This window comes from Pseudomonas sp. COW5, assembly GCF_026240005.1.
GTDB lineage: Bacteria > Pseudomonadota > Gammaproteobacteria > Pseudomonadales > Pseudomonadaceae > Aquipseudomonas > Aquipseudomonas kribbensis.
Map to the genome: position 1 here is coordinate 6,029,778 of NZ_JAPHVP010000001.1, position 57,671 is coordinate 6,087,448.

Here is a 57,671-nt window from a genome sequence, read left to right on the forward strand (position 1 = left end):
CAGGGAAACCGTCCATAGATAACGGTCCGATCAATCCCCAAAACGACAAAACCACCTACGGCTAAACAGGTGGTCTTGATCTGGCTGAATACAAGCGAATGTCACCGGCCAGCATGCTGCTCGAGCAGCGAGAACGCCTCGCCGGTAAACCGATAACTCTTGTCCGGCTGAAACACGATAACGCCCTCCTCGCACAAACGCTTGAGCACTTCCCTCACGCTGACGAACTGAATACCGCTGACAAACGCCTGCAGATACCCATGCACCCCGCGCCCGCCAACGGCGCGTCCTTCCCGTGCAGCCACCAGCAAGGCATCGATCACCTTGATCCGGATCAGGCTGGTGCGCAGCCCGTAATAATGCAGCAGTTCGCGGATGTGCTCATTGGTGCTGCGCTCGAAATCGAAGGCCCGCTGACCTTTCGCCAACGGGAACTGCGATTGCTTGCCAGAGGACGTCGATGCCGGGCTGGTTAACATTCGAATGCTCCTTTTTATGATCAGCCGCTGTGCGTAGCTATATATAGAAGAAGGCGCACTCGACGGCTCCGCCATCAAGTGCGCCCTCCGATCAGAAGTCGACGGTCGCCGACAATTGCAATGTGCGTGGATAGCCCGGGGAGAACGCGCCGTAGGACGCCACACCCGACCAGTACTCACGATCAAACACGTTCTGCACCGTGGCGCGGAATGTCGTCGGCCGACCTTCGATCTTGGTGGCGTAACGGGCGCCGGCGTCGATGCGGGTCCAGGATGGCAGCTCCTGGGTGTTGGCCTGATTGACGTATTGGCTGTCGGTATAGATCGCGCCGCCGGTCAGGGTGAAACCTTCGACCCACGGTGTATCCCACTCGGCCCAGAGGTTGGCCTGTACGTCCGGCACGCCCACCGGTTTGTTGCCACGGTTGGCAGCGGTGGCCGAATCCGTCAGTTCGCCGTCGAGCAAGGTCACGCCGCCCATCAGGCGAGTGCCCGGCGCCACTTCGCCGAACATGCTCAACTCGACGCCACGGTTACGCTGCTCGGCCTGCACCGAGAACACGTTGCCGGCGCCGATTTCGCCACTCGGTTTCTCGATCTGGAACAGCGCCAGGGTAGTCATGAAAGTGCCGTGTTCGTACTTCACGCCGACTTCATGTTGCTTGGATTTGTAGGGTGCGAAGGTTTCGCCGGAGTTGGCCGCAGTGCCGGGGGCGATGTCACCTTTGCTCAGGCCTTCGACGTAGTTGTAGTACAGCGAGACGTCTTCCCACGGTTTGACCACCACGCCCGCCAGCGGTGTGGTGGCGCTGTCGTCGTAACGGGAGCTGACCGAACCGGATGCGCTGTAGTTACGCGACTCGATGTCCTGTCGGCGCACACCGAGGGTCAACTGAATCCGGTCATCGAGAAAGCCGAGGGTATCGGTCAGTGCGACGCCGGACAGTTCTGACTCGGAAATGCGCAGCACTTTCGGCGAGTTGATGTACTGCTTGGGCACATCCACCGGGTGGTAGATGTTCGAGCGTATTTCCGTGCCGTTGTTGATGCCTCGGGACAACTCGTCCTGGTAACGGGTCGCCATGATCGTGGTCGTGTGAGTGACCGGACCGGTGGCGAACAGCGCGCGCATCCCCACATCGGCGGTCGAACGGTCGACGTTGAATTTGTAATAGCCAGGGATGTTGCTGGTGTCGCCGGCGTCGTTGAGGATTCGCGGCACCTGGTCGGACATTCGTTTGACGTCGGAGCGACCACCGCCGGCGTGGGCGAACACGGTCAGGTTGTCATTGAGGTCGTACTCGCCGCCGAGCAATGCCGACTGTTCCTTGGTGTCCGACCAGCCCCAGTCCTGCGGCAGATTGGTGCGGCCGTTTGGCGCCGATGGAACCTTCACGCCCGGCGCGATGGTGAACGGTCGCGAGGCCGCGTCGAAGCTCTCTTTCTGGCTGATGTAATCCAGGTTCAGGCGCAACCGTTCGCCCTTGTAATCGAGTGCGATGGCGCCGATGTCCAGTGCGCGCTCCTGATTGTCGATCGCGGTATCGCCGCCCTGGGTGCTGCCGTTGAAACGGATGCCGAACTGGTTCTCGCTGCCGAAACGTCGACTGACGTCCAGATGCCCGCCCACTTGCGAGTCGGACGCGTAAGTGCCGGTGAAGCGGGTCAGATCTTCGTCCAGTGGTCGTTTGGGCACGATGTTGATCACGCCGCCGACGCCGCTATTCGGTGAAATCCCGTACATCAGCGCGCCCGGCCCCTTCAGCACTTCGACGCGCTCGGCGTATTCGGTGAACACCCGGTAGTTGGGCGCCACGCCATACACACCGTCGTAGGCCAGTTCGCCGAGGTTGCCCTCGCCTATCGCAAATCCGCGAATGAAAAACGAGTCGACGATACCGCCGGTCTGCCCGGTGGAGCGCACCGAAGGGTCACGCTCCAGGGCATCGGCCACGGTCACCGTTTGCAGGTCGGCGAGGGTTTTCGCGGTGTAACTGGTCACGCTGAACGGCGTGTCCATCACGTCCTTGTTGCCCATCATCCCCAGTCGCGCGCCCCGGGCGACCTGGCCGCCAGCGAGCACTTCCGGCAATGCAGTCGCGCCGTTGTAACTGGCGTTGACGTTGGTGGTGTCCAGCGTCAGCCCTTCCGTGGAGACGGTGTCCTGTTGCTCGGATTGCTTGGGGTCTGCTGCCAAGACAGTGGCGCTTCCTGCGGCCAGAATAGAACTCAGCATGGCGGTGCGAATAGCCAGGGTTAACGCGCGTTCACTGCAAGGTCGACGTGCAACAGACATGACGATGGGGTCCTTCTCGAATGGCTGAAAATGGTAATGACTCCTATTTGCCAGCCAGCAATCGAAAAAGTATCAGCGTCGTCGGAATTTTTTTGGCGATCGGGTTGCGCAGAGGATGGGCGGCAGAAGCCCATCCTCCGGCACAGGTCAGTCGTACAGGCATTGCAGCGGAATGGAGATCACCGGCAACGCGGGATTGAACGCGTGCCGGGTGGTCTTGTACGGGAACAGTTCGCCGCGCTCGATGGTGGTGAAAATCCGCGCCACCTCGAACGCCTGCCCGGTTTGCCAATGCCGCACACAGACGCGCGGATCGGCGTAGTCGAGCTGGATGCACGGCACCCGTTTCAACCCCAATGCCCGCGCTACGTTGAACCGGTGATTGCCGTCCATCACGATGCCCCGGGAGCGCTCGACGATGATCGGTTCCAGCCAGTGTCCGGCCTGGATGATCGCCTCGCGCAGCCGCTGCACGTTGAGCGGATCGACCTGCTCGGATTGCCGCACGTCGCACAGTGGACGCAGGGCAATCTGGTAACCATGTCCCATGATTCGTCCCCCGTTTCAGCAGGCATCCGCGTTGGCGAGCAGCGCGTACTGGCTGGCCATGTCCCGAAGACGTTGCGCCTGTTCGATGAGCGGCAGATCGACCATTTCGCCGTCCACCTGCACCGCATGACTGCCCCCGGCCACGGCGTTCAGGACCCGGTCCGCCCACGCCAGTTGGCGAGCGTTGGGCAGATACGCTTTCTGCACCGTGGCGATTTGCGACGGATGGATACACAACTTGGCGCCGAACCCCAGCGACCGCGCGTAACGCGAGTCGCGCTCGACCAGCGCCATGTCGCTGATGGCCGGGGTCACGCCATCGATCGGCGCCGGCAAACCGGCAACGCGCGATGCCAGCACAATGCGATTGCGGGCGAACAGAAACGCTTCGGGAATCTGGCTGCAATCGATGTCCAAGGAGAAATCCAGAGAGCCGAATGCCAGCCGCGCCAGGCCGGGAATCGCGGCAATCGCCTCGACCTGATGCAAGCCCTTGGCGGTCTCGATGATGGCGACGATTTGCAGTTCGGGGTTCCATTCCAGCAGGCGCTCAACCACGCGGGACAGACTCTCGGGACATTCGGCCTTGGGCAGGAAAATCCCTGCGCAGCGCTCGGGGTAGCGCATGTCTCCGAGCCAGGTCATGTCCTGGCGAAAAAGCGAACTGCCGACGCTGTTCAACCGGATGTAACGCTGGCTGGCGGTTTCGGGCGTGCTCTGCTGCCAGGCCCAGATCGACGCCCGGGCCACGGCTTTGCTGTTCGGATGAACGGCGTCTTCGAGGTCGAGAATGATCGCGTCCGGCCCGGCTTCGACCGCTTTGGAAAAGCGCTCCGGCCGGTTGCCGGGAACGAACAGGTAGCTGATGGGAAGCGTGGCGTTGGTGCTGTGACGAACAGTCATCGGGACTCTCCTGAGCGTGCTTCAGTCGTGGGTTTTCAAAAAAATTCGAACACCTGTTACAGGGGAAAAAACGGGCTGAATCCCGATGTCTTGAATCAACCGTCAACACCTTGAATAACAAGGCGTTGACGGTTTTTAAATTCAACACGCGAGCGCTTACTTGAGCATGCGAACAAACGGCTTCGCACTCCCCTGTTGTGTGTGTTCATTCAAAAATATTTGAAAACCTTACTTGATAATCGTTCCTGTTCGCAATATTGTTCGAGCCGCTGACAGGGTCAGGATTCAAATCAAGACCTGTGATTTTGTTCACGAAAAGTTCGGCGCAATGATGTCATTTACATGTCAGGTAATGGCACTTCAAAAGAGACAAGGCCACCACTCATTGGCCTTCTCCTTGCCTGCCTGAACCTTAAGGAGTGGGGTTCTCATGAAACAGTTTTGTGAAAATTTTATGAAAGAACATACCCCGTGTTTATTTGCAGAGTGGATCTGTCATCCGCCTCCACCTCTTTAAACACTCGTATCTGACGAGCAGCAAGAACACAAAAATCGATAACGATTAGTTGTCGACCTGCATATGGCGATTATCGACGCCAGAGGTTTTCTATGCCTGAATTAATTGCGCCGCCAACTAAAGCAACAACAGAAGCTCAATATCCAAAAGTGCTGAAACCGTTAATCGACCCTGTTATCGACAATCTACTTAAATATTCCCCGGGAAAACTTTTTGAACTCGTTAACCAACATGGCTCCCCGCTGAATCTGGTATGGCCACATGCATTTGAGGCCAACGTTCAGGCGCTGCAATCGGTGTTGAAACGACACGACGTTGACTACGCGATTTTCTACGGAGCAAAAGCCAACAAGTCGCAATGCCTGCTGGCTGCGGCATCGGCTTCGGGCATCGGCACCGACGTGTCGAGCCTGTTTGAGCTGCAGGCGGCACTGCGCGCCGGAACGCCGGCGGAACATTTGTGTGCGACCGGGCCGGCCAAAACGGCAGCGTTTCATCGCGCACTGTTGCAAGGCGGATCGCTGATTTGTGTGGACTCACTGGAAGAGTTCAGCCATCTCAAGGCGTTGCTCGACACTTCGCAACCACCGGCCAAAGCCCGGATCCTGCTGCGTTACAGGCCGACAAGTTGCCCGGCGAGCCGCTTCGGAATGGGCGCGGAGGATTTGTTTCAGTGCCTTCAATACCTGGTCGAATCGCGTGAGTCGTTCCACTTCGAAGGGTTCCATTTCCACCTCGGCGGCTACGGCTACGAAACACGGGTACAGGCTTTCCGTGAGGTCACCGGCTACATCGATGCAGCAAGGGAAATGGGCCTCGACCCGGTCATGATCGATATCGGTGGAGGCCTGCCGATGCGATATGTAGACCCGCAGGATTACAACAGCTTTCTGCAGAACGACAACAACCCTAGCCATTATCAGAACCGTCGAGTACCCGACTCTTTTTATCCTTATGGCAGCAGTCTGACGGCTTGCCAGTGGCTGGAGTTATTCCTGGAGTCGGATCATTCCCCGGGAAAAACCATTGCCGGTTACTTGAAGAGCCAGAATATAAAACTGGCACTGGAACCGGGCCGTAGTCTGGTGGATCAAGCAGCGATAAGCGTCTTTCGCGTGACCCGCACCAAACAAATGGCCGACAACAAAGTTGTGATCTTTGCCGAAGGCAGCAGTTTCAGCGCGTGCGAGACCTGGTTCTCGTCTGAATACCTTGTCGATCCAATCCTTATTACATCGAAAGAATCGAAACCTGTTCCGATGCAAGCCTACATCGCCGGCCATAGTTGCCTGGACGATGATGTGATCACTCATCGCCTGATCAACTTCGACACAACACCACAAACCGGCGACTTGTTGATCTACGCCAACACCGCCGGTTATCAGATGGACTTGCTGGAAAACGAATTTCATCGCCATCCGTTGCCGCAGCGACTGATGGCGACATGTTGTACGGAAGGTAACTACGCATTCACACCTGACTATTAAGGGAAGACGTCCAGATGATACTGAATAAAGTTTCGGATCTTATTGGCAATACACCAATGTTGGGCATCGATGTTCCGGATACCAACGCCCGGCTTTTGCTCAAGATAGAGAAGAACAACCCCGGCGGCAGTATTAAGGACCGTATGGCGCGAAACATGGTATTGGCGGCGCTCAAGTCCGGAAAGTTGAAACCCGGTGGCGTGGTCGTTGAATCATCTTCCGGCAATACCGGTATCGGCCTGGCCATGGCGGCCGTGGAGTTCGATCTGCATTTCATTGCCGTGGTCGATCACCATGCGGCGCAGGACAAGATTGCAGTGATGAAGGCACTCGGTGCCGAGATCCGCTTTGTCGCCGGAACCTATCGGGAAGACGAAGTGGCTGTGGTCGAGCGCCAACGGCTGGCTGCCGAACTGGCCTCGCAGATCCCCGGCGCAGTGTTCATGAACCAGTCCGACAACGCGGCCAACGCCGGCGGCTACAGCGATTTCGTCCGTGAAACCATCGCTCAGGCCGGTGGCCACATCGGCGCCTACGTTGGTTGCGTCGGCACCGGCGGCTCGATGACCGGCATCGCACGGGGACTGAAACTGCACAACCCGGACATCGTCACCGTCGCCGTCGAACCGGCCGGTTCCATTGTCTTCGGCCATCCGGGCTATCCGTATTACCAGTCCGGCACCGGCACCCCGGCCGGCGACACCGTTGGCCTGGTGCTCGACTACAGCTGCATCGATCTGGGCCTGCAAGTCACCGATTCCCAGGCCTTCGAAACCGCCCGCTACATTGCGCGCAATCTGGCCCTGCTGGTCGGCGGCTCGACCGGCGGTGCGATCTACAAGGCGCTGGAACTGATCCACAAAGGCACGTTGACCGGCAATGTCGTGGTGCCGATTGCCGACGGCGGCGAAAAATACCTGCACACCGTGTTCGACGACAAATGGCTCGAAGAGCGGGACCTGCTGGACCCGGGCGTAGCACCACAACTGGATAACTGGCTGGGCAAGACACGCTGGCTGGAATCCGACGCCACTCCCCTGCAATTGAGCGTCGCCTGACGCGTCTCCCACACAGGAAAGTCTCTGTATGAAACCGCTGAAAGTCGCCATCTGCGGCGCAGGCCGGACCGGGCACCTGAATGCCATCCTGTTTAAACAGCTGCCCAATGTTCAGGTCTCGATGCTCACCAACAATCAGGAAGTGGTCCACCGGCACCTCGCCAACCTGCCGATGCAGGCGCTGATGCCGGACGGCTCGACGCTGAGCGCGCGACCGGACCTGGTCAGCACCGACGCCAGCGTCGTGGTGGCCGATGCCGACATCGTGATCATCACCGTACCGGCCCACGCTCGACCGCAAACCCTGCAAGCCATCGCGCCGCATTTGAGCGCGAGCAAACCGGTGTACGTCGGCGCGATTCCGGGATTCTGCGGCTTCGACTGGCTGGCGGAAGCCACGCTGGGTGACCATTCGAACGTAGTGATCTGGGGCATGAAGGATGTGCCACACACCGCGTTCGATCTGAAGCCGGGCGTGTCGGTGAAGATGGGCGGCGGCAAGAGCCAGTTGTATGTCGCTCTGCACGACCGGGAATCAGCGCAATCACGGCAGCATCTGGAGGACATCCTCACGACGCTGTACGGCCCCTGCGTGACGATGCTCGACCACTACCTGGAAATCACCCTGACACCGGGCAATCCGATCATGCACAGCTCGGTGATTTACGGGTTGATCGGTCCCTACGGCCAGTGGCATCGCAAGATCTTCCCGCAGCGCATGTGCTGGTGGACCGAGTGCCCAGAACTGGGCGCCTATTTTCTCGAGCGCATGGATCAGGAAAGTCAGGAACTGTGCAGCGTGATCAGTCAGCGCCTGGGTATCGATCTGTCGTCGGTGAAATCCCTCAAGCAGGAAATCGTCGAAGCCTACGGAGAGCAGATCCGCGATCAGAGCAGCATGCTGTCGATCCTGCGCACCAACCAGGCCTACAACGACATCCTCGCCCCGATGATCCCCGCCGACGACAACCGCGCGGGTTACGTGATCGAACGGGAAAGCCGCGCCTTCAATGAAGACGTCGCCTACGGCCTGGTGCTGCTGGTGGAAATGGCCCGGCGCTTCGAACTGAAAGTCCCCTACATCGAAGAAGTCCTGCAATGGAGCGTTTCCTATATGCAGGGTTTGCGCGACTCGGCGCTCGACTACTTCCCCCGCCATTGGCCGCGCACGGCGTGAGCGGGTTCAACATTTCATTAATTTCTCGACGAGCAGATAGCTGATATGGATGACTTCAAGACACTCATCGCCTACTCCCGCAAGAACGCCCTGCGACGGATGATCCGTTGCCTGTTTGCCGAAAACATCCTGGATCGCTCCGGGCTGCGCTTCTCTGCGACCGGCAACGAAGCCACCTACGCACTGAAAGACGGCCGCTCCCATGTGTTCTTTTCCAACATCGCCAAGGGCCCGGCCGACACCGTAGTCAATGACGGCGACGTGGTGCTGGTGACCGATGAAGGCGTGCGCCAGGTGATTCACACCCATCACGATTTGCTGGATGTGCTGCGCGACAGCTTCGATTTCGAGCCCACCGATGAAGGCATCGCCGGGCTCAAGTCGGACATGGAAAACAGCCTGATGAACGACGCCCACGCGCGTCAGCATCGCCAACAGTGGAACGCACGACTGGCCGCTGCCGCCCGGGAACAAGGCCTCGACAGCCTGACCGATTACCTGCGCCAACACGCCAGCACCAAGGACGCCGCGATCCTCCTCGATCAGTGGGGCTCGCTGGAGGGTCACCCGTACTATCCGACCTGGAAAGCCCGCCCGGGTCTGAGCGATGAAGAAGTCGAGCAACTGTCGCCGGAGTTCAACGCCCAGGTGCCACTGCGCATTGCCGCGCTGCGGGCCGACATGGCGAAAAGCGAAAGCATGCCCCACGTCACCGACTACCACAGCTGGTTCGCCAGCAACTTCCCGACTCAATGGGAGCAATGGAAAGCGTCACTCAACGACAAGGGCCTGGACGAATCCCAGTGGCTGCCACTGCCGATTCACACCTGGCACTTGCAGGCTTATGTGCTGAAAAACTTCGCGGCGGAAATCGCTGAAGGCATCCTGATCACCGACGGCCCGGACATCCAGACCCTGCCGACCATGTCCTACCGCACGATGATGCCGGTGCTCAAGGAGAGCGCGCCGCTGATCAAGTTGCCGATTGCCGTGTGGATGACCAGCGAACTGCGCAGCCTGCAGGCCAAGTCGATCCACATGGGGCCGCGCATCAGCACCGTCATCACGAAAATCCTCGAAGTCGAAAACGGTTTCGAGCAGCGACTGGAAATCTTCCCGGAAGAAATCGGTGTTCGCTACAAGAACGCGATCACGCAGGACGACCACCCCGGCCGGCATCTGTCAGTGGTGTTCCGCGCCAGTCAGCAAGCGTTCGAGCGTTCCGACGGGTGTCTGCCGATCACCGTGGCTTCTCTGTTCACTCGCTTGCCGGGCAGCGGTCGCCCGTTGTTCACCGAGTTGATCGAGCGTGACGGCGTTCGGGCCAATACCGCGCAGGTCGAAGACTGGTTCCGCCAGTACGCCAAAGTGGTCACCCACCCGGTGGTGGCGATCTACCTGATGTACGGCATCGGGCTTGAGGCGCACCAGCAGAACACGATGGTGCTGTTTTCCCCGGATGGCAAAGCACGTAGTCTGCTGATCCGTGATTTCGGCGACGGCAGGACCTACGCTCCATTGCTGGAAGGACGCGGCTACACCCTGCAACCGCACGTGCAGCCGGGCATTCTGCCAACGGTGTTCGAGGGCGATATCGAACCGGTGCGCATGTTCGTGCTCGACGCGGCGTTCCTCACGCACCTGCATGAAATGGCCCTGTGGCTGACCAAGGAGTACGCGCTGGACAACAACCGGATGTGGGACATTCTGCGTGAAGAGACCGAACTGGCCTTCGCCGCAGTGCGCGAGCGTGTCGCGCCGCAGCTGTGGGAAGTCGAGCGCAAGGCCTTCCTCAATGATCCGTGGCCGACCCGTTCGTTGCTGCGCATGCACATGATGCAGTACTCCAACTACCGGATTCAGCACACGCTGACCAACCCGCTCAATGTCGTTCAATAACCGAGGCTGACCCATGACCCATGCAGGTGCCATCGCGGGTTCGCGCGTAAGAGTCCTGATTTATCTTCTGTTCGCGATCCAGCTCATTTCGATGGGTGCGATGGAAATGAGCGGGCCGTTCTGGCCCGTCCACCTGCGTGGGCTGACCTCGTCAGACTCGCTCTTCAGTTTCGCCAGCATCGCCGTGTACGTCGGGCCGATGCTGGGCATTATTCTGACCAGTGCATTCTGGGGCCGTATCGGTGACCGCTACGGCCACAAGTTGATGATGATCCGCGCCCTCGCCGGCCTGTCATTGACCCAGCTTGGGCTGGCCCTGTGCAGTGACATCTGGGTGATCCTGATCCTGCGCTTCCTGCAAGGCGCCTTCGCCGGCTATATCGCCCCGGCCCAGGCCTATGGCGTGAGTATCGAAGCACCTTCGCGGCGGGCGCGGCTGTTCGCGATCCTGCAGATTTCCACCAACGTCGGCTCGTTGCTTGGCGCAGTGGTCGGCGGGCTGATCCTCGATTACGCGACGTTCTTCTGGATCAACATGATCGCGGCTGTGTTGTGCGCCATCTGCACCGTGGTCGCGGCCGTCACGCTGCCGGACGTTCCGCCGGTGAAGAAGGCCCCGGTTGCGGATACAGCGACGCCAGGCAGTCACAGTGGCAGCGTCTGGCAAGGCACGCCGCTGCTGTCGCTGCTGGGTGTCATGGGCATCTTGCTGCTGGCGCGGATGCTGCCGCAGACGTCATTCTCGCTGTATGTCAGCTCGGTGTTCGAGGTCAGCAATTCGGTGGTCGGGCTGTGTTATGGCTTGCTGGCGCTGGGCTTCATTCTGTCGGCAACCGCGTGGTCGCGTTACTTCGAGCACCGTAGCCAGCAGGACACCTTGCAACGCATCACTTACGTTGTCATTGGTTGCATTGCGCTGACGGCACTGGCCGGCGTCACGCGCAACCCGATCGTGTTCGTCGGCGCCTACTTCATTTGGGGCGTATTGCTGGGCGCCACGACGCCGGTGCTGATGGCCCTGATCTCCAAAACCGCCGACAGCTCGCGCCAAGGCTACGTGCTGGGCATCGCCCAAAGCACCGCGCAATTCGCGTCCATCGCCGGGATCTCGGCCGGTGGCCTGCTCAGCCAGGTCTATGGTTTGCAGTACACCTACCTGTTTGTCTGCCTCGCCTACGTCCTCGCGCTGATTCCCATCGTTGCGTTGCGCTATCGGCCCATGGTCATGCAACCGAGCCAGATCCCGCCGGGAGACTGATCAAGGAGTTTGCTTTGAACATTGAACAACTGCGTGCCGACACACCGGGTGTCGAGCAACTGATTCACTTCAACAATGCCGGTGCGGCGCTGATGCCTGATCCGGTGATCGAGGTGATGACCCGTCATCTGCAACTTGAAGCCCGGATCGGTGGATACGAAGCCGCCGGGCAGCAATCCGTTGAAGTGGAAAATGTCTATGAAGACATCGGCCGACTGATCAACGCCCGTCCCGAAGAAATCGCGGTCATCGAAAACGCGACCCGCGCCTGGGACATGGCTTTCTATTCATTGCCGCTGCGGCCCGGTGATGTGGTGCTGACATCGACCACCGAATACGCCGGCAACTACATTCCCTACCTGCAACTCAAGCAGCAGCGCGGGATCGAGATCAGGGTCATTCCCAACGATGAACAGGGCCAGGTGTCATTGCCGGCGCTGCGGGACATGCTCGGCGATGACCGGGTTGCGTTGGTGTCGCTGCCGGTGATTGCCACCAATGGCGGCCCGGTGCAGCCCATCGAACAGATCGGCGCCCTCGCCCGCGCAGCCGGGGTTCTGTTTCTGTTGGATGCCTGTCAGGGCGTCGGGCAGATGCCGATCGATGTGCAGAAAATCGACTGCCATATGCTCGCCGCCACCAGCCGCAAATACCTTCGTGGCCCTCGGGGCATGGGGTTTCTCTATGTCGAAAAAACCTTGTGCGAAAACCTTGAGCCGGCGTTTCTCGACCTGCACGCGGCTTCATTGCTGACCCCGGACACCTTCAAAATTCGCGGCGATGCACGGCGTTTTGAGAACTGGGAATGCAACGTTGCCGCGAAACTGGGCATGGGGGCAGCGTCCCGTTACGCCCTGGCGCAGGGCATCGAACCGATGTGGCAGCGCATTCAACGATTGTCAGCGCATCTGCGCAATCGCCTGACCGACGTGCCGGGAGTGACGCCGCAGGACATGGGCGCCATCAAGTCAGGCATCGTCACCTTCACCTGCCAGAACGCCAGCGCGGCGCACGTCAAGGATTGGCTGGCCGGCCAGGAAAAACGCATCAACGTCACCACCTCGACCTTCCGCTCGACGATGCTCGACATGCAGCAGCGGGACCTGCTGGAAGTCAGCCGCGCATCGCTGCACGCCTACAACACCGAGGCCGAAATCGATGCCATGGTAAACGCGTTGTTGAGAATGCCCCGCGCCTGAAAACGGATGCTGATTCGCGCTTGCGTCGCGGGCTCTTTGTACACTAGCATTGGGAATACTTCTCAATTGCAAAACACTGCAGCCATGAGCGAAACCCTTCCCGCGAACAACGACAACCATCTGCGCGTGATCGAAGCGCTGTACAGCGGCCATCATGGCTGGCTGTACAACACGCTGAAGAAAAAACTGGGTAACGCCATGGATGCGGCGGATCTGGCGCAGGACACCTTCACCCGGATCCTCGCCTCTCAGGTCACGGCCATCGAGCAACCCCGGGCTTACCTGAGCTGCGTGGCCAAAGGCATCCTCATCAACTGGTATCAACGCAAGGCACTGGAACGCGCCTACCTCGATGCCCTCGCGCATTTGCCGGCACCGGAAGTGCCTTCTCCAGAGCTGCGATTCGTGGTGCTGGAAACCCTGCACGAAATCGACGCCATGCTCGACACCCTCCCGCCCCTGGTCAAACGCGCGTTCCTGCTGTCGCAGATCGGCGGCTTGAAATACGCCGACATCGCCGAGCAGCTGGACGTCTCGCTGATCACCGTCAAGCGCTACATGAAACAGGCTTTCGTGCAGTGCCTGATGCTGGTGGAATGAATGCTCACGCGTCGCAATGAACCGCCGCTCGATCCGAAAATCCTCGAGGAAGCCGCCGAGTGGCTGATGCGCCTGAGCGAAAACGACCTGAGTGAAACCGAGCGTGCGGAGTGGGAATACTGGAAAGTCAGCAGCCCCGAACGCAACCGGGCGTGGTCCCGCGCGCAGTTGCTGCAAAGCAAGTTTGGCGGCCTGCCACCGTCGCTGGCGATGTCGGCGCTGGATCGCCCGAGCAACCCGGAGCGCCGCGCAGCCCTGGGCAAACTGGCCTTGCTGCTGGCAGCGGTGCCCGCCGGCTGGGGCAGCTGGAAACTCGCGCAATCGCAGCAATGGTCCGCCGATTACCACACCGCCGTGGGCCAACGCCGCGAACTGACCCTGGCCGACGGCTCGCACATCACCCTGAACACCGACACGGCCATCGACATTCTGTTCGACACCCGACAGCGCCTCATCAATCTGCGCGAAGGCGAAATCCTCGTGCAGACCGCACCGGACACCGCCGCGCAGCCTCGCCCCTTTCTGGTCAGCACCCGTCAGGGCCGAATGCAGGCGCTGGGCACGCGCTTCACCGTTCGTGAATGGCAGCCGCGCACCCAACTCGCGGTCCTCGAAGGCGCCGTGCAGGTCGAACTGGCTGACAACCCTCAGCGCACACCGATCATCGTCAACGCCGGGCAACGCACCGACTTTTCATCACAGGCCTTTGGCACGCTGAACCCGACCGACCGCAACGTCGGCGCCTGGACCCAGGGCATGCTGATGGCCGACAAGATGCGACTGGCGGATTTCGTCGTCGAACTGGCGCGCTATCGCCGGGGTTTCGTGCGCTGCGACCCGGCCATTGCCGACTTGCTCATTTCCGGGGCCTTTCCCATCAGCGATACCCAGCGCTCGCTGAACATGCTGGCGCAGACCTATCCCGTGCACGTCTCCGGGCACTTGAGCGGTTACTGGGTGACGCTCTCACCCGCCTGAGCAAAAAAATCACCGCGCGGGTGATACTTTTTTTGTTCTCGGCTGGCAATGAAAGGAACAACCATTCCACCTCGTCCATAGGGTCATCCCTTCATGCTCGTTGCACGACCCTTGCTTCCGGATCGTCTGCTAAAGCCCGTTATACGCAGTGTGTTGCTCAGCGTCGTGCTGGGCCTGGCTGGCGGTGCGTTCGCGCTGGCTGCCGAGCCGGCGCAACTGGACGCGGTCACTGTTCGAGCCTACAACATCGCTCCGGGGCCGCTTGGCGTGACCCTCTCGAGTTTTGCCGTGGACGCCGGGATTGCCCTGTCGTTTCAGCCATCGATCACTGAAGGCCTCGTCAGCCCGGGATTGTCCGGCAGGTACTCGATTCAAGAAGCGGTGACCCGGCTGCTGGAAGGCAGCGGTCTGGAAATGGTCGCCCGCAGCGACGGCACCTGGACACTGGTGGTACGCCGGGTCACGTTGTCGGACACCACGGTCGAAGGCACCGACAAGCGCACCGACAGCTTGCCATCGGTGCTGCCGGGCGGTCAGGCCGCTCGGGGCGGACGCCTCGGTATTCTGGGCAACCGTGACGCGATGGACGCCCCGTTCAGCGTCAGCAGCTACACCTCGACGCTGATCAAGGACCAACAGGCGGTCACGGTCGGAGACTTGCTCGAGCGCGACTCTTCGGTGCGCTCCACGGGACAGGCCGGCGGCATTGTCGATTCGTTTTTCATCCGTGGTTTTCCGGTCGGCGAAGGCAACCTCGGTGAACTGGCGTTCGACGGTGTGTACGGCGTGGCCTCCAACTATCGGGTGTTCACCGAATACGCCGAACGCATCGAACTGGTCAAAGGCCCCGCCGCCCTGCTCTACGGCATGTCGCCCAACAGTGGCGTCGGCGGCGTGATCAACGTGGTGCCCAAGCGTTCTCTGGACGAAGACCTGACCCGATTTACCGCCAATTACGCCTTGAACACACAAGTGGGCAGCCACCTCGACATCAGCCGGCGATTTGGCGAAGAACGACGATTCGGAGTGAGGATCAACGGCAGCATCCAGCAAGGCGAAACCGCCATCGAAAAGCAGTCACGGGAGGTCGGCATCGGCGCGATTTCCCTCGACTATCAGGGCGAGCGCCTGCGCACCACCCTGGACCTGATCAACCAGAAAGAATCATTCGACGCCGCTTCCCGGCCGTTCCTGATCGCCCCCGGCGTGGACATTCCGTCGGCGGCCAACGGACGCACCAGCGTCAGTCAGGAATGGGGCTGGTCTGATACCCGGGACAAATCGGCGTTGCTCGGTGGCGAATACGATCTCAACGACAACCTGACGCTGTTCGCCCACGCCGGCGGTGGCCGTTCGGACGTCGCGCGCATGTCCGACCAGACGCCGACCATCATCAACGACGCGGGCGACACCTCGTCGATCCCCGGCTATTACAAATTCGAAGTCCAGCGCTACACCGTCGATGCCGGGGCACGCCTGCGTTTCGACACCGGGCCGGTCAGCCACAGCACGGCCCTGCAAGTCACCCGCTATCGCGATGAGCTGGCGCGGGGCATCATTTCCGGCCCGGCGATCCTGTCCAACATCTACCACCCGATCGACCGCCCGAAACCTGCAATCGCCAAACCCGATACACCCAAAGTCTCGCAAAGCGAACTGTCGGGCGTGGCCCTTGCCGACACCCTGTCGGTACTCGACGAACGCGTGCAAGTCACGGTCGGGTTGCGCCAGCAGAACATCAAGTCGGACAACTACAACGCGGCGGGCTTCGTCACCACCTCCTACGACAAGAGCAGATCCACGCCGCTGTACGGGGTTGTGGTCAAACCCTGGGATCACGTCGCGTTCTACTACAACTACGTCGAGGGCCTGAGCAAGGGTGACATCGCGCCTTCCGCCGCTTCGAATGCCGGCGAGATCTTTTCACCTTATGTGTCCCGCCAGCAGGAGGTCGGAGTCAAGCTCGACTACGGCAGCTTCATGTCCACCCTGGCCCTGTTCCAGTTACAGAAACCCAGCGGTGAACTGGCCTCGGGCGTGTTTTCGGTACAGGGCGAGCAACGCAACCGTGGCGTGGAGCTGAACATGGCAGGCGAAGTCACTCCGGGCACTCGCCTGCTCGGTGGCGTGACACTGCTCGACGGAGAGCTGACCCGAACCAGCGTTGCCGCCAATCGCGGCAACAAGCCCGTGGGCGTGCCAGAGGTGCAGGCCAACCTCTGGGCCGAGTGGGACGTCCCGCAAGTCGAGGGCCTGACGCTGACCAGCGGCGCCATCTACACCGGCAGCCAATACGTCGATCAGGCCAACACGCAGAAACTGGATGACTGGACCCGCTTCGACGTCGGCGCCCGCTACGCCACACGCATTGCCGAACGGCCGACCACTTTCCGGGCCACCGTGCAGAACGTGTTCGACCGCGAGTACTGGTCGGGCGTCGCCTCCTATGGCGCGTTCTCTCAAGGCGCGCCCCGGACCTTGTTGCTCTCGGCCACTGTCGATTTCTGAAACGTCCGGCCCGGTGCGGCGCCTGGCGTCGTGGTCCGATCCGGCTTTTGCAAAGGCATACACCATGGTTAATGTTTTTCGCCGCCGCCAGACCTTCGCCACCCTGCTGTTCGCCGGGCTGCTGGGCTTGTCGTTGTCTTCCTTGATGCCGAGCAGCGCGCAGGCTGCCGAACCGGATCCGGCACTGGGCACCGTGACTGATTTGCAGGGCCGCACGGTCAAGGTTCATTTGCCGGTTCGCCGGGTCATTCTGGGTGAAGGTCGCCAGTTGTATCTGGTGGCCGCGCTGGACACGCAGAACCCTATCGAACGGATCGTCGGCTGGCGCAAGGACCTGATCCAGTCCGACCCGGACACCTACAACGCCTACCTGCGCAAATTCCCCGACATTGCCAAGATCCCGACCTTCGGTGGCTTCGAAAGCGGCACCTTCGACATCGAGCAGGCGATCTCGCAGAAACCTGACGTGATCATCCTCAACATCGAAGCCCAGCACGCGACCGAAGATGCGCGTTACATCGAGAAACTCGACGCCCTCGGCATCCCGGTGGTGTACGTCGACTTCCGCAACAATCCCATGCAGAACACCGAACCGACCATGCGCCTGTTCGGCAAGCTGTTCGGCAAGGAAGAACGCGCTGAAGCCTTCATCGATTTTCGTAACCAGCAGATCCACCGCGTCACCGACGTGATCGAGAAACACCACCCTGCCCGCCCCAGCGTGTTCATCGAACGCATCGGCGGCTACACCGATGATTGCTGCCTGAGTTTCGGCAATGAGAACTTCGGTCTTTTCGTCGACATGGCCGGCGGCAACAACATCGCCCGTCGGATCATTCCGAGTACGTTCGGGCAACTGAACCCCGAGCAGGTGATTGTCGCCAATCCCGACCACGTGGTGGTCACCAGCGCCGACTGGGAAGCCTTTGCGCCGGGCGGCCATTGGGTCGGCGTCGGCCCGGGCGCGGACCTGGCCGACGCCCGACGCAAGCTGGCCTGGTACACCCAGCGCCCGGCCTACGCCGGGATCAAGGCGCAGGACACTCAGGCGTTTCATGCGATCTGGCATCAGTTCTACAACAGCCCTTACCAGTTCGTGGCCATTCAGCAATTGGCCAAATGGTTCCACCCGGAACTGTTCGCCGATCTTGATCCGGATGCCGCGTTTCGCGAGCTGCACGAGCGCTTCCTGCTGGTGCCGTATGAGCCGGGCTATTTCGTCAGCCTGCAAAAAAACGAGGCCAAACCATGAGTTCGCTGGGCGAAGCACCGATCGTGCAAAGCGTCACCTACCGGCGGCTGGTGCTGCGTAAACGGCTGATCCTGCTCGGGCTGGCCGTGCTGCTGATCTTCAGCGTCCTGCTCGACCTGGCCCTCGGCCCGGCGCAATACAGCCTTGGTGAAGTGCTCGAAGCGTTGTTCTCACCGGACACCGCTTCGGCACAAGTCAGGGTGGTGATGTGGGACATCCGTCTGCCGGTGGCTCTGATGGCGGTCGCTGTCGGCGCGGCGCTTTCGCTGGCCGGGGCGCAGATGCAGACCATCCTCAACAACCCGCTCGCCAGCCCTTTCACCCTCGGCATTTCTGCGGCGGCCGGTTTCGGCGCGGCGCTGGGACTGGCCTTCGGCGTGGCGCTGTTTCCGCTGGCGGCGCAATACATGGTGCCGCTCAACGCATTCATCATGGCGATGCTTTCGGCGCTGCTGATCCACTTCATGAGCATGCGTCGTGGCGTCACCGCTGAAACCATCGTGCTGCTCGGCATCGCCCTCGTGTTTACCTTCAATGCGCTGCTGGCGTTGGTGCAGTTCTTCGCCACCGAACAGGCCGTGGCGGCCGTGGTGTTCTGGACCATGGGCAGCCTGACCAAAGCCACCTGGCCCAAGCTCGGGGTGATCTGCGTGGTGATCCTCATCACCCTGCCGATTTTCGCCAAACGCGCGTGGGCGATGACGGCCCTGCGCCTGGGCGATGACAAGGCCGCGAGCTTCGGCATCAACGTGCGCAGCCTGCGTTTTCAGACGTTGATCATGGTCAGCCTGCTCGCGTCGTTTCCGGTGGCGTTCGTCGGCACCATCGGTTTTATCGGGCTGGTCGGGCCGCACATTGCGCGGATGCTGATCGGTGAGGATCAGCGGTTTTTCCTGCCGGCCTCGTTGTTGACCGGTGCGCTGATCCTGTCCGCCAGTTCAGTGGTCAGCAAGACCCTGATCCCGGGGGCGATATTCCCTATTGGCGTGGTCACGTCGCTGATCGGCGTGCCGTTCTTCATTTCTCTGATTCTCAACGGGAAGAAAAACTCATGGTGAAGCTGCGGCTCGAAAACCTCGGCGCCGGTTACGGCCAGCGCGAGATCATCTCAGGCGTGAGCACCGCGACCTTCACTGGAGGCCAAGTGGTGGCGGTAGTCGGGCCCAATGCGGCGGGCAAATCGACGTTGTTCAAACGCATGGCCGGGCTGATCGACGGTCCGGGTGAAGTCATTCTGGAAGGCTCGAAAAAAGGCACCCAAGGCATCAGCTACATGCCCCAGGGCCTGAACGCCAGCGCGCGGCTGACGGTGTACGAATCGGTGTTGCTGGCGCGCAAGCAACTGACGCCCAACTGGTCGGTCCACGACGATGAATTGCAACTGGTGGACGAGATTCTCGATGCGCTCGGAATCACCGGACTGTCGTTCCGCAACCTCGGTGAACTGAGCGGCGGCCAGCAGCAACTGGTGTCAATCGCCCAGACCCTGGTGCGCGAGCCGGAAATCCTGCTGATGGACGAACCCACCAGCGCACTCGACATGCACCGGCAGGTGCAGGTGCTGAACTTCATGAAAGCCCTGGCGCGCCGCCGCGAGGTCATCGTGTTCATCGCCATCCATGACTTGAATCAGGCGCTGCGTTTTGCCGATCAGGTGCTGGTCATCGCTGGGGGCACCGCCCATGGCAGCGGGCCCAGCCATGAAGTCATCACGGAGCCGATGCTGCGCACGGTCTACAAGGTCGAGGCGCGGATCGAGCAGTGCAGTCGCGGGCAGCGCCATATTTTGATTGACGATATTGTTTGAGGGGAGCTCCTTCAAAGCGCGAAGGCAGGAACTTAATCGCCCGCCTTCTTCGCAGTCAGTAACAACCCGCCCAACCCCAGGGATCCAAGCAAAGGCCAACCCAAAGCAATCAGTCGGGACGGTAAATCACCCGCCGTAGTGTGGACCAGCGCAAGACATGCCAGGGACCCACAGAACAATCCAGACCATGCCCGGACGTGCCATTCGGGCAAAGTGCTCGACCGCAAAAAATGCTCGTAAAGCTTCCATCCCGTGACGATTCCGAACCATCCCAGAATCGTGAAAATGCCTGCGACCAGATAGGTGCCGGAATCAATGTCAACGGTTGAGTCCTGTTTGAAAAACCGTTCATAGGTTCTTGCGCCTACGACCAACGTCCAGATCGCACCTGCGAACGTGCCGGGCGCGAGGATAAGAACAGCCAGCACGCGCAAGAAAATGGTTCGGATCGAGCTTTTTTTGGTCATGTGCGTCCTGCACTGGTCATCGTCTGTTGGGCATTTATCGCGTCGAGCATAGCGGTGTTTCTACCACCCCTCAAAGCAGACTCCACGACACCCCGACATACATCGCCATGCCTTCGCCCGGAGTGGAGCGTGCGGCGTCCAGTCCTTTATCGTCGTAGCCCGGCGTGACGGTGGCGGCGTAGTGTTTGTCAGTCAGGTTGCGCATGTCCAGCCAGGTCTGCCAGTCGCCCTTGGGTGCGTTGTAACCGAGGGTCGCGCCGAAGGTGGCGTAAGAATCGGCGTAGTAGCTGTTGGCGTAATCCACCGCGACTTTCGACACCAGTTGCGTATTGACGGCGGCGAAGAAACCCTGTGGGAAGTCGTAGCGCAATTCTCCCTGGTAGTAATGCATTGGCAGGCCCGGCAAGCGGTTGTCGCCGAAGCGATCGTCGTCGCGGTAATGGAAGTCGCTGAAGGTGTAGGCCTGACGCAGGCTCAACTTGCCGCCGTCGTTCGCCGACCACAGATGGCTGTTGAGACTGGCTTCAATACCTTGGTGCACGGTCGGGCTCGCGTTGAGTTCGTACGGCGTAGTCGCGTTGGCATCCGGCAACACCGAAAGCAGTTCGTGGCGCACCTGGGCGTAGTACCAGGCCAGGCTCCATTCGCCGAGTACGCTGTTGCCACGACCGCCGAGCTCCAGCGTCGTCGCGGTCTGGTTCTGCAGTTTGACCGGATCGCGCTGGGTACCGGTGGCGGCGCCGCTGCCCGCCGGGAACCGTACGTTGGAGCTGTAGATCAATGACCACGGATGCGGCGCTTCGACCGAGCGGCTGAGGTTGCCGAACAGTTGCAGATCCGGCGTCACCTGATAGCGCAGGCCCAGACGTGGCGCGTAGTCCCAGTCGCCGAGGCTGGTTTTGCCGCCTCCGTCGGGGTAAGTCACGGCACTTTCTCGGCGGGTGTAGATCGCGGCGAGGCCGGTGGTCAACCACAGGTCGTTGGCGATTTCCAGGTCATTGCCAAAGTGCAGAACGGTATCCGAGCCTTGATAAGTGAAGTTGCGCATGTGCGTGCCCGGCGCGTAACCGGCGGTGTTGCCGGTGGGGATCCGAACCAACTCAGTGGCGCCGTCGTTAGGCAGGTGCTTGGTCACCCGCAGGCCAACGGTGCTGTGGCTTTCGAGGCCCCAAAGGGTATCGCGGCGCTTGTAGTCGAACGTGCCGCTGACATCGGTGTACGCGACCTTTAAACGGTTCGGGCCTTCACGCAGATCCATCGGGTAGTCGTGATAAACCAGACCGGTCTGGATGCTCGAATCGTCGTCGATGTAATACGTGGTCTTGTTGCCGATGAAGGTGCTGCCGGGCTGATCGCGGCTGTCGTTACGCGTCACGTAGGCCGGATTGGCCGCACGTGGATCGTGCTCGATGGAATGCTTGGTCACTCGCCCGGCGAGGTCGTTGTCGGTCTCGCGGTGACGGATGTAGAAGCGGGTTTCCAGATTCGGATTGAAGCGATAACCGAAGTTGGCGATCACGCCCTGGCTCTTGCTCGCGGTGTGATTCTGATAACCGTCGGAGTGCGCATCGGTCATCGACAGGTAGTAATCGAAATCGCCCAGTACCTGGCCCGAGCTGACTTGCCGTTGCGCATAGCCGTGGCTGCCCATGACGTAACGCACATTCAGCAGCGGCGCGTTGTAGCCGGTGTGGCTGACGTAATCGGCCGCCCCACCCAACGCCAGCGCGCCACGGTCGAAACCGTTGGCACCGCGCAACACTTCCACATGGTCGAGCCACAGTGGTTCCAGCAATTCATAAGGCGTACCGCCGGGACCGGTCAGCGGCAGACCGTCGAGCATCGTGTACAGCCCCGACGCGTGGGCGCCAGGAGCCCGATTGATGCCCGAGCCACGAATCGAGATTTTCACCCCTTCGTTGCCCGCTGACTGGGCATACACCCCAGGCTGATAAGCGAGTACATCCTGATTGCTCGCCACCCGCCCCTGCAAAGGAGCGCGCATATCGACCACATTGGTAGCGCCGGGGACTTGCGCAAGCCGGGACTTGGCCTCCTCCAGCGAAAGGTCTTCGCCACTCTGATCTTCAGCCCCGATCAGCACCTGCCCCAACTCCATGCCCTGAGACTCGGCTTCGACCGGACAGGCAAGGGCCAGCCCCAGCAATGCTGCGGGCAGTGTTTTGAGCGAGGGCATCGAGAGAACTCCAGACAGACAGTTACGGGCAGTGAGAACTGCGACGTATGAATGAACGAAGTAAACACATGGCGATTTTGTTTTTTGTCAGGTAAACAGGCGTCTGAGTTTCTGGACTGTAATCAAACAAAGGAGATGCAGGGATGGCCGAAACAGTATTGAAGTCGAAGATGGCCAATTTTCTGGTGACCGACGCCGAAGTGAACTACGAGGATGTGGGCGAGTTCTACGAGGTCGTCGGCAGCGGCAATGTCGGCGTGTTGGCCGGCGTGCTCGAGGGGTTCAGAAATCACTACGGCGGGTTGTGGGTGGGCGGCAAAGTAACCGTGACCCAGAACGCTGTTCACTTGAACGCCAATGCCATGAACCGCATGGCTCAGGACGGGACACTGGACGTCGAACTGCCGATGACATCGATCCGCAAGGTCACCGTCGAAGGTGGTTTCGTGACGAAGATCGTCCGTCTCGACACCGACGCGTACAGCGTCAGGTTTCGCTGCTACGGGGCCAAGGACGTTGCCTCACTGATCGCCAAACAGGCTCTTTCGCAATCGTTGAAACGCGCCCGGTAAACGTCGCTATGTCCTCTGGAGCCCTAGATCCTGACTCACCGGCATCAAGGGCTCGGAGGCAATCGCCCTGGCGGCGGCGAGCACGACACCGCGCAGCCACTTCGAAGCTTGCGAGCGATGTTTGCGCGCATGCCACAGCTGGTAGTAGCGCAAGGGCTGCGCCGGTACCGGAAACGGCTCGATCCGCAGCGGCAACAACTCGGTGTAGTGCTTGGCAAACGAACGTGTGGTGGTGAACACCAGGTTCGATTTGACCAGCACGTAAGGCGCAATGCAGAAGTACGGCAAAGTCGTTTTCACGCGCCGGACCAGGCCGCTTTTCGCCAGTTCGGCGCCAATCGTGCCCTGCCCGGACGCATTGTGTGTCATCACCGCCAGGTGGTCTGCTTCCGCGTAGGCCTCCGGGGTCAACCCGCCTTGCGGAATCGGATGCTCCTCGCGCATCAGACAAACCAGGTCATCGTCGCACAAGGGTTGCAGGTGAAGATGCTCGGCCGGCGTTCGCCAGTTGCCGATCACCAGATCCAGAAAACCGTCCTCCAGTCCACGGGAGTAGCCGCCCTCGGCTTGCAGGTGCTTGAGCTCCAGCGTGGCGAACGGCGCCTGCGCATAAAAACGCTCGATGATGGCGGGCACGAAAAACACGCTCAAGTAATCCGGCGTGCTGATGCGAAAGGTCTGTCGGGTGGTGGCGGGATCGAACAGGTCGACCGGATGCAGGATCTGCTCGATACCGTTCAACGCCTGCGAAACGGGCTCGATCAAGGTGAGGCCGTGCGCGGTCAGCACCATCCGGCTGCCGCTGCGCACCAGTAACTGATCGCCGGTCAGCTCCCGCAGCCTGCGCAACGCGACACTGATTGCCGGTTGGGTCTGCCCGAGCAGCTCGGCCGTGCGCGAAACGCTGCACTCCGTCAGCAGCGTGTAGAGCGTGCGAATCAGCTGGACATCGCAGTTGGGCAATGCGTTGGACACAGCAACCTCTTATCCGGTGGACAGATTGATGTAGCGCTATATACCAGATGATATAGCGCTATTCATTTTCGCGTCCATGCGAGGGTTCACAGGCAGTGCTACCGCCAGTCCGACAGTCTTTTCAGAAGCTCGGCTTTTTCATGGGTCGCACCGCCCATCAGGACAAATCCCTGCATCTGGCTCTGCTGATCCAGGTAAATGGATTTCACGTGAGCAATGCCTTTGTCACAGCGCCCCGCCCACTCGGTCGACCACTCTCCCTCGGGGCTTATCGGCGACGCCACGATGGTCGGCAAGACACTGGTCTTGATCGTCACCGGCATGGCGGGATAGGCGACCGGCGTAGGCTGCCCCGCCAGGGTCCGGGCCAGCGCCCGGGCCTGCAACATGATCGGCATCACATAGGGCAGCACAAGGTCATGGACTTGCGCGCAATCACCCAAGGCGTAAACGTTATCGGCGCTCGCTCGCAAATAAGCGTCAGTGACAATACCGCCGGCAACCCGAATACCCGCCGCCCGCGCCAGATCGACGCGGGGTTCGAGGCCAATGGCACTCAACACATAATCCGTTTCCAGCACGCGGCCATCGGCCAGTTGCAATGCATACCCCTGACCGGCGCGGTTAACCGCAACGGGCGCATTGTCAAGCTCCAGGCGTACGCCGATCGACGCCAGCGCATTGGCCATTTCCTCTCCGGCCTCTGCAGGCAGCAGGCGACTCAACGGCCAGGTGGCCCGGTCGACAACCCACACTTCATGACCCGCATGCCGCAGATCATTGGCGAACTCGCAGCCGATCAACCCGCCGCCCAGAATGGCGATCCGGCTATCAGCGCTGATCTGCTGACGCAGGCGCCGGTAATCTTCCAGGTCGTTCACGGTGATGATGGCGTCCACCCCGTCACCCTCCAGCGCGGGGCGACGCGCATCGGCCCCGAGCGCCAGCACCAGTGCGCGGTAGCGAAGTGGCTGGCCGTCGATGTAGATCGACCGGGCATCGGTGTCGATCCGTTCAATCGAAGTACGTGTCCTGATCTGCGCTTGCAGTTGCGCCGCCATCTGCTCGGCGCTGAAGGTCACCAGTTGCTCCGGCAGGCGCCCGGTCTGGAAAGCGTTGGACAGCGCCGGTTTCGAGTAAAACTCGCCGCCGTCGCGGGTGACGATCAGGATTGGCGTGTCGCTATCCAGCTTGCGCAGCTCGCGCGCCACGGTGTATCCGGCCAGCCCCGAACCCAGAATGATCACCGGGTCGGATTGCTCCGGCACGGAGTTCGGCTCTGCACTCTGCCCAACCTGAATCATCTGAAAGTCAGCCTTCCCTACCCCGCACTCCGGGCAATACCAGCTTTCCGGCACGTCCTCCCAGCGAGTCCCGGCCGGGATATCGTGCTCAGGCATTCCCACGGCTTCGTCGTATATGAAGCCGCACACAAGACATTCCCACTTGAACATGGTCGATCCTCCAGTCAATCGATACGCAGCGGTTGAATCAGCTGGTGAACGCGCGTCCCAGGCCGAGCGCACTCAAGGCGCGACGGTAGGCGGTGGAAGAGCGGTCGGCAGGAATGTGGATTTCCAGCGACAGATCCAGCGGCAAGTCTTCCGGGCGGCACAGTTCGACGATGTCGCGATCTTCTTCGAAGACCTGCTGGTTGAACGCGTAGACGTCTTCCAGCGGCATCTCCTTGTCGAAGTTGCGGGTGATCGCGCAGAACATGCGGGTCTTGCGCGCCGAGATCGGGCTGGCCGCGTTCAGAATCACCAAGCGGTGTTCCGGTTCGGGAAAGTTGACGGTCAGGCGCGCAGTGAACGGCGCGAAGACATCGAAGGTGCGGTTCCAGAGAAAGCCTTCCGGCGCGCGATGCTGCAGGCTCTTGGGGAAATTGCTGACGTTGCTGATGTACTCGGCATGAACCCCGTACGGCGTGACCTCGGCCTTGTAGGTCGGCACCACCGGGTTGTCGCGCTCGGCAAAAGCCTCGTGGTGAATCCACGCAAAGTGCGCGACATCGATAAACCCTTCCACCTGCCGGCCGGCAGAAGCCGCGATGTCGATGGACGGCGGCAGGATGCGCTGGAAGCTGTCATCGGCCCAGGACGGCATTTCAGCGAACGGCGCACTGGTGCCAGACATCAAGACCCAGATCAGCCCGAAGTCCTCGCGGGTCGAGTACATCTGGATGCGATGGCGCTCGGTGAGATTGGCATTGGGCTCCGACGGGATGCGCGTGCAGCGACCATCGGTGCCGAAGTGCAGGCCGTGATACGGGCAGATGATGTTTTCGCCCTTCACCCAACCTTTGCTCAGTGGCGCACCGCGATGACTGCAAATATCCCGCGCGGCGTTCAGTTTCCCGCCGGCCCGGTAAAGTACGACCGGCTCGTCCAGCAGCGTGACGGCATAGGGTTTGTCGGTTACGTCTGTAGAAAATGCGACGGGGTGCCAGTGCTTGCTGAGCGTCTCGCGGTCTTGTGCGGTGAAGGTGCTGCTCTTGGTGATCGGGTTCCAGGTAACGGACTGGCAGGCTATTGCGGCCGTGGACATGTGAGTTCTCCTTGACGTGGAAAAGGCACCGAAGGGGTGCGCATCCGCAGGCTGTTGGATGTGTTGTTGGCCTGCGGACGACGAGTGCGAAATCCATGCTAGAGATTCGCGCCGGCCTCGCCCATGTCGTGAGAAGCATGTTGCTTATGTGAAATCAGATATACCGCTATGACTGGGTATTCACTTGCACTTGGCCAACACCACCTGACAGGTACCGGGCGTACCGCCGGAGCGGCCGGCGTAGCGCATGCAGTTATCCATGGATTTTTTCTGTGCCTGGCCCAGGGTCTGTCCCCAGGCCAGACCGCCCTCGCCCATCGTCGGCACCGCTTTGGCATAGCAGCGATCACCCACGGTCGCATAGCGAGCCTTGCTGGAGCAGCCTGTCGTCAACGTCAGCATGATCGCGCAAAGAAAATACGCGCAATGGCGTATCTGTATCCGGTTCATCTCGTTTCACCTGCGCAACTTGGGACTGACGGGCTCAGCTTATCCGCAATGACCCGGGAACCGTTCATTGCTCTGTCGCCTGCCGGTACTGACGCGGTGTGAATCCGGTCGAGGCCTTGAATTGGCGAGTGAAGGCGCTGTGGTCGGTGTAGCCGCACTGCAGGGCGACTTCGGTGATCGGCAGGTCGGTGTGCAGCAAGCGATGGGCATGTTCCAGCCGTACCTTCTGGATCATCTGCCGGGGCGTCAGGTGGAACACGCGTTTGCAGTAGCGCTCCAGCTGCGCCACGGAAATACCGGCGATCCGGGTCAGCTCGCCCAGCGTCACCCGCCGATTGAAATGCGTGCGAATGTGCTCGTCGACGGCGGCCAGACGTTCGAACGCCGGATGCGTCTCGCTGGCCGATTGCAGATCCACCGAAATCCCCGCCAGGCCGATGATCGCGCCATCGCGGTTGTACAACGGTCGCTTGTGGGTCAGGCACCAGCCCGGTTCGCGACTGCCGTAGAGGTGCAATTCAAGCTGATCCTCCAGCACCCACCCTTCTTCCAGCACCCGGCGATCCTGTTCGGTGTAGCCCGGCCCCAATTGCGCGGGGAAAACCTGCGCGCTGGTTTTGCCGAGCAACGGCTTCAGGTCTTTTAACCCGCAGCGCTGCACCAGTGTGCGGTTGGCCAGGACGTAACGCGCGTCCGGATCCTTGATGAAAATCACCGCATTCGGAATCACGTCCAGCATTGGCAACAGCGCAGCAACGCCTGCCACCAAGGCTTCGAGGGTCTGGGGGCGATTGTGTTCATCGCCCTCGCACAGGCGCGCAAATGCGTTCTGCATCGTCGGTGTCTTCCTTCGCGGGTGAATCGGCCAACGGTCCGCCATACGGCGTTCGCGTGCAGAGTGCAGCAACGCCTGCGGCCTGTCGAGGCCTGCCGTCGTTCAGCGCAATTGTGCTGATTTCGTCATCCAGGCTTGCGCAAAACATCAATCACGCGGCGGCCGATGAGTTCAATGTTGGCCCGTCCCAGTGACATACACCTGCCTATCCAATAACTCACAAGAAGGCGACGCCATGTCAGGCCAAGGCAAGTTCAAAAAACAGCTTTCATTGATCGACCTCACGTTTATCGGACTCGGAGCGATCTTCGGTTCGGGGTGGCTGTTCGCGGCCAGTCACGTTTCCGCGATTGCCGGGCCGGCGGGGATTTTTTCCTGGCTGCTGGGCGGTTTCGCCGTGTTGCTGCTGGGCATCGTCTACTGCGAGCTGGGCGCGGCGCTGCCCCGGGCCGGCGGTGTGGTGCGTTACCCGGTCTACAGCCACGGGCCGCTGCTCGGTTATCTGATGGGCTTCATTACGCTGATCGCGTTTTCCAGTCTGGTGGCGATCGAAGTGGTCGCCTCGCGCCAATATGCGGCGGCGTGGTTTCCCGGCCTGACCAAAGCCGGCAGCGGTGATCCGACGGTGCTGGGCTGGCTGGTGCAGTTCGGTCTGCTCTGCGTGTTCTTCCTGCTCAACTACCGCAGCGTGAAGACCTTCGCCAAGGCCAACAATCTGGTGAGCGTGTTCAAGTTCATCGTGCCGCTGCTGGTGATCGGTGTGCTGTTCACCTTCTTCAAACCGGAGAACTTTCAGGTTCAGGGCTTCGCCCCCTTCGGGCTTTCGGGCATCGAAATGGCGGTTTCCGCCGGCGGCGTGATCTTCGCCTACCTCGGCCTGACCCCGATCATCTCGGTGGCCAGCGAAGTGAAAAATCCACAACGCACGATTCCCATTGCACTGATCTTGTCGGTGCTGCTGTCGACTGCAATCTACGTGTTGCTGCAAACGGCGTTCCTTGGCGGCATCCCGACCGAACTGCTCGCCAATGGCTGGGCCGGGGTTTCCAAGGAGTTCGCCCTGCCATATCGCGACATCGCCCTGGCGCTCGGTGTGGGCTGGCTGGCCTATCTGGTGGTCGCGGACGCGGTGATTTCGCCCAGCGGCTGCGGCAACATCTACATGAACGCCACGCCACGGGTGATCTACGGCTGGGCGCAGACCGGCACCTTCTTCAAGGTCTTCACCCGCATCGATGAGAAGTCCGGCATCCCGCGCCCGGCGCTGTGGCTGACCTTCGCCCTGTCGGTGTTCTGGACCCTGCCGTTCCCGTCCTGGGAAGCGCTGATCAACGTGGTCTCCGCCGCACTGGTGTTGAGCTACGCCGTAGCCCCGGTGACTGTCGCCGCGCTGCGTCGCAATGCACCCGACATGCCGCGCCCGTTCCGGGTCAAGTGCATGGGTGTGCTGGGCCCGGTGTCGTTCATCATCGCCGCGCTGATCGTCTACTGGTCCGGGTGGGACACCGTGTCCTGGCTGCTCGGTCTGCAGATCCTGATGTTTGTCGTGTACCTGCTGTGTGGTCGTTTCGTACCGACCAGACATCTGAGCCTTGCCCATCAAGTGCGCTCATCCGCGTGGCTGATCGCCTTCTACGCCGTGACCATCGTCCTGTCGAAACTCGGCACTTTCGGTGGCCTGGGCATCCTCGCCCACCCTTTCGACACGCTGGTCGTCGCCGCTTTCGCCACTGGCATCTATTACTGGGGCGCCGCCACCGGTGTGCCGTCGCACCTGCTGCGTCTGGAGTCCGAAGAGGATGAAAGCGAAGTCGCTTCGACGTCCCCGGCCTCCGCTGCCAACCCGCGCGCTGCCGGCGCTTATTGAAACCTCTTGAAGGGACACGAACATGAAACGCGTACACGTCATTGATTCGCACACCGGCGGTGAACCCACGCGTCTGGTGATGAAGGGTTTCCCCGATCTGCCCGGCAACACCATGGCCGAAAAGCGCGATGCTTTGCGCAACCAGCACGACCTCTGGCGCCGCGCCTGCCTGCTGGAACCGCGCGGCAACGATGTGCTGGTGGGCGCGCTGTATTGCGAACCTGTATCGCCGGACGCCACCTGCGGGGTGATTTTCTTCAACAACGCCGGCTATCTGGGCATGTGCGGCCACGGCACCATCGGCCTGATCGCCTCCTTGCAGCATCTGGGGCTGATCGCCCCGGGCGTGCACAAGATCGACACGCCGGTCGGCCCCGTCAGTGCGACGTTGCATGAGGACGGCGCCGTGACCCTGGGCAACGTGCCGGCTTATCGATTCCGCCAGCAAGTAGCGGTTGAGGTGCCGGGCTACGGCCGTTTCCTCGGCGACATCGCCTACGGCGGCAACTGGTTTTTCCTGGTGTCGGAGCACGGCCAGACGCTGACGATGGACAACGTCGAAACCCTGACCGACTTCACCTGGAAAATGCTCAAGGCCCTCGACGACCAAGGCATCCATGGCGAGGACGGCGCAATTATCGACCACGTCGAACTGTTCGCCGATGACGATCATGCCGACAGCCGCAACTTCGTCATGTGCCCCGGCAAAGCCTACGACCGCTCACCGTGCGGCACCGGCACCAGCGCCAAGCTCGCCTGCCTGGCCGCCGACGAAAAACTTCAACCCGGCGAACGCTGGGTGCAGGCCAGCATCACCGGCAGCCAGTTCGAAGGCCGCTTCGAACGGGAAGGTGAACGCGTGCGCCCGTTCATCACCGGCCGCGCCTACATGACCGCCGACAGCACGCTGCTGATCGACGAAGAAGATCCGTTCGCGTGGGGCATCTGAGCCGCCGCGCTGCTTTTCCAAACCTTTCTGAATGACCGTTCCAAGGAGAACAATAATGAGCGACAACATCTTCACCGGCTGCATGCCCGCCCTGATTACCCCGTGCACCGCCGCACGCAAACCGGACTTCGATGCGTTGGTGGCCAAGGGTCGCGAGCTGATCGATACCGGGATGAGCGCCGTGGTCTATTGCGGCTCCATGGGTGACTGGCCGCTGCTCACCGAAGCCGAGCGTCAGGAAGGCGTGGCGCGGCTGGTGGCAGCAGGGATTCCGACCATTGTCGGTACTGGCGCCATCAACACCCGAGAAGCGGTATCCCATGCTGCCCATGCCGCAAAAGTCGGTGCTCAGGGTTTAATGGTGATTCCTCGGGTGCTGTCCCGAGGCGCTTCGCTCGCCGCGCAAAAGGCGCACTTTTCCGCGATTCTGCAAGCCGCGCCGAACTTGCCGGCGGTGATCTACAACAGCCCTTACTACGGTTTCGCGACCCGCGCTGACCTGTTCTTCGAACTGCGTCGCGAATACCCGAACCTGATCGGCTTCAAGGAATTCGGTGGTGGCGCCGACCTGCGCTACGCCGCTGAAAACATCACCTCCAAGGACGAAGACGTGACCCTGATGGTGGGTGTCGACACTCAAGTGGTGCACGGTTTCGTCAACTGCAACGCCACCGGCGCGATCACCGGCATCGGCAACGCCCTGCCCCGCGAAGTGCTGCAACTGGTGGCCCTGAGCAAGCAGGCGGCCAAGGGAGACGCCAAGGCCCGACGTCAGGCGCGGGAGCTGGAGTCGGCGCTGGCGGTGCTGTCGTCCTTCGATGAAGGCACGGATCTGGTGCTGTATTACAAACACCTGATGGTGCTCAACGGCGACAAGGAATACACCCTGCATTTCAACGAGTCCGACGCCCTCAGCGACTCCCAGCGTCGCTATGCGGAAGCCCAGTACGCGCTGTTCCGTCACTGGTACGAAAACTGGTCGGCGGAACAGAACTTCGCCTGACCCGCAGCCTCGTTTCAGCCCGCCGTGATTACCGGCGGCGGGCCTTCTTTCTTTTCAGGAACATGCCATGTCTCTTACGGGCAAACTGCTGATCGGTCAGCAAAACCTCTCGGGCAATCGCGAGGTCATTCAGGGGATCAACCCGGCCACTGACGCACTGCTGGAGCCCGGTTACGCTGGCGGCTCCGCCGAGCACGTCGAACAGGCTTGCGCGCTGGCCTGGGACGCGTTCGACCGTTATCGGGAAACGTCGCTCGAAACACGCGCCGAATTTATCGAAACCATCGCCAACGAAATCGAAGCCCTCGGCGATGAGCTGATCGAACGCGCCATGGCCGAAACCGGTCTGCCGCGCCCCCGCCTGTTGGGCGAACGCGGGCGCACTTGCCAGCAACTGCGCCTTTTCGCCCGCACCGTACGCGCCGGCGAATGGCTGGATGTGCGGGTCGACAGCGCCCAACCGCAGCGTCAGCCGATGCCGCGCTCGGATCTGCGTCAGCGCCAGATTGCACTGGGGCCGGTGGCGGTGTTCGGCGCGAGCAATTTTCCATTGGCGTTCTCCGTCGCTGGCGGCGATACCGCTTCGGCCCTGGCCGCCGGTTGCCCGGTGATCGTCAAGGCCCACGGCGCCCATCCCGGTACCAGCGAACTGGTCGGCCGCGCCGTGGCTCGGGCCGTCAAGGCCTGCGGTCTGCCTGAGGGTGTTTTCTCGTTGCTGTACGGTTCCGGGCGTGAAGTCGGGATTGCGCTGGTCAGCGATCCGCGCATCAAAGCCGTCGGTTTCACCGGTTCGCGCAGCGGCGGGCTCGCGTTGATCAAAGCGGCGCAAGCTCGCCCCGAACCGATTCCGGTGTATGCGGAAATGAGTTCGATCAACCCGGTGCTGCTGTTTCCCGTTGCGCTGCGCAATCGTTCACAAGCACTGGCCGAAGGTTTTGTCGCCTCGCTCACGCTGGGCGCCGGACAGTTCTGCACCAATCCCGGCCTGGTCATCGCCCTCAAGGGACCGGCGCTGGACACCTTCATTGGCGCCGCCGCCGAGCTCATCCAGCGCAGCCCGGCCCAGACCATGCTCACGCCCGGCATCTTCAATGCCTACGAGTCCAGCGTGAACGCACTGGCGGAAAACCCGCGGGCACGCCTTGCCGCAGTCGGGCAGAGAGGAACAGCTCCGAACCAGGGTCAGGCCCATGTCTTTGTCGCCGATGCTGCGGACTTTCTCGCCGATCACGCGCTGCAAGCCGAAGCTTTTGGCGCCGCATCACTGGTCGTTCAATGTGCCGACCACGATGAAATCCGTCAGGTGCTCGAACGGCTGGAAGGTCAGCTGACCGCCACCCTGCATCTGGATGACGCGGATCTGGATCAGGCCCGTTCACTGCTGCCGACACTGGAACGCAAGGCTGGACGCTTGCTGGTCAACGGCTGGCCAACCGGGGTCGAAGTCTGTGACGCGATGGTGCATGGCGGGCCGTTCCCGGCTACGTCCGATCCGCGCACAACGTCGGTCGGCACGGCGGCGATCCTGCGTTTCCTGCGCCCGGTCTGCTATCAGGATTTCCCCGACGCCCTGCTGCCAACTGCGCTCAAACAGGCCAATCCACTGGCGCTACGACGTCTGCTCGATGGCCAGAGGGAAGCCTGAAACCATGCCGAACATCACCCATGACATCGCCGTGGTCGGCGCCGGCATCATCGGCGTTGCCTGCGCCCTGCGTCTGGCGCGGCAGGGTTTGCAGGTGGTCGTGATCGACCCGCAGGAGCCCGGCCACGGCGCATCGTTCGGCAATGCAGGGCACCTGGCCACCGAGCAGGTTTTTCCGATTGCCGACCTGTCGATCCTCAAGCGCTTGCCGGCCATGCTCATGGACCCGATGGGGCCGCTGCGCCTGGACTGGAAATACCTGCCCTGCGCCCTGCCCTGGTTCACTCGCCTGCTGCTGAATCTGCGCTCGGCGCCGTTCCAGCGCACGGTGGCAGGTCTGCGAGCGCTCAATGAGAGTTCGCTGGAGGCCTGGCACCGGTTGCTCGGTGACATCCAGCGCCCTGATCTGCTGAAGGTGGAAGGTTCACTGCTGGTGTTCGAACGGCCCGATTCGCGCCCGGCCATTGAAGCGTTGCAGGCGCGTTTGCGTCAGCAACAGGTTCCGGTCGACTTATGGCAGGCATCTGCGTTGCGTGACACCGCGCCGCAACTGAGCGAACACCTGCAGGGTGGACTGTTTTTCCCGAGCACCGGGCACTTCATCGATCCGTACCGCGTGGTGTGCGAACTGGTCAGCGCCGCCAAGGCCAGTGGCGTGCAGTTTGTGAAGCAACGGGTCGAGGGCGGACAACTGAATGCACAGGGCGTTTCGCTCAACACCGGAACCGGCAGCCTGAATGCCCGTCGAGTACTGATCGCCTGCGGTGCCCATTCGGCCAGACTTACAACCGCGCTGACCGGCAAGAAAGTACCGCTGGACACCGAGCGTGGTTATCACCTGATGCTGCCTCAGGAACATAACCGGCTGCCCTTCCCCGTCACATCACTGGAACGCAAGTTCATCATGACGCCTATGTCCGAAGGCCTGCGCCTGGCGGGCACCGTCGAGTTCGCCGGACTTGAAGCGCCGCCGACCATGGCGCGGGCCTGGCAGTTGCATCGCTTGAGCAAGGGGTTGTTTCGTGAGGAGTTGAGTATTGAGGCGGCCACACCGTGGATGGGGTTCAGGCCTTCGCTGCCGGACTCGTTGCCGGTCATCGATCAGACAAACGACGGCAAGGTGCTGCTCGCGTTCGGGCATCAGCATTTGGGGCTGACGCAGGCGGCGGTGACGGCGGAGATGGTTGAGCGGATGGTTTCGCCGCTGGGTGCGACTCGGGGCGAGGAACTGCCGAGTGTCGAGCCTTACAGGCTGGATCGTTTCTGAAAAAGCGAAAGGCCTGCTTTTGAGGGCAGGCCTTTCGCTTGGCGATAAATTTTCAGGAAGGCATCAGCCAATGTCGTTCAGTGGTCCATCCGAGAAACACCTTCCCGTCTTCGCGTTTCTGGCGACTCTCAGTCAACGGATGACCGGACGCTGCTATATGCAACCCGATCATGGCCGGTAGAAACCTTTCCCGAAACTCACTGGATTGGGCCGCAAAATGCATTTCAATAGCCTTGAGTGCACTCTGCAACTGAACCGGATCCAGCATCGACAAATAAAACATCATCTGACGCCAGGCATAGGCCGTATTTTTCAACATGACCAAACGTGCGTGGTAAAGCTGGATCTGAATTTGTTGGCGACGGCAAACCCATTCGAAGCACGACTGAGCCATTGTACTCAGGCGATCATGCAGCACTTCTCTCAGCCCCAGCACACCGAACAGTCCTGCCAGATTCTGTGTTGTCACGATCTGTTGTTGCTCGATAATGGTGCCGTTGGTTGCAGGATGCCACGTACCGATATCGGCATTCGCACGCTGCGCGCACAGTCGGGCCAGCGCATCGTTGTTGTTTGTCGAACGTTGCCAATACGTTTGGGTGCGCCTCGATTTCGGCGGGTCGGGAAGGTCTGCCAACTGATCCGTATCGATGTCGTAATATCGGGCGTAAAGCGATCCAGTCAACATACGGGCTGATTGCCTGGCGGCCTTCACGAATTTATTCGAGAAAGCGCCCATGAAGATGTCCGCCGCGACCTCCTCCACGATTGGAAGATCCAGCTTCGCCGTTTCAACCAGGGACGAAAATTCCTGAAGCAGTTTGTTCGGAATAATCGCTTGTGGGAACGCCGATAGTGTCAGTGCAGACGCTTCGATCAGGGCCTGTTTGGCGCCTTCGACCGCAGATGCGTTCGCTTCATACTCACTTTCAAGCGCAGACACCCATGGAATATCTCCGATTTTCACCTGACGTTGCATATCCAATAGCAACAAAGAGCGTCGACGCCTGAAAGCTCGGTACGTAGCGACAGACAATATCCTCAGCGTTGCGTCTCGATATCCCGCACTACAGATTTCTGCCGTCATGGTAGGCAGTACTCGCGCCACCGTATCTCCGGATGTAATCACACCCTGGTCAATCAACTCCGCGACGGTTCCCTTGCGACAGCGTTCGAGGCGTTGACGAATCGAGGGGGGAACGGCGTCTCCAGCCATTAATGCATGCAGGTTCGCTTCCTCTTTGGTGATGGGTTCCAACAGAGGGGAAAAATCAGAGATACCTTCAGAGTCTGGATAATTCGCCAGACGCGCGGAGACAGCCTTGGCAATCAGATGATGTGCCGACGCTTTCACATGATCGCGTTGCTTTGCTCGCTTTTGGGAGTGTCTTTCGGATTCTGGATGGCCATGTTTGGCCAGAAAGTCATCGACAATCTTCCGGATACGTCCCACTTGACGCCCCGTCAGCGATGCCGGATCAGAGGAGCACTGTTTGAGCAATGCATGCAACTCCACCACCCGGTTCATGGAGGAGCCAGCACTGCGGGGATCAGACTCAAATGTCTTGTCAAACTGTGCGCCAAGCGCAATTGCACGTTCGAACCAACCCTCAGGATAATGCCTGCAAGGCCAGCTTTCCTGATAGGTCAGAAGGAAAAGCGAGATGGCTGCGTCGTAGAGAGGCAAGCTGTTTCCGACAACGTGCTTTTGAACGTTCAGACGCGGTTGCGCAGTTGATTTGGACAGGCGCGGCCTGACGTAACCGACATTGAAAACCTCAACTTCAGCCATCGAGAGCGGCTGTTTGTCAGTGACTGTCGGAAAGAAACGCAGCCGCTCGAAAAAAGGCGCAATCTGCTCGATCAGCGTTCGTGCTTCCTCGATGCGCTGGTGCTTCAGAAACCAGGCAACTGTCAGCAGCGCAGCCTCCTCCGGCACATCGATTTGATAATTCCCTTTCGCCAGACACGCTTGAAGCGATCCAACGCCTTCATCTGAAAGATGCCAGGTATTTAAATCGAGTCGTTCAAACCCGACGCGAATGCCGGGGATCAATGCAGCCAACCGGAGCTCATAAAGCGTTAACTCGCCCCCGGCCAGAAGCTTGCCAGTGGCAAAGCCGCCAGTGGCCACTTCCAACGTGACCCATTCGGGCAACCCCGTAAATGGCGTGCGCGAGCCGTACTGCGCGCTGCCCTTTACGAGATGCTCGACCACCTTTCTCCAACGCTCAATCCTATCAAGCGTTTGTGGGTCCGCGTCGTTTTCTCGTGCGGCGGTCAGCGCTCGAGATAGTTGGAAGTGCGCATAACCGTCGCTTATCCCGACAAACGCATCCGATTCCCTATCGTGCCTGGACATTCTTCCTTGCGACCCTGCGTTGTAATGGGTCCGGGGGCTGGATTCGAACCAGCGCCCACCCGGTTAAGAGCCGAGTGTTCTACCGCTGAACTACCCCGGAACAGAGCGCGCATTGTCGACTGGCGATGAAAAGATGTGAAGCTCAATCTTGGGGATTTTGTTGCAGTTTGGTTCCGATCTTTCATCTTTGACTGAAACGACGTCACGCTATGCAGTAAAAACGAAGGCCTGCTTTTGAAGGCAGGCCTTTCGATTTTTTGCAGTACTCGATCAACCCTGACGAGCCGTCAGCGCCGCATACCCATTCATCAAATTGCGATAGTTGGGAATCCGCTGCGACAGCAGGTTGCCCAGCCCTTCGATATCGTTGCGCCAGTCGCGGTGCAGCTCACAGGCCACGGAGAACCAGTTCATCATCTGTGCGCCGGCCTGGGTCATGCGGTTCCATGCGGCTTGTTGCACGGTGGTGTTGAAGGTGCCGGAAGCATCGGTCACCACGAACACGTCAAACCCTTCCGCCAGTGCCGACAAGGTCGGGAACGCCACGCACACGTCGGTCACGACACCGGCGATGATGATCTGCTTGCGACCGGTGGCCTTGATGGCCTTGACGAAGTCTTCGTTGTCCCAGGCATTGATCTGGCCCGGGCGGGCAATGTACGGCGCATCCGGGAACATTTCCTTGAGTTCCGGCACCAGCGGGCCGTTCGGACCCTGCTCGAAACTGGTGGTGAGGATGGTCGGCAGCTCGAAGAATCTGGCCAGGTCGGCCAGTGCCAGCACATTGTTCTTGAACTCGTTCGGCGAGAAGTCCTGGACCAGCGAAATCAGACCGGTCTGGTGATCGACCAGCAGAACCACGGCGTCGTCTTTGTTCAGGCGGTTGTAGGTTGCAGTGCTCATGTTGAATCCCTTTTTAGTTGTGGAAGTTCGCTTGCGTTCAAGATGGGCACAGATTAATGACTCGCCTGAAAGCGATAAATCACCTGCAAAGCGTTTAACCGTCAACCCAAACGAGACAATCCACTCAATCCTGGGCTCAATCACGCGGCGGCCCCGACCTTCCCGCCGATCCTTGTCATAATGTTCGCCGGCAATACGTTCAGAACGACATCCAGGGAAAAGTTGATGCTCGGACGCAACACACAAGCGCCCACTGCGAACGACACGCGGCGCACCGCCGGCAAAGCGATGAAGGCCGGTTCGACCTTTCGGCTGACCGTCAGCTTCATGCTGGTGGTGGTCGTGGCGTTTCTGGCGGTCGAGAGCTGGCGGACATGGCGTGACTATCGTTCGGTCTTTGCCTCCGCGCGCGATTCGGTGACCAACCTGGCCCGCGCCACGGCCCAGCACGCCGAAGATACGATTCGCCAGGTCGATGTGGTCACCGCCGGGCTGGCCGAGCGTGTCGAAGGTGATGGTCTGCAGAACCTCGATGTCCCGCGCATTCACAAGTTGCTGGTGCAGCAATCGAAAATCATGCCGCAGCTGCACGGCCTGTTCATCTACGGCCCGGACGGCCACTGGATCGTGACCGACAAAGAGGTCACCCCGGAAATGGCCAACAACGCAGACCGCGATTATTTCGAGTACCACCGCACCCACGAGGATCGGCAAGTGCGCATCGGCCAGGTGGTCGAGAGCCGCTCCACCCATGACCTGATCATTCCCATCTCCCGCCGTTTGAACAACCCCGATGGCTCGTTCGCCGGCGTGCTGCTGGGGACGGTCAAGGTCAGTTACTTCGTCGACTATTACGGCGATTTCCGGATCGATGACAAAGGCGCACTGGTGCTGGCCATGCGTGACGGCACGATTCTGGTTCGCCGCCCTTTCATCGCCTCCGTGGTGGGCAAAAGCCTGGCGAACAGCGAGATCTTCAAGACCTACCTGCCCAGTTCCAACGAAGGCATTGCGCAGATCCGGGCAGTGGTCGATGACACCGAGCGCCTGTACGGCTATCGCGCCCTGACCACTTATCCGCTGGTGGTCGAGGCCGGCCTGTCGAAAGATTCCATCACCGCGCCGTGGCGTCGGGACTTGCTGAAAAACGGCTTCGTGCTGATTTTTCTGATTCTGGTCCTCGCCGGTTTCGGACTGATCGTACTGAGCCAGTTGCGCCAGCGGATCGCGATGGAACGGGAAATCCGTTCCGCGCACCAGGCCATGCGCGACATGGCACTGACCGACAGCCTCACCGGCCTCGGCAACCGTCGGCGCCTGGACAATGCGCTGGCGGACGAGATTCGTCTGGCCCGGCGCCAGGGCTCGTCGCTGTCGTTGATCATGCTCGATGTCGACCACTTCAAACGCTACAACGACCGCTATGGCCATGCCGCCGGCGACGACTGCCTGATCGCCGTCGGACGTGCGATCCAGCAAGCGGTCAAACGCCCCGGCGACCTCGCCGTGCGCTACGGTGGCGAAGAATTCACCGTGCTGCTGCCCAACACCGAGAACGCCGGCGCCATTCAAGTCGCAGAGGACATCCTGCAAGCCATCCGCGCGCTGGAACTGGAACACACCGGGCATCCCCTCGGGTACGTCACCGCCAGCGCCGGCATTGCGACCCGTCATCCGCTTGACGACGCGGTGACCCCGGCCATGCTGCTGAAGTCGGCGGATACCTGCCTGTATCAGGCGAAGCGGCTGGGGCGCAATCGTTGGTGTTCGGCGGACGAGTCGGTGTGATCGATGGCGCCAGCAGAGCTGACGCCATTCAGGGTTGCCGTTCGATATCGATCAATCTTCGCGGGCCGGTTTCGGAGCATCCGTGATCAACGTCTTCGGCTCCAGATACGCACTCATCCCCCACTTGCCCATTTCACGCCCCAGGCCCGAGTGTTTGAAGCCACCAAAAGGAGCGCGCGGTTCGTGGGCCAGGGTGTTGATGAGCACGCGTCCCGAATCGATCTGACGGGCGATGTTCACACAGCGTTCGGGGTTCTGGCCCAGCACCAGGGCGCTCAGCCCATAGTCCGTATCGTTGGCGATGCGGATCGCATCGGCGTCGTCTTCGTAAGGGATGATCGTCAGCACCGGGCCGAAGATTTCTTCCCGCGCGATCCGCATCTGGTTGTTGGCGTCGGTGAAGATCGTGGGTTTGACGAACCATCCGGCGTGCAGGCCTTCCGGACGACCTTCGCCACCCGCCAGCAACCTCGCGCCCTCTTCCTGGCCGATACGGATGTAGCGCTGCACTCGGTCCCATTGTTTCTGACTCACCATCGGGCCGATATCGGTGTCGGCGTTGCGCGGGTCGCCCGATTGAAACTGTGCGACGCTCTCCTTCGCGATCTGTTCGAACTCTGCGAGCCGTGAACGCGGGACAAGAATGCGTGTGCCTGCGATGCAGGCCTGGCCACTGTTGAGGAATCCGGCGTGCAGTGCCAGCGGCATGACTGCCTGGAAATCCGCGTCATCGAGTACCACGGTGGGTGACTTGCCCCCCAGCTCCAGGGTCACGCGTTTCAGGGTGTCCGCGCCGGTTCTGACCAGATGCTGACCGACCGCGGACGACCCGGTGAACGAGATCTTGGCCACATCGGGATGGCGGGCGATCTCCTCGCCAACCACGTCACCTCGGCCGTTGACGATATTGAAGACACCCGGTGGCAGCTCTGCTTCGTGCAACGCCCGGATCACGACCTGCGTCTGCAACGCGCTCATCTCGCTGGGCTTGATGACGGCGGTGCAACCCGCCGCCAGTGCGGTGGCCAACTTGTTGCAGATGAAGCCGGCATTGCTGTTCCACGGCGTTATCAGGCCAGTCACGCCCACGGGCGTCAGAATGACCTTGGCCATACCGGCCTGTTCTTCGAAGTCGAACGCCTCCAGTGCCTTGATCGCTTGCGCAATCACCTCCGCCGGGTACGTCGCCATCCAGCGCCCGCGAACCGCAGGCGAGCCATACTCCTCAAGGATGGCTTCCAGCAGTTCTTCCTCTCTGGCCGCCACGGCCTTGTGCATGCGTTGCAGGGCGGCGATGCGCTCTTCCCGCGTGGTACGAGACCAGGCCGGGAACGCAGCCTTGGCGGCGGCGATGGCGCGCTGGGCGTCGAGTGCATCGCCCAACCGGACCTGACCGATGACTTCCTCGGTGCTCGGGTTATGGAGGTCGAACCACTCCTGACCGTGTGGGAGGACGTACTCGCCGTTGATGTAGATGTGTTCAATGCGCTGCATGACAACTCCTCGCTGAAAATGACCCGCTTGAAGCGAGCCTCGATGAAGCGAAGTCTAAGAAGGGTTGATTGTTCCGATAAGCTATCCTTTGGCTGATGAAACATCCCTATTTTCAGGACAATCCATGCACAGAACAGGAATGACCGAGCTGGAAGTGGTGCTGGCCGTCGCCCGGCGCAACAGTTTTCGCGGCGCGGCACAGGAACTGGGCATGTCCACCACGGCGGTGAGCAGCGCGGTGGCAGGCCTCGAAGCGCGCCTGAAGGTACGCCTGTTCAACCGCTCTACGCGCAGCGTTGCCCTCACCGATATCGGGCAGCGCTATGTGGAGCGCATCGCCCCGGCTCTGGCGCAGATCAAGAGTGCCGGCGAAGAAGCCAGCGTCGGTCTCGACGAGCCCAGCGGCACACTGCGCATCAACGCACCGCACGGTGCGGCGTACCTGCTGCTGGAGCCGCTGCTCAATCAGTACGCACGGCGCTATCCAGAGGTGCGCATCGACGTCGTCAGCGAGGCCAGCATGGTCGACATCGTCGCCGGGGGCTTCGACGCCGGGATCCGCCTGGCCGAGTCCGTGCCGCAAGACATGATTGCGGTGGCCCTGTCAGGCGACATCCGCATGCTCATGGTGGCAACGCCCGAGTACCTCGAACGCCACGGCGTGCCCGAACACCCACGGGATTTGCTCACCCACCAGAGCATCGGCATGCGCATGGCCCACGGCGGCCTCTATCACTGGGAGCTGGAACGCGACGGCGAGAAATTGCAGATGGATCTGCCGACGCGCTTCGTGTTCAACGAATTGCTGGCGATCAAACAGGCCGTGGTGCTGGGCCTGGGCATCGGTTTCATTTCCGAGTGGTTCATCCAGGAAGAACTGGCCAGCGGCGCACTGGTGCCGGTGCTGATGCCGTGGTGTCCGTCGTTTGGCGGGTTGAGGCTTTACTACTCGGGCCATCGCTTCGTGCCGGCGCGGTTGCGTGCGCTGATTGATCTGGTGCACGAACTGCGGCCGAGTCCGGTTTGATTCTTGCGATCAATCGAGATGTGCATTGCAAATGTACGGCGGTCTGGCTTCAAGGCAGAATGGCGCCTCGTTTTTTCAAGGAACAGATGAGTGCCCAGCAATACATTGAAATCATGGATCGATTGTCGACGGATCTCGTCGTTGCTTTTACTGACAGGCTTGGCGTCGCTCTCTGGCTGTCACCAACTGACCACCGACCAGCGATTAAATGCCTATGCGGAGAGTGGTGGCAAGTCCGCTCCCATGTTCATGACTTCAAAAGAAATCAGGGCCATGGAGGCAAGGAGCTATATCAGGGTCTTGCGTCGAACCTTGGTTAACAGTGTGTTCCTTGCGAATGACAAAGGGATGCAAGGAAGCGTGAAGTTGCGTATGAAGCTCAGTCGTCAAGGAGACATGTTGCTCTGCGAGACGCAGTCAACGGAACCGGGCTCCCCACCCGACTTCGCCAATCTGGTCACCGATGTGTGCTGGAGCAGCATCTGGACGGAAATCCCGGAAGATCTCCAGAATCCAGCCGATGGATCCCTTGAAATCATCGCGCCGTTGATCGCCAAGGACGATGTATCGCCAGTTTCGGATTACGACCTGACACGCCGGAAGGCTGGACTGGAAAGCCGATTTTTCTGGGACAACGTGCTGGCCGGGCACTCAATCAACGCGTTCGGAAGCGCCCACTTTGATTTCACGGCTAACGCAAAGGGCCAAGTCACACGTTGCGATGTGACGCTTGAAAAAAGCTATTTCCGTCCAGAGTCCTTTCACCCGGATCCCCCATTACAAAAGGCACTCGCGGCTCAGTGCTTACAGCTTGATCTGCAACACATGCCCGGGTTTCAGGTGGGAGAGTCCGGAGTAATCAATCGCTCGGTTTTTGTTAAGTACTTCCCGTGGAAAAACCACGTGGGGAAACATCAGGAAAAAGCTCCGGCTACCGATAAGAAAGAGCCCGCCCCGCTCAACACCAGCAAGGAACGCACATGAATTTGTTCAAGAAGCTTCTCGACTCATTGAAACGTCCTTTTAACCAGGACACCCAGGCCTCACCACAAGCCCTTCATCTGCAAGAACTGGTGACTGCCGGCAACCTGAATGAGGCTGAAGCAGCAAACATGGCAGTAAGAACGGCCGGCGCAGCATGTCTGGATCGCTACTGGGGATCTATCGGCACCGTGGAGCGGGATGTCCTTGCGTACATGATGAGCCCGAGCTTTTCCGGCGGCCCTTACTGGCCCTCGACGCGTCAGGCCTACCGGGTCATTCGCCGTGGCGACAACATAATCATCGCCACTGAAGGCCTGTCGGACCCTTTCGATGATGCTGCTGAGGGGACGGGCAACGGTTTCGAGATGGAGTTGTTCCTGGAAACCGCCGATATACCCGAGCACGCCCGTGGTCCCTTGGGTGATGTCGACCCTTTCCAGCGCAGCTGGGCATTCGAGCTGGTGGAGCACATTGCCAAAACGGTGGCAGACGCTGGAGGAATTACCCACCGACTCGACCAGTACGGTGCGCTATCCATCGAAATTCCCGGGTTCAGCCTGTCCAGTCACATGAGTGATCAACTGCCCGCACATTTCGTGACCGAGGACGACTCAACCGGCGTCCTGCTGGGTGCCCCTGAACCGGCCTTCCCTACCCGACTGGATGACATGCCTCTATCCCCGGTCAGAATGGTTTCCGTGGTATTGATCACAGCGTCGGAGCTTGAATACATTCGTTCGGGTGGGCGCGCAGCGCGCGATGATCTGGTAAACCGTTTGAAGGCTGCGGGCATCGGGCATATGAGCAGCCTGCAACGTGAGAGCGTTGTATGACGGCGGCACTCAAGGGAAAGGAAACTCTCGGGAATCAAACATGAAGCTGCTTCGACTTGCCCCTGCGACCTATCACCTCAACGACAACTTTTGGGACCTTCTAGATGCTGAGGACGGATCGCTGTATCTGCTCGTCAATTGCGAAGCGTCTTTTGTGAGTTATGACGCTCTGATCAAACTCAACGACGATGAGTTGCGCGATCACCACGGCCTGGGCTGGCTGTCCATTCAGTACCTGGCCAATCGAATCAATTATTTCGTCAGCGATTACAAGGCACGGCTGATCACGGGGCCATTGCTTGATGCGGCGATTCAAGCGTCGAAACCGTAGATATCAAGATTGAGCGCGATGGCTCCATCAATATCAGGCGCATTGGATCTTTTCTTGAGGTTCCGTGACTCTAGACTGGTTCCCTTCCCACGATTCAACTGGAAAGGAACCCATTCAAGTGCGCGACTTCGACTGCCAACCCGTTTTACGCGGGAGCACGCTTAGGCTCAGGCCTCTGACCGAAAACGATTTTGAAGGCCTGTTTCTGGCGGCCTCGGACCCGCACATCTGGGCAGGCCACCCCGCCAGCGACCGCCATGAGCGGCCGGTATTCGAAACGTACTTCGCCGCGCGGCTAGCCACCGGCAAAACGCTGGCCGTCATTGATATCGACTCGGGGCTGATCGTGGGCATGTCGAGCTATTACACCCCGCCCGACCTGCCGGACAGTATCGCTATAGGGTATACCTTTCTGGTGCGGGCGAAATGGGGTGGCGAGACCAATCGCGAACTGAAGCAGCTGATGGTGGAACACGCCTTCAAGGCGTACGACACTGTCTATTTTCACATCGCACCGTCGAACATCCGCTCGCAGAAAGCAGCCATGAAGATCGGCGCGGTGCACTTGTATGATGCCGAGCTGACGCTGTCCACGACACCGGCCTGGTGCAAGTGTTACGGGCTGACCAGGGAGCAATGGGCTGCGTCGCAACAACACGCTTGAAATACGGAATGCGACGTTTGCGACAGTGGAGTCATCAGGCTGTCGAGTAGCTGAATGGCTCCAGGAAAATCTGAGGCTCGACCCAGAGCCTGAGCCCGTAGGGAATCACTGAATATCCGTCATATCGCCCGGTGAACGTGTTCGACGCGGCAAATTCGAGGAATTTTCCGCGCTTGTCCTCTACAACCCGGATCCCCGGGCAGCCCAGCAGAGTGTATTTGATGATGGGGTTGGGCAGCGATGCTTCCCATAGCTGAATCTCGACATCGGAATCGTACTGCCATACCGTCAGCTCCAGTCTGAGAGAGCCTTGTTGGATCGAGTAGCGATGCGACGTTTCAAACTCATCCCGGGACGGAAGGACACCGAGTACGCCAATCAGATCAAACGGGTCCCATACGAGCAGCGGCATATTGTTTCCTTGGCCTGTCTTTGATCTGCATCGTACCCATCATTTGCCTGTTAAACACTCTGCCCCTACGCCTGAACATTTGAGAACCGCATGACAGTTTCTGCATCCGATGTGCCCTTGAGCGAACAAGTCGCCTACCTGAAGCTCGCGTTGGAACTCCGTACACTTGACGTCCCGGACATCGTGCAGTGGGCGGATGCGCAGATCCGGGACCAGGCAAACCCTGCCTATGCGCTGATAGAACTCGCACTGATGGGCGAATCAAATCGTTTCGACACCGCGAATCAATTATTACGAATCGCACGTCCCTCCATGACCACCGCAGAGCTACTGCCGTACGTCCTGGCCGATGCGCACAAAATGCTTCTCGACAATCCTGGCTTCGCCAGAGCACTGGCTGAAGGGATGTATCAAGTCTGGGCGAGGGACAATGGCAGTTTTACGGAGGCACTTGCCCTGTGCGGCTACTTCGATGATGCCTACGATCTGGCCCGAGCCGGGATAAATGCAACCGTCGACCAGATCGATCTGGAACTGCTGGCGTTCACCGGAGGTTTTCTGAACTGGGACTGGATGAAAAGATGCGGTGCGGCAGAGAAATCACAATCGGATTGAGCAGCGCTGTGGCACTGTTCAATCCGCCGACTCGGGAGAGCGCAATCATCAAATCACGTTATGACGGCCTCGCTCCCCCGCTCAAGCACCCGCCCCAAACACAGCCCTCGCAAAATCCACGAAGCTTCGCAGCTTGGGCGTCAGTCGAGGATCCGGTGCGTACAGAAGGTTCATCGGGGAGACCGGGACGTTGTAATCCGGCAGCAGCCCGACGAGCGTTCCGTTTCTCAGCGCATCCTTGACCAGTTCCAACGGCAACAGCACCACACCCAGCCCGGCCACCGCTGCCGACAGCAACGGGTCGGCCTGATTGATCGTCAATCTGCTTTTAATCGGCACGTCGATGCAACCGTCCGGCCCTTCGAGGCGAATGTGGGAACGACCGTCGGAGTAGGCGAACGCCAGGCATTCATGTTCCTGCAGATCCAGCGGGGTCGTGATCGGTGGACGCCTGGCCAGATAGGCGGGCGCCGCGCACAGCACCATTTGATAGGGCTTCAAAGGCAATGCCTTCAGGCCGCTGTCGGACAGATCACCGATTCGAAACACCACGTCATACCCGCCCTCCAGCAGGTCAACGAGCTCGTTGGACAGGGTCAGATCCACCGACACCTGCGGGTACCTGACCATGTACTCCAGCAGGCGAGGCGCCAGCGTGCTGACGCCAAAGGTGACCGGTGCGTTGATTCTGAGGCGGCCACTGGGCACGCCTCGGGTCATCGCGGCCATTTCTTCGGCGGCGTCCATGTCGGCCAGGATCAGCTTCGCCCGTTGATAGAACGTGCGGCCGAAGTCGGTCAGGCTCTGTTTGCGGGTCGTGCGATTGAGCAGCGAGACACCCAGATGCTGCTCGAGCATCTTGACCTGTTTGCCGACCAGTTGCGGGGACAGATTGAGCTCATCGGCCACCGCGCTGAAGGAGCCAAGCTCCACCGCTTTGACGAAGACAGCCATCAATGTAAGGCGATCCATTGGAAACCCTGTGTTTCTAGTGTTGCGCTATCGTAGGTCTTTATCCGACCCGGGCCAAAGCCTAAATTGACGGCCATGGCAACGACGCGCACAACTCCAACAGGCGCGTTATCACTGGAACTCAGGTCGTTCACACCGGCCTCATTGATCACAGAAGAGGTAACCATGGCACGCATTGTCAGGATTCATGAATACGGCGACGCAAGCGTTTTGAAACTGGAATCGGTCGATGTGCCGGCCCCGGCATCCGGCGAGGTGCAAATCGAGGTCAAGGCCTTCGGACTGAATCGGGCCGAGGTCATGTTCCGCAATCACGCCTACCTGCAGGAAGCGCAATTTCCCAGCCGCCTCGGTTATGAAGCCGCCGGTGTGGTGGCTGCCGTCGGCGCCGGCGTCAGCGAGTTCAAGGTCGGCGATGCGGTCAGCCTGATTCCGCCACTGGACATCGCCAAATGGGGCACCTACGGCGAACTGGCCAACGTGCCCGCCGAGTTGACGGTCAAACACCCGTCGAACCTGTCCTTCGAACAGGCCGCCGCCTCCTGGATGCAATACGTCACCGCGTGGGGGGCGCTGGTCGAACAGGCCAAGCTGGCGAAAAACGATTTTGTGCTGGTCACTGCCGCCTCCAGCAGCGTCGGCCTGGCGGCCTTCCAGATTGCCCGAATGGTCGGCGCGACTTCGATCGCCGTGACCCGCACCCGCGCCAAGAAGCAAGCCTTGCTGGACGCCGGCGCCGCGCACGTCATCGTCAGCGATGAAGAGGATATCGTCGCCGCCGTCATGGCCCTGACCGATGGCCAGGGTGCGCGCGTGGTGTTCGATCCGATCGGCGGCCCCGGGTTCGAACAGCTCACCCAGAGCATGGCCAGAGGCGGCATTCTGCTTGAGTACGGCGCCTTGAGCCCGGAGCCTACGCCGTTCCCGCTGTTCACCGTGCTGGGCAAATGCCTGACCCTCAAGGGCTACCTTTACGCGGAGGTCGTCGCGAATCCTGCGGCGCTGGCCCGGGCCAAGGCGTTCATTGGCGACGGCCTCGCTTCGGGCGCGCTGCAACCGATCATCGCGAAGACGTTCGCCCTTGAGGACATTCAGGAAGCGCATCGCTTTCTTGAGGCCAATCAGCAGGTCGGAAAGATTGTCGTGACTGTTTAAATCGCGATGTCGCCGCGGCCCGATGCATCGCGTCGGGCCACCGGCAGACATGCCTCCGCCCCGCTACAGCAGTAGTCCGGCTACCTGCACGGGTGTCATCTTCGTCACCATCATCAAGACGATCACGAACATCCCCAGAAAACCGGCCACCCCCATCCAGAACCATTTCCGGTAGACCGACCGGTACTCATCCGCGAGCCCTCCCCCGGTTTCGATCGCATTCGAAGCCATCACGTACAAGCGCTTCTGCAGCACCAGCACCGGCAGCCAGAGCAACCCCACGCAAAGAAATATGATCAACGAGGTCAGCACCCATTCCGTGGTCAACGGCAGGCCTGCCAGCCTGATCAGTCCATAGCCCGATGCGATCTGAATGAAGCCTGCCGGAGTAGTGATCCAGGCGTCGAAGCGCACGACCATTCTTGCCACGTGAGCGATCACCTGAGGGTTGGCGGTGCGGCTGGCGGCGATCAGATACAGGTAGGACCCCATGCCGAAACCGAACAGGAAAACAGCGGCGATCACGTGAATGTATTTGAGGCACAGGTAAAGCATGCTCAGCGCTGCCCGTCAGAGAAATGCACGGACAGGCTCAGGTTCTCAGGGTCGTTGATCGCGGCCATGTATTCGTCGACGGTAATTTCGCCGACGCAAGGCCGGGCGCCGGACTCGGGCACATACCCTCGGGCCATTTTGATAGCCAGGGCGACGGCTGCGCAGCTGGGTATTTCCGGGCCCTTGTCATTTCTGGCCGTGAGTTGAGCGGTCATGGACAGCGTTTGCCCTTCAATCCCGATACCTTGCACGTCGATGTACATCGCACTTTTGCCATCGCCGAATCGCTCGAACCGGCTGCCCAAACGGTGCAGGCGCGCGGCCCATGGCGCATGATCCCGAATCAACCCCATCTTCTGGGCCTGGGCGAACAAGGCGTTGGCGACACCGCCAAGTTTCAATCCTGCACCCGCCTTGAAGCTCAAGGTCCGGGCACCATAACGACCGGCGAAAATGTCCATGTCCGGCACGTCAACGTTAGCCAGCAAACGGCTGCCCAGATGCGGCATCTTGCGCAGCGTCAGATCCTGCCAGCCCGGCACCTCGTGAACCCGGCCATCCTTGAGCTGCTTGATCGGCTTGCCCGCGTAGGCAAGCACACCTTCGACAGTCGACAGCCCCGGCATCTTCGCGGAAGAGGAAATGCCATGCTCGATCGAATCTATGCGCTGAAAGCGATACCGCTGCTGATCGATGATGGCCGAAGACAGGGTCGGCACTGAGCTGCAACCACTGAGAATCGCCACGCCCGCCGCTTTCGCGCGCGCATCGAGTACAGCAATACCGTTGACGAAGGTTCGGCAGTCGGACAGATCGCAATAGTTCACACCGGCCTCGATGCAGCTTTCGGCTACCGCATAGGACTGCCCCTGAAACGGGCCTCCGGTGTGAACGACCAGTTCAATCCCCATCGAGCCCAATGCGGATAGGAACCCGGGCCCCATGGCATCGCCGCACCAACTGGCGCAGTTTTTTCCTGAAGCGGCTTGCAACGCCTCGACCTTGCGCAGCAACTTGTGCGGATCGCGCCCCGAGATCGCCAGATCAACATCGGGCATCGACGCCAGATGCCGGCAGACGATGCTGCCGAAGTTTCCATACCCACCGACCACCAACACCTTGAACGCCATTCAACGCTTCCCTAACGATTCGATCGTACAGCCAACTTGCCCGAGACAGGATTCGCGGGAGCTTCCCTGATATCGGCAGGTCAGGCAAGAAATACGACCGGAAATTCCTGACGTTTCTGAAGTTCGAATGGACCCTCGACCGTGATGACCACCCTGGCATCGACAACGTGCGTCGGTCAATCGGCGAGATACGTGTTCAGTGCCTCACCAAGCCGCTCAAAGGTTCGGGCGATACGTCCGACTTTACGCAAATCGTTGTGCATGGCGATCCATACCTCGACCTCGAAACCGAAGGCGTCCGGCAGGACCGGAATCAGATCGTAGGGCGCAGCAACCACTGACGGGCATAAACCGAAACCCAGACCGGCCTTGAGTGCAGCGAATTGAGCAAGATGATTGTCGGTGGCAACCGCGAAGCACTGATCAGCATCACACAGGCCCACTTCAACCCAGCGACGCAGATCGGCAGAGCGCCGGTCAGGGCCAATCAACGGCCCGCGTCGCAACACATCGAGACTCACGGGACTGCCGTGACGGGCGAGACAATCGGCACTTGCGTAAAGACCGACGCGCAAGACACCTGTTCGCCGCGCAACGATATCTGCGCCATTAGGACGCAGCAGGCGTACAGCAATGTCTGCCTCCTGGCGGGCGATATCCTCCAGCGCATCATTGATACTGATCTCAAATTTCAACCCGGGAAGGTGTTGCTGAACCTGACGCAAGATTCCAGGCAGTATTTCCACACCAACGAAATCGCTGCCGGTCAGCCTGACGACACCATGAGATGCCTCGGTCTCGCCGCTGGCCATGCGATTGAACGCTTCGGCAGCAATCGCCATGGACTCGACATGGTGAGTGAGCCCTCGTGCTGAAGCTGTGGGGGTCAGGCCCGCGGAGGTCCGGGTGAACAACTTTACCCCCAGTCCCGCTTCGAGATTTTCCAGGCGCCGCCGTGCGGTAGCTTGCGCAATGCCCAACAGCCGAGCTGCGCCGGACAGACTGCCGCTGCGCAGCACCGCCAGAAATACCCGTTGGCTTTCCCATTCAAGGTTGCTCATACATTTCTTACCAACGACTGGTCCGTTTGTTGTCTTCTGCCGAACGAAAGGAACAGGGATCATGCACCTCTCATTTTCAGCGCAGCAGTATAAGGAGCAACACCATGCCTTTCACCGGCCAATGCCGATGCGGACAAGTCCATGTGCAATTGCAAGCAGATACCCTGGCGCCGCTTTACGCCTGTCATTGCCTGAACTGTCAGCGCACAAGTGGCAGCGCATTTGCACTGCACATCCTTTGCGGCGAGCGGCAGGTGGAAATATCGGGAGACGTACTGATGTACAACCACACTCATGAGGGGAATACGTCGACCCACTTTGTCTGCAGCCTTTGCTTCACCAGGCTTTTCAATGACACGACAGCGGCTCCGGGAATGCGAGTCTTGCGCGCCGGAATTCTCGATGGCTCGGAACGGCTGACACCGATGGCGCATATCTGGGTCAAGCGCAAACAGCCCTGGGTTTCTTTGCCAGAGGGTGTCGCCCAATGGCAGGAAAGCCCCACACCCGAGGCTTTTGCCAGCGCCATGAATACTCAGCGGTGAGAAGCTGACTCGGCGCTTTTCGGGCGCCCCCTTCGCCAATAACGATGATCGGTAGCCAGAAGTAAGGCAACGCATTAAAAGCGGTCTACGCTCCACCCACCACACCTCTGGAGTCACCGTGATGATCCGCGCCTTGCTGACCGCCTCCTTATTGGTGGCCCTGAGTGTTCCGGCACATGCTGACGTAAAACCGTTCCCCGCTTCCTTCCGCACGCAAGACATTGCCGTGGACGGCGCGAAGATCCACACGCGGATCGGCGGCAAGGGCCCCGCCGTCGTGCTGTTGCATGGTTTTGGTGATACCGGGGACATGTGGATGCCGCTCGCCACGGATCTGGCGAAGGATCACACCGTGGTCATCCCTGATCTGCGCGGTATGGGGTTGTCGTCGATTCCCGACAATGGCTATGACAAGAAGACCCAGGCAGGAGACATCCGCGCCGTACTCGCCTCGCTGGGCATCGAACATTCGGTCGTCATCGGTCACGACATCGGCACCATGGTCGCCTTCGCCTATGCCTCGCGGTATCCGCAACAGACCGACCGCCTGGTGGTGATGGATGCGCCCGTTCCGGGCATTGCGCCGTGGAATGACATCGTGCGTTCGCCGATGCTCTGGCACTTCGATTTCGGAGGCACGGACATGGAGCGGCTGGTCGCCGGCCGTGAGCGCATTTACCTGGACCGGTTCTGGAACGAGTTCGCCGGCGACCCGAAAAAAGTCGACGAAGCCACCCGCCAGCATTACGCAAAACTCTACGCCCGCCCCGGCGCGATGCACGCGGCCTTCGCCCAGTTCCGCGCCATTCGCCAGGACGCGGTGGACAATGAAGCGTCGTCAAAGAACAGGCTGACGATGCCCGTCCTGGCCGTCGGCGGTGAAAAATCCTTCGGCAACAACGAAGCCATCGTGATGCGCAACGCTGCCGACAACGTCACCGAAGTGGTGATCGCCGGCGCGGGCCATTGGCTGATGGAAGAGGCGCCGGTGGAAACCACTCAGGCGGTTCGCCGCTTTATGACCCGCTGATGCTGGGATTCAAAATGGGGACAGATTTATTATTTGAAAATAAATCTGGCCCCATTGAATCTGATTGAATCTCGGCGTAGAGCGTCCGGACACCTATCCATTCAGCCTCTTGTTATTGATCTTATCCAGCGCTTCAAGGATGGCGGGTTCACGCTCCTTCAACAGGGCCTGGAAGGTATTTTCGACGGTGTCTTCAGCGTCGAAGATCTTGTCCAGAAAGGCGCGGCCCTCAGGCGTGTTATTCAAAATATCTTTGCTCTGCGCGGGGTTATCGTGGGCACGAATCGCCGCATTGAGTTCATCCGGCTGCAAGTGAGCCGCCAGGGTATCTATCCGCAGGTTTCTGATCTCGTCGAAGGGAACCTTGTCTTCCACAACCTCACGGATTTCTTCGTCCATCACCGCCATGTAACGTGGCGAGTAATCTCGCATTGTGGTTTCCACCACCTCATCGTAATGCTCCTTGAAGGCGCCACTGATATCGACCAGTTCCCTGGCCTTGTCCTTGCTTCCTCCACAGGCGGTCAGTGACGTTGCAAGCAACAAAACCAACGCAGCCGTTCTCATACCCATGAGCCTTTGTCCTTGTTCAATTTGTGGAAGCCGATTGCCTGGTGCGGGGTCGGACGACGGCTTTCCATGGCAAACCTGCAGAAATGCAGGGGGCGCAATTCTAAACAAAATGGGGATACCCATTGAATGAAAAAAGGAAACCGGCCCATTTTTCGGAAAACAGACCGGCCCCCTCTTTCACACTGGCGCTACTGAATCTCAGGCGCGCTTCGGAAGCTTCCAGTTCGGGCGAATGAAGTGGCAGGTGTAGCCATTCGGAATGCGCTCCAGGTAATCCTGGTGCTCCGGCTCCGCTTCCCAGAACGGCCCGGCCGGTTCGATTTCGGTCACCACTCGTCCAGGCCACAGGCGTGAAGCGTCGACATCGGCAGCGGTGTCTTCGGCGACGTCGCGTTGTTGTTCGCTGAGGTAATAGATCGCCGAGCGATAGCTGGGGCCGCGGTCATTGCCTTGACGGTTGGGCGTGGTCGGGTCATGTATCTGAAAGAAGAACTCGAGGATCTGCCGATAGCTGATAACAGCGGGATCGAACACGATTTCGATGGCTTCGGCGTGGTTGCCATGATTGCGGTAGGTCGCATTCGGCACATCGCCACCGGTGTAACCGACGCGCGTCTTCAGGACACCGGGGTAGCGCCGCAGCAGGTCCTGCATGCCCCAGAAGCAGCCGCCGGCGAGGATGGCAGTTTCGGTTTGGCTGGTCATGGTCTGTCCTTCCCTTCGGGGATGTTGGAGGTAAACCTTGTTATGAGGGCGTGCTGGCCAATTCCAAGACCTCAAATGGGTGTCCCCATTAAAGAATCAGGCAAACGCAGATTCGATGAACGCCTCAAGCGTCTGCTCTTCCAGAATCTCGATAGAGAAATGCCCGAAGCGCTTGGGCAGCCAGATGATGCGTGTCCCGGACGGTGATTGCAGGTTGGCGCGTTCCAGTGGCTGGCCGTTTTCGTCTACTGGCTGCACACCGGCGATGACCAGTTCGTCATAAGCCTTCTCAATGTCCGGTGTCGAATAGCAGTGACGATAGATCATCCCCTCCCCCGACGAATCCAGCAGTTCCTTGAGATTGCCCGCCAACGGCTGGACCAGCATGAAACGCTCCTGGCCGATCAGCGCAACCGCGTACCGAACGTGCAGGCCACCCCGTTCCCAGACGAGGGTTCTGGAGATTCTGGCTTGCAGGATCTGCGCATAGTAGGCGCAGGCTTCCTCGAGGTTGTTGACCAGTACGTCGACGTGACTGAATTTCAGATCCATTGCAGCGCTCCTTCTGAGAGACGTCCATCTTAAAAACAAAAAAGCACCCGGAGGTGCTTTTCTGTTGATGAAAATGACTACTTCGGCATCAGCACCGTATCCACTACATGAATCACACCATTGGACTGCATCACGTCCGCGATGGTGATCGCTGCCTTCCCGCCTTTGGCGTCCACCACCCACAGCTTGCCGTCGTGCAGCATGACGGTCAGGGATTCGCCCTGAACGGTTTTGAGCATGACTTTGCCGCCGTGCATTTTGGCGTCATCCATCAGCTGTTTTGCCGTGTGAGTACCGGCAACCACGTGATAGGTGAGGATCGTCGTCAGATCGGCCTTGTGCTCCGGTTTGACGAGCGTATCGACGGTGCCGGAGGGCAACTTGGCGAAGGCTTCATTGGTCGGCGCGAAGACTGTGAACGGCCCCTTGCTGTTGAGGGTATCGACCAGCCCCGCCGCCTTGACCGCGGCAACGAGCGTCGTGTGGTCCTTCGAGTTGACAGCGTTTTCGACGATAGTCTTGTTCGGGTACATGGCCGCACCGCCGACCATCACGGTATCGGCGGCAAAGCTCGATCCCGTGCCAAGGCAGAGCAATGTGAAGCAGGCGATGACAATGCGTTTGATGAGCGAGTGCATGGTGTGTCTCCTGAATTCTTCGACCCTTCGAATGAGGGTGATGAATTTACGGAGCAGACGCGCAATCGGATGCATCACGGTGCAAGTATTTTTATTCGTCTATGATCGATTTTTAAAATCAGCCAAGGAGGCCACCATGAGTGTTCGTGGTAAAGATCGGCAAATCGACAACATCGAGTTCAATGTCGACGACATTGCCCGCAGCAAGGCGTTCTACGGTGATGCGTTCGGCTGGACATTCGTTGACTACGGCCCGACCTATACCGAGTTCAGCGATGGCAGGCTGACCGGTGGCTTCACCACGGGAGAACCGGTTCGCCCGGGTGGCCCGCTGATCATTCTGTACGCGGAAGATCTCGAAGGTGTGCAGCAGCGGCTCAAAACGCTGGGCGCGGTGATCACCCGTGCGACCTTTTCCTTCCCCGGTGGCCGCCGCTTCCACTTCATTGATCCGGACGGCTATGAACTGGCCGTCTGGACAAGCCAGGAACCGGCTCGCACGTAACAGAGCCAACGACCGCCCCACCACCCGACAACAAAAAAGCACCCGAAGGTGCTTTTTTTGTCGCTGCTGTGAGCGTTACGAAGTCTTCACGCTGGCTCGGGCCGCGTGCAGTTTCTTGTAGCTGTCGATCAGTCGCAGATGGCGGTCGAGGCCTTCGAGCTTCATGCTGGTCGGCGTCAAGCCGTAGAAGCGTACGCTGCCGTCCACCGAGCCGATCGCCGCGTCCATCCGTTCGTTGCCGAACATGCGACGGAAGTTAACTTCGTAGTCGGCCAGTTCCAGGTCTTCGTCCAGCTGCATCTCCAGCACCCCATTGACGGCCTGATAGAACAGGCCCCGCTCGACGGTGTTGTCGTTGTACTGCAGGAACATCTCCACTGCTTCTTTCGCTTCCTCGATTTGTCCCAGAGCGAGCCAGATCAGCAGTTTCAGCTCCAGGATCGTCAGTTGGCCCCACACGGTGTTGTCATCGAACTCGATGCCGATCAGCGTGGTGATGTCGGTGTAGTCGTCCAGTTCGCTTTCCACCAGACGCTCGACCAGCGACTGGAGTTCTTCTTCGTTCAAGCGATGCAGGTTGAGGATGTCTTCGCGGAAGAACAGCGCCTTGTTGGTGTTGTCCCAGATCAGGTCGTCCACCGGGTAGATTTCCGAGTAATCCGGCACCAGGATGCGGCAAGCGGTGGCGCCGATGTGCTCGTACACCGCCATGTACACTTCCTTGCCCATGCCTTTGAGGATGCCGAACAGGGTTTCGGCCTCTTCGACGTTGGAGTTTTCACCCTCGCCGGTGAAGTCCCATTCCACAAATTCGTATTCCGCCTGGGCGCTGAAGAAGCGCCACGACACCACGCCGCTGGAGTCGATGAAGTGCTCGACGAAGTTGTTCGGCTCGGTGACCGCCTGAGCTTCAAAGGTCGGCTGCGGCAGATCGTTCAGGCCTTCGAAGCTGCGGCCCTGCAGCAGCTCGGTCAGGCTGCGCTCCAGCGCCACTTCGAAGCTCGGGTGTGCGCCGAACGAAGCGAACACGCCGCCGGTCCGCGGGTTCATCAGCGTGACGCACATCACCGGGAATTCGCCGCCCAGCGACGCATCCTTCACCAGCACCGGGAAGCCCTGGGCTTCCAGGCCTTGAATGCCGGCCATGATCGCCGGGTACTTCGCCAGCACTTCCTGCGGCACGTCCGGCAGGGCGAATTCGCCTTCGATGATTTCGCGTTTCACCGCACGTTCGAAGATTTCCGACAGGCACTGCACCTGGGCTTCGGCCAGGGTGTTGCCAGCGCTCATGCCGTTGCTCAGGTACAGGTTTTCGATCAGGTTCGACGGGAAGTACACCACCTCGCCGTCCGACTGGCGCACGAACGGCAGCGAAACGATGCCGCGCTCTTCGTTGCCGGAGTTGGTGTCGATCAGGTGCGAACCACGCAGCTCGCCGTCGCGGTTGTAGATTTTCAGGCAGTACGGGTCGAGGATTTCGCTCGGCAGCTCGTCATTGCTGCCCGGCTTGAACCAGCGCTCGTCCGGGTAGTGCACGAACGGCGCATTGGCCAGGTCCAGACCCCAGAACTGATCGTTGTAGAAGAAGTTGCAGTTCAGGCGCTCGATGAACTCACCCAGTGCCGACGCCAGCGCGCCTTCCTTGGTCGAGCCCTTGCCGTTGGTGAAACACATCGGCGAGTGCGCGTCGCGAATGTGCAGCGACCACACGTTCGGCACGATGTTGCGCCACGAGGCGATTTCGATCTTCATGCCGAGGTCGGCGAGGATGCCCGACATGTTGGCGATGGTCTGCTCCAAAGGCAGATCCTTGCCCGGAATGTAGGTGCTGGCGCTGGAGTTCGCGCCCGGCATCAGCAGGGCCTGGGCGTCGGCGTCGAGGTTTTCCACCTCTTCGATGACGAACTCGGGACCGGCCTGCACCACCTTCTTCACGGTGCAGCGGTCGATGGAGCGCAGGATGCCCTGGCGGTCCTTGTCGGAGATGTCCGCCGGCAACTCGACCTGAATCTTGAAGATCTGGTTGTAGCGGTTCTCCGGGTCAACGATGTTGTTCTGCGACAGGCGGATGTTATCGGTCGGGATATTGCGGGTTT

General features: G+C 60.1%; 53 protein-coding genes and 1 tRNA gene (1 of these 54 only partly in view). 29 read left to right on the forward strand and 25 right to left on the reverse strand.

All coding sequences use genetic code 11. The annotated features are described in order from the left end of the window. Positions 1-101: 101 nt before the first annotated feature. From OQ248_RS27535 to OQ248_RS27550, 4 genes are all read right to left on the reverse strand, one after another. Positions 102-479: a fe2+ zn2+ uptake regulation protein gene (locus OQ248_RS27535; protein ID WP_248743606.1), complete on the reverse strand. Its 378-nt coding sequence runs from the start codon at positions 477-479 to the stop codon at positions 102-104. A gap of 91 nt (positions 480-570) precedes the next feature. Beyond that, entirely contained in the window at positions 571-2,775 is a 2,205-nt protein-coding gene (locus OQ248_RS27540) for a TonB-dependent siderophore receptor (protein ID WP_265814797.1), read from the reverse strand. Positions 2,776-2,922: 147 nt separating this feature from the next. Then, positions 2,923-3,324 carry a ParB N-terminal domain-containing protein gene (locus tag OQ248_RS27545; protein WP_265814798.1) on the reverse strand — a complete coding sequence of 134 codons (402 nt, stop codon included), beginning with the start codon at positions 3,322-3,324 and terminating at the stop codon, positions 2,923-2,925. Positions 3,325-3,339: 15 nt separating this feature from the next. Then, on the reverse strand, positions 3,340-4,227 hold the full coding sequence (locus OQ248_RS27550) for a CoA ester lyase (protein WP_265814799.1): 888 nt from the start codon (positions 4,225-4,227) through the stop codon (positions 3,340-3,342). 609 nt (positions 4,228-4,836) lie between these two features. Between OQ248_RS27550 and OQ248_RS27555 the strand changes: the two genes are divergently transcribed. From OQ248_RS27555 to OQ248_RS27610, 12 genes are all read left to right on the forward strand, one after another. Next, positions 4,837-6,231, forward strand: a complete 1,395-nt coding sequence (locus tag OQ248_RS27555) for a Y4yA family PLP-dependent enzyme (RefSeq protein ID WP_265814800.1) — start codon at positions 4,837-4,839, stop codon at positions 6,229-6,231. 14 nt (positions 6,232-6,245) lie between these two features. Further along, the gene (locus OQ248_RS27560; RefSeq protein WP_192553384.1) at positions 6,246-7,289 is read left to right on the forward strand and encodes a cysteine synthase family protein; all 1,044 of its coding nucleotides are present in this window, start codon (positions 6,246-6,248) and stop codon (positions 7,287-7,289) included. Between the two features lie 28 nt (positions 7,290-7,317). Next, on the forward strand, positions 7,318-8,466 hold the full coding sequence (locus tag OQ248_RS27565) for an NAD/NADP-dependent octopine/nopaline dehydrogenase family protein (RefSeq protein WP_265814801.1): 1,149 nt from the start codon (positions 7,318-7,320) through the stop codon (positions 8,464-8,466). A 45-nt stretch (positions 8,467-8,511) separates the two neighbouring features. After that, entirely contained in the window at positions 8,512-10,365 is a 1,854-nt protein-coding gene (locus OQ248_RS27570) for an IucA/IucC family protein (RefSeq protein ID WP_265814802.1), read from the forward strand. A gap of 13 nt (positions 10,366-10,378) precedes the next feature. Continuing rightward, on the forward strand, positions 10,379-11,623 hold the full coding sequence (locus OQ248_RS27575) for an MFS transporter (protein ID WP_265814803.1): 1,245 nt from the start codon (positions 10,379-10,381) through the stop codon (positions 11,621-11,623). A gap of 14 nt (positions 11,624-11,637) precedes the next feature. Then, a complete protein-coding gene (locus tag OQ248_RS27580) occupies positions 11,638-12,822 on the forward strand; it encodes an aminotransferase class V-fold PLP-dependent enzyme (protein WP_265814804.1) in 1,185 nt (394 codons plus the stop codon). Positions 12,823-12,906: 84 nt separating this feature from the next. Further along, on the forward strand, positions 12,907-13,422 hold the full coding sequence (locus tag OQ248_RS27585; protein ID WP_085708459.1) for a sigma-70 family RNA polymerase sigma factor: 516 nt from the start codon (positions 12,907-12,909) through the stop codon (positions 13,420-13,422). Continuing rightward, positions 13,423-14,400: a FecR domain-containing protein gene (locus tag OQ248_RS27590; protein ID WP_265814805.1), complete on the forward strand. Its 978-nt coding sequence runs from the start codon at positions 13,423-13,425 to the stop codon at positions 14,398-14,400. A 93-nt stretch (positions 14,401-14,493) separates the two neighbouring features. After that, positions 14,494-16,908 (forward strand): TonB-dependent receptor, encoded by a 2,415-nt coding sequence (locus tag OQ248_RS27595; RefSeq protein WP_265814806.1) that lies wholly within the window; start codon positions 14,494-14,496, stop codon positions 16,906-16,908. A 64-nt stretch (positions 16,909-16,972) separates the two neighbouring features. Beyond that, positions 16,973-18,160: an ABC transporter substrate-binding protein gene (locus tag OQ248_RS27600; RefSeq protein ID WP_265814807.1), complete on the forward strand. Its 1,188-nt coding sequence runs from the start codon at positions 16,973-16,975 to the stop codon at positions 18,158-18,160. After that, the gene (locus OQ248_RS27605; protein ID WP_265814808.1) at positions 18,157-19,218 is read left to right on the forward strand and encodes an iron ABC transporter permease; all 1,062 of its coding nucleotides are present in this window, start codon (positions 18,157-18,159) and stop codon (positions 19,216-19,218) included. The genes OQ248_RS27600 and OQ248_RS27605 overlap by 4 nt, the downstream gene beginning before the upstream one ends. Further along, entirely contained in the window at positions 19,212-19,967 is a 756-nt protein-coding gene (locus OQ248_RS27610; RefSeq protein ID WP_085708464.1) for an ABC transporter ATP-binding protein, read from the forward strand. Before OQ248_RS27605 ends, OQ248_RS27610 begins: the two co-directional genes overlap by 7 nt. Before the next feature lie 32 nt (positions 19,968-19,999). On the opposite strand, the gene OQ248_RS27615 is transcribed toward OQ248_RS27610, so the two are convergent. Next, positions 20,000-20,434: a hypothetical protein gene (locus tag OQ248_RS27615; RefSeq protein WP_265814809.1), complete on the reverse strand. Its 435-nt coding sequence runs from the start codon at positions 20,432-20,434 to the stop codon at positions 20,000-20,002. A gap of 70 nt (positions 20,435-20,504) precedes the next feature. Further along, entirely contained in the window at positions 20,505-22,631 is a 2,127-nt protein-coding gene (locus tag OQ248_RS27620; RefSeq protein WP_265814810.1) for a TonB-dependent receptor, read from the reverse strand. A gap of 143 nt (positions 22,632-22,774) precedes the next feature. Here OQ248_RS27620 and OQ248_RS27625 point away from each other — a divergent pair, with 143 nt between their 5' ends. Then, positions 22,775-23,203: a hypothetical protein gene (locus OQ248_RS27625; RefSeq protein ID WP_265814811.1), complete on the forward strand. Its 429-nt coding sequence runs from the start codon at positions 22,775-22,777 to the stop codon at positions 23,201-23,203. Positions 23,204-23,209: 6 nt separating this feature from the next. Here the strand turns inward: OQ248_RS27625 and OQ248_RS27630 are convergent, their stop codons facing one another. The 5 genes from OQ248_RS27630 to OQ248_RS27655 form a co-directional block, all read right to left on the reverse strand. Then, positions 23,210-24,178: a LysR family transcriptional regulator gene (locus OQ248_RS27630; protein ID WP_265814812.1), complete on the reverse strand. Its 969-nt coding sequence runs from the start codon at positions 24,176-24,178 to the stop codon at positions 23,210-23,212. A gap of 98 nt (positions 24,179-24,276) precedes the next feature. After that, positions 24,277-25,632, reverse strand: coding sequence for an FAD-dependent oxidoreductase (locus tag OQ248_RS27635; RefSeq protein ID WP_279309480.1), 1,356 nt, complete (start codon positions 25,630-25,632; stop codon positions 24,277-24,279). Positions 25,633-25,669: 37 nt separating this feature from the next. Then, positions 25,670-26,725 (reverse strand): Rieske 2Fe-2S domain-containing protein, encoded by a 1,056-nt coding sequence (locus tag OQ248_RS27645; protein WP_265814813.1) that lies wholly within the window; start codon positions 26,723-26,725, stop codon positions 25,670-25,672. Positions 26,726-26,905: 180 nt separating this feature from the next. Beyond that, positions 26,906-27,175 carry a hypothetical protein gene (locus tag OQ248_RS27650; RefSeq protein WP_265814814.1) on the reverse strand — a complete coding sequence of 90 codons (270 nt, stop codon included), beginning with the start codon at positions 27,173-27,175 and terminating at the stop codon, positions 26,906-26,908. Positions 27,176-27,239: 64 nt separating this feature from the next. Then, positions 27,240-28,010, reverse strand: a complete 771-nt coding sequence (locus OQ248_RS27655; protein WP_085733987.1) for an AraC family transcriptional regulator — start codon at positions 28,008-28,010, stop codon at positions 27,240-27,242. A gap of 235 nt (positions 28,011-28,245) precedes the next feature. On the opposite strand from OQ248_RS27655, the gene OQ248_RS27660 reads away from it, so the two are divergent. The 5 genes from OQ248_RS27660 (at position 28,246) to OQ248_RS27680 (ending at position 34,741) form a co-directional block, all read left to right on the forward strand. Next, on the forward strand, positions 28,246-29,877 hold the full coding sequence (locus OQ248_RS27660) for an APC family permease (protein WP_134827150.1): 1,632 nt from the start codon (positions 28,246-28,248) through the stop codon (positions 29,875-29,877). 22 nt (positions 29,878-29,899) lie between these two features. Next, positions 29,900-30,826, forward strand: coding sequence for a 4-hydroxyproline epimerase (locus OQ248_RS27665; protein ID WP_265814815.1), 927 nt, complete (start codon positions 29,900-29,902; stop codon positions 30,824-30,826). 55 nt (positions 30,827-30,881) lie between these two features. Beyond that, complete coding sequence (locus OQ248_RS27670) at positions 30,882-31,829, forward strand: dihydrodipicolinate synthase family protein (protein ID WP_265814816.1); 948 nt, start codon at positions 30,882-30,884, stop codon at positions 31,827-31,829. Between the two features lie 67 nt (positions 31,830-31,896). After that, complete coding sequence (locus OQ248_RS27675) at positions 31,897-33,474, forward strand: aldehyde dehydrogenase (NADP(+)) (RefSeq protein ID WP_265814817.1); 1,578 nt, start codon at positions 31,897-31,899, stop codon at positions 33,472-33,474. A 4-nt stretch (positions 33,475-33,478) separates the two neighbouring features. After that, a complete protein-coding gene (locus OQ248_RS27680; RefSeq protein ID WP_265814818.1) occupies positions 33,479-34,741 on the forward strand; it encodes an FAD-dependent oxidoreductase in 1,263 nt (420 codons plus the stop codon). A gap of 52 nt (positions 34,742-34,793) precedes the next feature. Here OQ248_RS27680 and OQ248_RS27685 read toward each other — a convergent pair whose 3' ends face one another. From OQ248_RS27685 to ycaC, 3 genes are all read right to left on the reverse strand, one after another. Next, a complete protein-coding gene (locus OQ248_RS27685) occupies positions 34,794-37,103 on the reverse strand; it encodes a hypothetical protein (RefSeq protein WP_265814819.1) in 2,310 nt (769 codons plus the stop codon). Positions 37,104-37,128: 25 nt separating this feature from the next. After that, a tRNA-Lys gene (locus OQ248_RS27690) sits at positions 37,129-37,203 on the reverse strand. A gap of 170 nt (positions 37,204-37,373) precedes the next feature. Further along, entirely contained in the window at positions 37,374-38,006 is a 633-nt protein-coding gene (ycaC, locus tag OQ248_RS27695; protein WP_265814820.1) for an isochorismate family cysteine hydrolase YcaC, read from the reverse strand. 225 nt (positions 38,007-38,231) lie between these two features. Here ycaC and OQ248_RS27700 point away from each other — a divergent pair, with 225 nt between their 5' ends. After that, complete coding sequence (locus OQ248_RS27700) at positions 38,232-39,794, forward strand: sensor domain-containing diguanylate cyclase (protein ID WP_265814821.1); 1,563 nt, start codon at positions 38,232-38,234, stop codon at positions 39,792-39,794. 51 nt (positions 39,795-39,845) lie between these two features. Here the strand turns inward: OQ248_RS27700 and OQ248_RS27705 are convergent, their stop codons facing one another. After that, complete coding sequence (locus OQ248_RS27705; RefSeq protein WP_265814822.1) at positions 39,846-41,288, reverse strand: aldehyde dehydrogenase family protein; 1,443 nt, start codon at positions 41,286-41,288, stop codon at positions 39,846-39,848. 124 nt (positions 41,289-41,412) lie between these two features. Here OQ248_RS27705 and OQ248_RS27710 point away from each other — a divergent pair, with 124 nt between their 5' ends. The 5 genes from OQ248_RS27710 (at position 41,413) to OQ248_RS27730 (ending at position 45,127) form a co-directional block, all read left to right on the forward strand. Continuing rightward, a complete protein-coding gene (locus tag OQ248_RS27710) occupies positions 41,413-42,315 on the forward strand; it encodes a LysR family transcriptional regulator (RefSeq protein WP_265814823.1) in 903 nt (300 codons plus the stop codon). 90 nt (positions 42,316-42,405) lie between these two features. After that, on the forward strand, positions 42,406-43,299 hold the full coding sequence (locus OQ248_RS27715) for a hypothetical protein (RefSeq protein WP_265814824.1): 894 nt from the start codon (positions 42,406-42,408) through the stop codon (positions 43,297-43,299). Further along, entirely contained in the window at positions 43,296-44,132 is an 837-nt protein-coding gene (locus OQ248_RS27720) for a suppressor of fused domain protein (RefSeq protein ID WP_265814825.1), read from the forward strand. The genes OQ248_RS27715 and OQ248_RS27720 overlap by 4 nt, the downstream gene beginning before the upstream one ends. A gap of 40 nt (positions 44,133-44,172) precedes the next feature. Then, a complete protein-coding gene (locus tag OQ248_RS27725) occupies positions 44,173-44,463 on the forward strand; it encodes a hypothetical protein (RefSeq protein WP_265814826.1) in 291 nt (96 codons plus the stop codon). 118 nt (positions 44,464-44,581) lie between these two features. Continuing rightward, a complete protein-coding gene (locus OQ248_RS27730; RefSeq protein WP_265814827.1) occupies positions 44,582-45,127 on the forward strand; it encodes a GNAT family N-acetyltransferase in 546 nt (181 codons plus the stop codon). Positions 45,128-45,161: 34 nt separating this feature from the next. On the opposite strand, the gene OQ248_RS27735 is transcribed toward OQ248_RS27730, so the two are convergent. Further along, complete coding sequence (locus tag OQ248_RS27735; RefSeq protein WP_265814828.1) at positions 45,162-45,539, reverse strand: Ypar14, super integron cassette; 378 nt, start codon at positions 45,537-45,539, stop codon at positions 45,162-45,164. Positions 45,540-45,629: 90 nt separating this feature from the next. On the opposite strand from OQ248_RS27735, the gene OQ248_RS27740 reads away from it, so the two are divergent. After that, positions 45,630-46,154, forward strand: coding sequence for a hypothetical protein (locus OQ248_RS27740; protein ID WP_265814829.1), 525 nt, complete (start codon positions 45,630-45,632; stop codon positions 46,152-46,154). Between the two features lie 81 nt (positions 46,155-46,235). On the opposite strand, the gene OQ248_RS27745 is transcribed toward OQ248_RS27740, so the two are convergent. Further along, positions 46,236-47,126 (reverse strand): LysR family transcriptional regulator, encoded by an 891-nt coding sequence (locus OQ248_RS27745; protein WP_265814830.1) that lies wholly within the window; start codon positions 47,124-47,126, stop codon positions 46,236-46,238. Between the two features lie 165 nt (positions 47,127-47,291). Here OQ248_RS27745 and OQ248_RS27750 point away from each other — a divergent pair, with 165 nt between their 5' ends. Continuing rightward, positions 47,292-48,281, forward strand: a complete 990-nt coding sequence (locus tag OQ248_RS27750; protein WP_265814831.1) for a zinc-dependent alcohol dehydrogenase family protein — start codon at positions 47,292-47,294, stop codon at positions 48,279-48,281. 63 nt (positions 48,282-48,344) lie between these two features. Here OQ248_RS27750 and OQ248_RS27755 read toward each other — a convergent pair whose 3' ends face one another. The 3 genes from OQ248_RS27755 to OQ248_RS27765 form a co-directional block, all read right to left on the reverse strand. After that, a complete protein-coding gene (locus OQ248_RS27755) occupies positions 48,345-48,836 on the reverse strand; it encodes a DUF2269 domain-containing protein (RefSeq protein WP_265814832.1) in 492 nt (163 codons plus the stop codon). A 2-nt stretch (positions 48,837-48,838) separates the two neighbouring features. Further along, positions 48,839-49,966: a saccharopine dehydrogenase NADP-binding domain-containing protein gene (locus tag OQ248_RS27760; protein ID WP_265814833.1), complete on the reverse strand. Its 1,128-nt coding sequence runs from the start codon at positions 49,964-49,966 to the stop codon at positions 48,839-48,841. Between the two features lie 176 nt (positions 49,967-50,142). Next, positions 50,143-51,027, reverse strand: a complete 885-nt coding sequence (locus OQ248_RS27765) for a LysR family transcriptional regulator (RefSeq protein ID WP_119429185.1) — start codon at positions 51,025-51,027, stop codon at positions 50,143-50,145. A gap of 104 nt (positions 51,028-51,131) precedes the next feature. On the opposite strand from OQ248_RS27765, the gene OQ248_RS27770 reads away from it, so the two are divergent. Together OQ248_RS27770 and OQ248_RS27775 are read left to right on the forward strand one after the other, a co-directional pair. Next, positions 51,132-51,572 (forward strand): GFA family protein, encoded by a 441-nt coding sequence (locus tag OQ248_RS27770; protein WP_265814834.1) that lies wholly within the window; start codon positions 51,132-51,134, stop codon positions 51,570-51,572. 121 nt (positions 51,573-51,693) lie between these two features. Further along, positions 51,694-52,602: an alpha/beta hydrolase gene (locus OQ248_RS27775; RefSeq protein WP_265814835.1), complete on the forward strand. Its 909-nt coding sequence runs from the start codon at positions 51,694-51,696 to the stop codon at positions 52,600-52,602. A gap of 93 nt (positions 52,603-52,695) precedes the next feature. On the opposite strand, the gene OQ248_RS27780 is transcribed toward OQ248_RS27775, so the two are convergent. The 4 genes from OQ248_RS27780 to OQ248_RS27795 form a co-directional block, all read right to left on the reverse strand. Continuing rightward, on the reverse strand, positions 52,696-53,175 hold the full coding sequence (locus tag OQ248_RS27780; RefSeq protein ID WP_265814836.1) for a hypothetical protein: 480 nt from the start codon (positions 53,173-53,175) through the stop codon (positions 52,696-52,698). 198 nt (positions 53,176-53,373) lie between these two features. Further along, positions 53,374-53,880, reverse strand: coding sequence for a peptide-methionine (S)-S-oxide reductase MsrA (msrA, locus tag OQ248_RS27785; protein ID WP_119429189.1), 507 nt, complete (start codon positions 53,878-53,880; stop codon positions 53,374-53,376). 96 nt (positions 53,881-53,976) lie between these two features. Beyond that, positions 53,977-54,432 (reverse strand): VOC family protein, encoded by a 456-nt coding sequence (locus tag OQ248_RS27790; RefSeq protein WP_265814837.1) that lies wholly within the window; start codon positions 54,430-54,432, stop codon positions 53,977-53,979. Between the two features lie 77 nt (positions 54,433-54,509). Beyond that, positions 54,510-55,070: a fasciclin domain-containing protein gene (locus tag OQ248_RS27795; RefSeq protein WP_265814838.1), complete on the reverse strand. Its 561-nt coding sequence runs from the start codon at positions 55,068-55,070 to the stop codon at positions 54,510-54,512. Positions 55,071-55,206: 136 nt separating this feature from the next. On the opposite strand from OQ248_RS27795, the gene OQ248_RS27800 reads away from it, so the two are divergent. Further along, a complete protein-coding gene (locus OQ248_RS27800) occupies positions 55,207-55,575 on the forward strand; it encodes a VOC family protein (RefSeq protein ID WP_265814839.1) in 369 nt (122 codons plus the stop codon). Between the two features lie 75 nt (positions 55,576-55,650). Here OQ248_RS27800 and OQ248_RS27805 read toward each other — a convergent pair whose 3' ends face one another. Further along, positions 55,651-57,671, reverse strand: partial view of an OsmC domain/YcaO domain-containing protein gene (locus tag OQ248_RS27805; protein WP_265814840.1) — the 3' portion only. It continues 178 nt past the right edge of the window; only the last 2,021 of its 2,199 coding nucleotides appear in the window; its start codon lies off the right edge, out of view; it ends in the stop codon at positions 55,651-55,653.

Bases quoted from the DNA above. Each gene is read 5' to 3' on its own strand.
- OQ248_RS27645 (WP_265814813.1), bottom strand. From the start codon at position 26,725: ATGTCCACGGCCGCAATAGCCTGCCAGTCCGTTACCTGGAACCCGATC.
- OQ248_RS27585 (WP_085708459.1), top strand. From the start codon at position 12,907: ATGAGCGAAACCCTTCCCGCGAACAACGACAACCATCTGCGCGTGATC.
- OQ248_RS27610 (WP_085708464.1), top strand. From the start codon at position 19,212: ATGGTGAAGCTGCGGCTCGAAAACCTCGGCGCCGGTTACGGCCAGCGC.
- OQ248_RS27570 (WP_265814802.1), top strand. From the start codon at position 8,512: ATGGATGACTTCAAGACACTCATCGCCTACTCCCGCAAGAACGCCCTG.
- OQ248_RS27595 (WP_265814806.1), top strand. From the start codon at position 14,494: ATGCTCGTTGCACGACCCTTGCTTCCGGATCGTCTGCTAAAGCCCGTT.
- OQ248_RS27675 (WP_265814817.1), top strand. From the start codon at position 31,897: ATGTCTCTTACGGGCAAACTGCTGATCGGTCAGCAAAACCTCTCGGGC.
- OQ248_RS27680 (WP_265814818.1), top strand. From the start codon at position 33,479: ATGCCGAACATCACCCATGACATCGCCGTGGTCGGCGCCGGCATCATC.
- OQ248_RS27760 (WP_265814833.1), bottom strand. From the start codon at position 49,966: ATGGCGTTCAAGGTGTTGGTGGTCGGTGGGTATGGAAACTTCGGCAGC.
- OQ248_RS27600 (WP_265814807.1), top strand. From the start codon at position 16,973: ATGGTTAATGTTTTTCGCCGCCGCCAGACCTTCGCCACCCTGCTGTTC.
- OQ248_RS27560 (WP_192553384.1), top strand. From the start codon at position 6,246: ATGATACTGAATAAAGTTTCGGATCTTATTGGCAATACACCAATGTTG.
- OQ248_RS27650 (WP_265814814.1), bottom strand. From the start codon at position 27,175: ATGAACCGGATACAGATACGCCATTGCGCGTATTTTCTTTGCGCGATC.
- OQ248_RS27725 (WP_265814826.1), top strand. From the start codon at position 44,173: ATGAAGCTGCTTCGACTTGCCCCTGCGACCTATCACCTCAACGACAAC.
- OQ248_RS27700 (WP_265814821.1), top strand. From the start codon at position 38,232: ATGCTCGGACGCAACACACAAGCGCCCACTGCGAACGACACGCGGCGC.
- OQ248_RS27670 (WP_265814816.1), top strand. From the start codon at position 30,882: ATGAGCGACAACATCTTCACCGGCTGCATGCCCGCCCTGATTACCCCG.
- OQ248_RS27540 (WP_265814797.1), bottom strand. From the start codon at position 2,775: ATGTCTGTTGCACGTCGACCTTGCAGTGAACGCGCGTTAACCCTGGCT.
- OQ248_RS27790 (WP_265814837.1), bottom strand. From the start codon at position 54,432: ATGGATCTGAAATTCAGTCACGTCGACGTACTGGTCAACAACCTCGAG.
- OQ248_RS27625 (WP_265814811.1), top strand. From the start codon at position 22,775: ATGGCCGAAACAGTATTGAAGTCGAAGATGGCCAATTTTCTGGTGACC.
- OQ248_RS27655 (WP_085733987.1), bottom strand. From the start codon at position 28,010: ATGCAGAACGCATTTGCGCGCCTGTGCGAGGGCGATGAACACAATCGC.
- OQ248_RS27780 (WP_265814836.1), bottom strand. From the start codon at position 53,175: ATGGGTATGAGAACGGCTGCGTTGGTTTTGTTGCTTGCAACGTCACTG.
- OQ248_RS27740 (WP_265814829.1), top strand. From the start codon at position 45,630: ATGACAGTTTCTGCATCCGATGTGCCCTTGAGCGAACAAGTCGCCTAC.
- OQ248_RS27800 (WP_265814839.1), top strand. From the start codon at position 55,207: ATGAGTGTTCGTGGTAAAGATCGGCAAATCGACAACATCGAGTTCAAT.
- OQ248_RS27565 (WP_265814801.1), top strand. From the start codon at position 7,318: ATGAAACCGCTGAAAGTCGCCATCTGCGGCGCAGGCCGGACCGGGCAC.
- OQ248_RS27635 (WP_279309480.1), bottom strand. From the start codon at position 25,632: ATGTTCAAGTGGGAATGTCTTGTGTGCGGCTTCATATACGACGAAGCC.
- OQ248_RS27710 (WP_265814823.1), top strand. From the start codon at position 41,413: ATGCACAGAACAGGAATGACCGAGCTGGAAGTGGTGCTGGCCGTCGCC.
- OQ248_RS27755 (WP_265814832.1), bottom strand. From the start codon at position 48,836: ATGCTTTACCTGTGCCTCAAATACATTCACGTGATCGCCGCTGTTTTC.
- OQ248_RS27775 (WP_265814835.1), top strand. From the start codon at position 51,694: ATGATCCGCGCCTTGCTGACCGCCTCCTTATTGGTGGCCCTGAGTGTT.
- OQ248_RS27555 (WP_265814800.1), top strand. From the start codon at position 4,837: ATGCCTGAATTAATTGCGCCGCCAACTAAAGCAACAACAGAAGCTCAA.
- OQ248_RS27770 (WP_265814834.1), top strand. From the start codon at position 51,132: ATGCCTTTCACCGGCCAATGCCGATGCGGACAAGTCCATGTGCAATTG.
- OQ248_RS27665 (WP_265814815.1), top strand. From the start codon at position 29,900: ATGAAACGCGTACACGTCATTGATTCGCACACCGGCGGTGAACCCACG.
- OQ248_RS27545 (WP_265814798.1), bottom strand. From the start codon at position 3,324: ATGGGACATGGTTACCAGATTGCCCTGCGTCCACTGTGCGACGTGCGG.
- OQ248_RS27615 (WP_265814809.1), bottom strand. From the start codon at position 20,434: ATGACCAAAAAAAGCTCGATCCGAACCATTTTCTTGCGCGTGCTGGCT.
- OQ248_RS27550 (WP_265814799.1), bottom strand. From the start codon at position 4,227: ATGACTGTTCGTCACAGCACCAACGCCACGCTTCCCATCAGCTACCTG.
- OQ248_RS27575 (WP_265814803.1), top strand. From the start codon at position 10,379: ATGACCCATGCAGGTGCCATCGCGGGTTCGCGCGTAAGAGTCCTGATT.
- OQ248_RS27795 (WP_265814838.1), bottom strand. From the start codon at position 55,070: ATGCACTCGCTCATCAAACGCATTGTCATCGCCTGCTTCACATTGCTC.
- msrA (WP_119429189.1), bottom strand. From the start codon at position 53,880: ATGACCAGCCAAACCGAAACTGCCATCCTCGCCGGCGGCTGCTTCTGG.
- OQ248_RS27590 (WP_265814805.1), top strand. From the start codon at position 13,423: ATGCTCACGCGTCGCAATGAACCGCCGCTCGATCCGAAAATCCTCGAG.
- OQ248_RS27735 (WP_265814828.1), bottom strand. From the start codon at position 45,539: ATGCCGCTGCTCGTATGGGACCCGTTTGATCTGATTGGCGTACTCGGT.
- ycaC (WP_265814820.1), bottom strand. From the start codon at position 38,006: ATGAGCACTGCAACCTACAACCGCCTGAACAAAGACGACGCCGTGGTT.
- OQ248_RS27685 (WP_265814819.1), bottom strand. From the start codon at position 37,103: ATGTCCAGGCACGATAGGGAATCGGATGCGTTTGTCGGGATAAGCGAC.
- OQ248_RS27605 (WP_265814808.1), top strand. From the start codon at position 18,157: ATGAGTTCGCTGGGCGAAGCACCGATCGTGCAAAGCGTCACCTACCGG.
- OQ248_RS27705 (WP_265814822.1), bottom strand. From the start codon at position 41,288: ATGCAGCGCATTGAACACATCTACATCAACGGCGAGTACGTCCTCCCA.
- OQ248_RS27720 (WP_265814825.1), top strand. From the start codon at position 43,296: ATGAATTTGTTCAAGAAGCTTCTCGACTCATTGAAACGTCCTTTTAAC.
- OQ248_RS27660 (WP_134827150.1), top strand. From the start codon at position 28,246: ATGTCAGGCCAAGGCAAGTTCAAAAAACAGCTTTCATTGATCGACCTC.
- OQ248_RS27535 (WP_248743606.1), bottom strand. From the start codon at position 479: ATGTTAACCAGCCCGGCATCGACGTCCTCTGGCAAGCAATCGCAGTTC.
- OQ248_RS27750 (WP_265814831.1), top strand. From the start codon at position 47,292: ATGGCACGCATTGTCAGGATTCATGAATACGGCGACGCAAGCGTTTTG.
- OQ248_RS27745 (WP_265814830.1), bottom strand. From the start codon at position 47,126: ATGGATCGCCTTACATTGATGGCTGTCTTCGTCAAAGCGGTGGAGCTT.
- OQ248_RS27765 (WP_119429185.1), bottom strand. From the start codon at position 51,027: ATGAGCAACCTTGAATGGGAAAGCCAACGGGTATTTCTGGCGGTGCTG.
- OQ248_RS27620 (WP_265814810.1), bottom strand. From the start codon at position 22,631: ATGCCCTCGCTCAAAACACTGCCCGCAGCATTGCTGGGGCTGGCCCTT.